55 protein-coding genes (1 of these 55 only partly in view) are annotated in these 56,606 nt (G+C 56.6%); 27 read left to right on the forward strand and 28 right to left on the reverse strand.

What is annotated here, in order from left to right; translation table 11 throughout:
* Positions 1 to 168: 168 nt before the first annotated feature.
* From qhpR to C4S72_RS00560, 6 genes are all read left to right on the forward strand, one after another.
* Entirely contained in the window at positions 169 to 1,203 is a 1,035-nt protein-coding gene (qhpR, locus tag C4S72_RS00535) for an AraC-like transcriptional regulator QhpR (protein WP_104001141.1), read from the forward strand.
* Positions 1,204 to 1,331: 128 nt separating this feature from the next.
* Positions 1,332 to 2,714, forward strand: coding sequence for a type III glutamate--ammonia ligase (gene glnT / locus C4S72_RS00540; protein WP_104001142.1), 1,383 nt, complete (start codon positions 1,332 to 1,334; stop codon positions 2,712 to 2,714).
* A 14-nt stretch (positions 2,715 to 2,728) separates the two neighbouring features.
* Positions 2,729 to 3,589: a phytanoyl-CoA dioxygenase family protein gene (locus tag C4S72_RS00545; protein WP_104001143.1), complete on the forward strand. Its 861-nt coding sequence runs from the start codon at positions 2,729 to 2,731 to the stop codon at positions 3,587 to 3,589.
* On the forward strand, positions 3,589 to 4,308 hold the full coding sequence (locus C4S72_RS00550) for a type 1 glutamine amidotransferase (RefSeq protein WP_104001144.1): 720 nt from the start codon (positions 3,589 to 3,591) through the stop codon (positions 4,306 to 4,308). The genes C4S72_RS00545 and C4S72_RS00550 overlap by 1 nt, the downstream gene beginning before the upstream one ends.
* Positions 4,309 to 4,870: 562 nt before the next feature.
* Positions 4,871 to 5,788 carry a dienelactone hydrolase family protein gene (locus C4S72_RS00555; protein ID WP_407657689.1) on the forward strand — a complete coding sequence of 306 codons (918 nt, stop codon included), beginning with the start codon at positions 4,871 to 4,873 and terminating at the stop codon, positions 5,786 to 5,788.
* Between the two features lie 217 nt (positions 5,789 to 6,005).
* Entirely contained in the window at positions 6,006 to 6,686 is a 681-nt protein-coding gene (locus C4S72_RS00560; protein WP_104001145.1) for an O-methyltransferase, read from the forward strand.
* A gap of 368 nt (positions 6,687 to 7,054) precedes the next feature.
* Here C4S72_RS00560 and C4S72_RS00565 read toward each other — a convergent pair whose 3' ends face one another.
* The 5 genes from C4S72_RS00565 to C4S72_RS00580 form a co-directional block, all read right to left on the reverse strand.
* Entirely contained in the window at positions 7,055 to 7,756 is a 702-nt protein-coding gene (locus C4S72_RS00565; protein WP_104001146.1) for a type 1 glutamine amidotransferase domain-containing protein, read from the reverse strand.
* Positions 7,757 to 7,845: 89 nt separating this feature from the next.
* Positions 7,846 to 8,358, reverse strand: coding sequence for an SRPBCC family protein (locus C4S72_RS00570; RefSeq protein ID WP_104001147.1), 513 nt, complete (start codon positions 8,356 to 8,358; stop codon positions 7,846 to 7,848).
* Positions 8,359 to 8,597: 239 nt separating this feature from the next.
* A complete protein-coding gene (locus C4S72_RS25970; protein WP_235009005.1) occupies positions 8,598 to 8,981 on the reverse strand; it encodes a LysR substrate-binding domain-containing protein in 384 nt (127 codons plus the stop codon).
* Complete coding sequence (locus C4S72_RS25975) at positions 8,974 to 9,486, reverse strand: LysR family transcriptional regulator (RefSeq protein ID WP_235009006.1); 513 nt, start codon at positions 9,484 to 9,486, stop codon at positions 8,974 to 8,976. Before C4S72_RS25975 ends, C4S72_RS25970 begins: the two co-directional genes overlap by 8 nt.
* Positions 9,487 to 9,699: 213 nt before the next feature.
* Positions 9,700 to 10,251, reverse strand: a complete 552-nt coding sequence (locus C4S72_RS00580) for a cysteine hydrolase family protein (protein WP_104002988.1) — start codon at positions 10,249 to 10,251, stop codon at positions 9,700 to 9,702.
* Positions 10,252 to 10,380: 129 nt separating this feature from the next.
* Between C4S72_RS00580 and C4S72_RS00585 the strand changes: the two genes are divergently transcribed.
* Positions 10,381 to 11,355 carry a GlxA family transcriptional regulator gene (locus C4S72_RS00585; protein ID WP_104001148.1) on the forward strand — a complete coding sequence of 325 codons (975 nt, stop codon included), beginning with the start codon at positions 10,381 to 10,383 and terminating at the stop codon, positions 11,353 to 11,355.
* A 24-nt stretch (positions 11,356 to 11,379) separates the two neighbouring features.
* Here C4S72_RS00585 and C4S72_RS00590 read toward each other — a convergent pair whose 3' ends face one another.
* On the reverse strand, positions 11,380 to 12,264 hold the full coding sequence (locus tag C4S72_RS00590) for a LysR family transcriptional regulator (RefSeq protein WP_104001149.1): 885 nt from the start codon (positions 12,262 to 12,264) through the stop codon (positions 11,380 to 11,382).
* A 95-nt stretch (positions 12,265 to 12,359) separates the two neighbouring features.
* Between C4S72_RS00590 and C4S72_RS00595 the strand changes: the two genes are divergently transcribed.
* The 4 genes from C4S72_RS00595 (at position 12,360) to C4S72_RS00615 (ending at position 15,987) form a co-directional block, all read left to right on the forward strand.
* The gene (locus C4S72_RS00595) at positions 12,360 to 12,857 is read left to right on the forward strand and encodes a lactoylglutathione lyase family protein (protein ID WP_104001150.1); all 498 of its coding nucleotides are present in this window, start codon (positions 12,360 to 12,362) and stop codon (positions 12,855 to 12,857) included.
* Positions 12,858 to 12,871: 14 nt separating this feature from the next.
* Entirely contained in the window at positions 12,872 to 13,852 is a 981-nt protein-coding gene (locus C4S72_RS00600) for an alcohol dehydrogenase catalytic domain-containing protein (RefSeq protein ID WP_200826632.1), read from the forward strand.
* 2 nt (positions 13,853 to 13,854) lie between these two features.
* Entirely contained in the window at positions 13,855 to 14,970 is a 1,116-nt protein-coding gene (locus C4S72_RS00605; RefSeq protein WP_104001152.1) for an NADH:flavin oxidoreductase/NADH oxidase, read from the forward strand.
* A gap of 699 nt (positions 14,971 to 15,669) precedes the next feature.
* Complete coding sequence (locus tag C4S72_RS00615; RefSeq protein WP_104001153.1) at positions 15,670 to 15,987, forward strand: antibiotic biosynthesis monooxygenase family protein; 318 nt, start codon at positions 15,670 to 15,672, stop codon at positions 15,985 to 15,987.
* A 244-nt stretch (positions 15,988 to 16,231) separates the two neighbouring features.
* Here the strand turns inward: C4S72_RS00615 and C4S72_RS00620 are convergent, their stop codons facing one another.
* From C4S72_RS00620 to C4S72_RS00660, 9 genes are all read right to left on the reverse strand, one after another.
* Positions 16,232 to 16,927: a dienelactone hydrolase family protein gene (locus C4S72_RS00620; protein WP_104001154.1), complete on the reverse strand. Its 696-nt coding sequence runs from the start codon at positions 16,925 to 16,927 to the stop codon at positions 16,232 to 16,234.
* Between the two features lie 91 nt (positions 16,928 to 17,018).
* The gene (locus tag C4S72_RS00625) at positions 17,019 to 17,849 is read right to left on the reverse strand and encodes an amidohydrolase family protein (RefSeq protein WP_104001155.1); all 831 of its coding nucleotides are present in this window, start codon (positions 17,847 to 17,849) and stop codon (positions 17,019 to 17,021) included.
* 90 nt (positions 17,850 to 17,939) lie between these two features.
* Complete coding sequence (locus C4S72_RS00630) at positions 17,940 to 18,461, reverse strand: GNAT family N-acetyltransferase (protein WP_104001156.1); 522 nt, start codon at positions 18,459 to 18,461, stop codon at positions 17,940 to 17,942.
* Positions 18,462 to 18,463: 2 nt separating this feature from the next.
* Positions 18,464 to 19,426, reverse strand: coding sequence for a D-2-hydroxyacid dehydrogenase family protein (locus tag C4S72_RS00635; RefSeq protein WP_104001157.1), 963 nt, complete (start codon positions 19,424 to 19,426; stop codon positions 18,464 to 18,466).
* On the reverse strand, positions 19,423 to 19,755 hold the full coding sequence (locus C4S72_RS00640) for a hypothetical protein (RefSeq protein WP_104001158.1): 333 nt from the start codon (positions 19,753 to 19,755) through the stop codon (positions 19,423 to 19,425). Before C4S72_RS00640 ends, C4S72_RS00635 begins: the two co-directional genes overlap by 4 nt.
* A gap of 85 nt (positions 19,756 to 19,840) precedes the next feature.
* Positions 19,841 to 20,320, reverse strand: a complete 480-nt coding sequence (locus tag C4S72_RS00645) for a hypothetical protein (protein ID WP_104001159.1) — start codon at positions 20,318 to 20,320, stop codon at positions 19,841 to 19,843.
* A gap of 9 nt (positions 20,321 to 20,329) precedes the next feature.
* Positions 20,330 to 20,716 (reverse strand): DUF6152 family protein, encoded by a 387-nt coding sequence (locus C4S72_RS00650; protein WP_200826633.1) that lies wholly within the window; start codon positions 20,714 to 20,716, stop codon positions 20,330 to 20,332.
* A 115-nt stretch (positions 20,717 to 20,831) separates the two neighbouring features.
* Entirely contained in the window at positions 20,832 to 21,575 is a 744-nt protein-coding gene (locus C4S72_RS00655; RefSeq protein WP_235009007.1) for an EAL domain-containing protein, read from the reverse strand.
* Between the two features lie 182 nt (positions 21,576 to 21,757).
* Positions 21,758 to 22,111: a RidA family protein gene (locus C4S72_RS00660; protein WP_104001161.1), complete on the reverse strand. Its 354-nt coding sequence runs from the start codon at positions 22,109 to 22,111 to the stop codon at positions 21,758 to 21,760.
* A gap of 279 nt (positions 22,112 to 22,390) precedes the next feature.
* Between C4S72_RS00660 and C4S72_RS00665 the strand changes: the two genes are divergently transcribed.
* The gene (locus tag C4S72_RS00665) at positions 22,391 to 23,647 is read left to right on the forward strand and encodes a D-amino acid dehydrogenase (RefSeq protein ID WP_104001162.1); all 1,257 of its coding nucleotides are present in this window, start codon (positions 22,391 to 22,393) and stop codon (positions 23,645 to 23,647) included.
* A 54-nt stretch (positions 23,648 to 23,701) separates the two neighbouring features.
* Here C4S72_RS00665 and C4S72_RS00670 read toward each other — a convergent pair whose 3' ends face one another.
* The 10 genes from C4S72_RS00670 to C4S72_RS00715 all read right to left on the reverse strand — a co-directional run bounded on the left by C4S72_RS00670 (position 23,702) and on the right by C4S72_RS00715 (position 32,841).
* Positions 23,702 to 24,382 (reverse strand): MaoC family dehydratase, encoded by a 681-nt coding sequence (locus C4S72_RS00670; protein ID WP_104001163.1) that lies wholly within the window; start codon positions 24,380 to 24,382, stop codon positions 23,702 to 23,704.
* Between the two features lie 287 nt (positions 24,383 to 24,669).
* Entirely contained in the window at positions 24,670 to 25,023 is a 354-nt protein-coding gene (locus C4S72_RS00675) for a RidA family protein (protein ID WP_104001164.1), read from the reverse strand.
* A 57-nt stretch (positions 25,024 to 25,080) separates the two neighbouring features.
* Positions 25,081 to 26,229, reverse strand: coding sequence for an NAD(P)/FAD-dependent oxidoreductase (locus tag C4S72_RS00680; protein ID WP_104001165.1), 1,149 nt, complete (start codon positions 26,227 to 26,229; stop codon positions 25,081 to 25,083).
* On the reverse strand, positions 26,219 to 27,604 hold the full coding sequence (locus tag C4S72_RS00685; protein WP_104001166.1) for an NAD(P)/FAD-dependent oxidoreductase: 1,386 nt from the start codon (positions 27,602 to 27,604) through the stop codon (positions 26,219 to 26,221). The genes C4S72_RS00680 and C4S72_RS00685 overlap by 11 nt, the downstream gene beginning before the upstream one ends.
* Positions 27,594 to 27,920 carry a (2Fe-2S)-binding protein gene (locus tag C4S72_RS00690; protein ID WP_104001167.1) on the reverse strand — a complete coding sequence of 109 codons (327 nt, stop codon included), beginning with the start codon at positions 27,918 to 27,920 and terminating at the stop codon, positions 27,594 to 27,596. The genes C4S72_RS00685 and C4S72_RS00690 overlap by 11 nt, the downstream gene beginning before the upstream one ends.
* A gap of 3 nt (positions 27,921 to 27,923) precedes the next feature.
* Positions 27,924 to 29,015 carry an NAD(P)/FAD-dependent oxidoreductase gene (locus tag C4S72_RS00695; protein WP_104001168.1) on the reverse strand — a complete coding sequence of 364 codons (1,092 nt, stop codon included), beginning with the start codon at positions 29,013 to 29,015 and terminating at the stop codon, positions 27,924 to 27,926.
* 2 nt (positions 29,016 to 29,017) lie between these two features.
* Positions 29,018 to 29,815, reverse strand: a complete 798-nt coding sequence (locus tag C4S72_RS00700; protein ID WP_104001169.1) for an ABC transporter permease — start codon at positions 29,813 to 29,815, stop codon at positions 29,018 to 29,020.
* Positions 29,812 to 30,678, reverse strand: coding sequence for an ABC transporter permease (locus C4S72_RS00705; RefSeq protein ID WP_104001170.1), 867 nt, complete (start codon positions 30,676 to 30,678; stop codon positions 29,812 to 29,814). The genes C4S72_RS00700 and C4S72_RS00705 overlap by 4 nt, the downstream gene beginning before the upstream one ends.
* Positions 30,671 to 31,726 carry an ABC transporter ATP-binding protein gene (locus C4S72_RS00710; protein WP_104001171.1) on the reverse strand — a complete coding sequence of 352 codons (1,056 nt, stop codon included), beginning with the start codon at positions 31,724 to 31,726 and terminating at the stop codon, positions 30,671 to 30,673. Before C4S72_RS00710 ends, C4S72_RS00705 begins: the two co-directional genes overlap by 8 nt.
* An 83-nt stretch (positions 31,727 to 31,809) precedes the next feature.
* Entirely contained in the window at positions 31,810 to 32,841 is a 1,032-nt protein-coding gene (locus tag C4S72_RS00715; RefSeq protein WP_104001172.1) for an ABC transporter substrate-binding protein, read from the reverse strand.
* Between the two features lie 205 nt (positions 32,842 to 33,046).
* Here C4S72_RS00715 and C4S72_RS00720 point away from each other — a divergent pair, with 205 nt between their 5' ends.
* Complete coding sequence (locus C4S72_RS00720) at positions 33,047 to 33,964, forward strand: LysR substrate-binding domain-containing protein (RefSeq protein WP_104001173.1); 918 nt, start codon at positions 33,047 to 33,049, stop codon at positions 33,962 to 33,964.
* A gap of 90 nt (positions 33,965 to 34,054) precedes the next feature.
* Here the strand turns inward: C4S72_RS00720 and fdhA are convergent, their stop codons facing one another.
* The gene (gene fdhA, locus C4S72_RS00725; RefSeq protein ID WP_104001174.1) at positions 34,055 to 35,251 is read right to left on the reverse strand and encodes a formaldehyde dehydrogenase, glutathione-independent; all 1,197 of its coding nucleotides are present in this window, start codon (positions 35,249 to 35,251) and stop codon (positions 34,055 to 34,057) included.
* Between the two features lie 281 nt (positions 35,252 to 35,532).
* Here fdhA and C4S72_RS00730 point away from each other — a divergent pair, with 281 nt between their 5' ends.
* The 14 genes from C4S72_RS00730 to C4S72_RS00795 all read left to right on the forward strand — a co-directional run bounded on the left by C4S72_RS00730 (position 35,533) and on the right by C4S72_RS00795 (position 54,408).
* Complete coding sequence (locus C4S72_RS00730) at positions 35,533 to 36,930, forward strand: L-serine ammonia-lyase (protein ID WP_104001175.1); 1,398 nt, start codon at positions 35,533 to 35,535, stop codon at positions 36,928 to 36,930.
* A 297-nt stretch (positions 36,931 to 37,227) separates the two neighbouring features.
* Positions 37,228 to 38,376 carry a choline metabolism transcriptional regulator GbdR gene (gene gbdR, locus C4S72_RS00735; RefSeq protein WP_104001176.1) on the forward strand — a complete coding sequence of 383 codons (1,149 nt, stop codon included), beginning with the start codon at positions 37,228 to 37,230 and terminating at the stop codon, positions 38,374 to 38,376.
* Positions 38,377 to 38,681: 305 nt separating this feature from the next.
* Positions 38,682 to 39,659, forward strand: coding sequence for a dipeptidase (locus C4S72_RS00740; protein WP_104001177.1), 978 nt, complete (start codon positions 38,682 to 38,684; stop codon positions 39,657 to 39,659).
* A 686-nt stretch (positions 39,660 to 40,345) separates the two neighbouring features.
* Positions 40,346 to 40,879: a 4-vinyl reductase gene (locus C4S72_RS00745; protein ID WP_104001178.1), complete on the forward strand. Its 534-nt coding sequence runs from the start codon at positions 40,346 to 40,348 to the stop codon at positions 40,877 to 40,879.
* A gap of 91 nt (positions 40,880 to 40,970) precedes the next feature.
* Positions 40,971 to 43,034 carry a dimethylglycine demethylation protein DgcA gene (gene dgcA / locus C4S72_RS00750; RefSeq protein WP_104001179.1) on the forward strand — a complete coding sequence of 688 codons (2,064 nt, stop codon included), beginning with the start codon at positions 40,971 to 40,973 and terminating at the stop codon, positions 43,032 to 43,034.
* A 183-nt stretch (positions 43,035 to 43,217) separates the two neighbouring features.
* Positions 43,218 to 45,197, forward strand: coding sequence for a (Fe-S)-binding protein (locus C4S72_RS00755; protein ID WP_104002990.1), 1,980 nt, complete (start codon positions 43,218 to 43,220; stop codon positions 45,195 to 45,197).
* A complete protein-coding gene (gene etfA, locus C4S72_RS00760; protein WP_104001180.1) occupies positions 45,197 to 46,438 on the forward strand; it encodes an electron transfer flavoprotein subunit alpha in 1,242 nt (413 codons plus the stop codon). Before C4S72_RS00755 ends, etfA begins: the two co-directional genes overlap by 1 nt.
* Entirely contained in the window at positions 46,428 to 47,222 is a 795-nt protein-coding gene (etfB, locus tag C4S72_RS00765; RefSeq protein ID WP_104001181.1) for an electron transfer flavoprotein subunit beta, read from the forward strand. Before etfA ends, etfB begins: the two co-directional genes overlap by 11 nt.
* Before the next feature lie 758 nt (positions 47,223 to 47,980).
* A complete protein-coding gene (locus tag C4S72_RS00770) occupies positions 47,981 to 49,585 on the forward strand; it encodes a BCCT family transporter (RefSeq protein ID WP_104001182.1) in 1,605 nt (534 codons plus the stop codon).
* Between the two features lie 16 nt (positions 49,586 to 49,601).
* Positions 49,602 to 49,847, forward strand: coding sequence for an amino acid kinase family protein (locus tag C4S72_RS00775; RefSeq protein WP_104001183.1), 246 nt, complete (start codon positions 49,602 to 49,604; stop codon positions 49,845 to 49,847).
* Positions 49,848 to 49,909: 62 nt separating this feature from the next.
* Complete coding sequence (gene dctP, locus C4S72_RS00780) at positions 49,910 to 50,917, forward strand: TRAP transporter substrate-binding protein DctP (protein ID WP_104001184.1); 1,008 nt, start codon at positions 49,910 to 49,912, stop codon at positions 50,915 to 50,917.
* A gap of 122 nt (positions 50,918 to 51,039) precedes the next feature.
* A complete protein-coding gene (locus C4S72_RS00785) occupies positions 51,040 to 51,549 on the forward strand; it encodes a TRAP transporter small permease (RefSeq protein ID WP_104001185.1) in 510 nt (169 codons plus the stop codon).
* A 1-nt stretch (position 51,550) separates the two neighbouring features.
* Entirely contained in the window at positions 51,551 to 52,849 is a 1,299-nt protein-coding gene (locus C4S72_RS00790; protein ID WP_104001186.1) for a TRAP transporter large permease, read from the forward strand.
* Positions 52,850 to 53,046: 197 nt separating this feature from the next.
* Entirely contained in the window at positions 53,047 to 54,408 is a 1,362-nt protein-coding gene (locus C4S72_RS00795) for a GGDEF domain-containing protein (protein WP_104001187.1), read from the forward strand.
* A gap of 104 nt (positions 54,409 to 54,512) precedes the next feature.
* Here C4S72_RS00795 and C4S72_RS00800 read toward each other — a convergent pair whose 3' ends face one another.
* Both C4S72_RS00800 and C4S72_RS00805 read right to left on the reverse strand, forming a co-directional pair.
* The gene (locus tag C4S72_RS00800) at positions 54,513 to 55,814 is read right to left on the reverse strand and encodes an SLC13 family permease (protein WP_104001188.1); all 1,302 of its coding nucleotides are present in this window, start codon (positions 55,812 to 55,814) and stop codon (positions 54,513 to 54,515) included.
* Positions 55,815 to 55,843: 29 nt separating this feature from the next.
* A protein-coding gene (locus tag C4S72_RS00805; protein ID WP_104001189.1) for an amidohydrolase family protein crosses the window boundary here: on the reverse strand, positions 55,844 to 56,606 show its 3' portion. It continues 71 nt past the right edge of the window; 763 of the gene's 834 nt are visible here — the last part of the coding sequence; the start codon falls outside the window, past its right edge — the gene reads right to left on this strand; its stop codon occupies positions 55,844 to 55,846.

Genomic DNA, 56,606 nt, shown 5'->3' on the forward strand with positions numbered 1-56,606 from the left:
ACTGTGGGGCCTGCAGGGGTGTTCGTGTTGGTGCAACAGGGGGCTTCGGGCATTCCATTGGTGCGTTGTGCTGCATGAAAAGGCTATATAACCGATTGAAAACAGGAATACGCCGCTGCGGCTTGATTATTGCTTGGTCAAGCTGCATTCCTTTTGGTGGTGATCCTTATGAATTTGTCTTCCTCCATGAATCGTCAGACGCTGGCCTGTTCGGGTGTTTTGGCGTCAGTTACCCTGGGGCTTGAAGAGTTCATCGATCGGCAGGGTGGAAACAGTCGTCAGGTTCTGTCGCGCTCGGGTTTGAAGCCGGGCCTCTATAAGGAACCGAATCGGCATATCTCTCTGAAAAGCTACTGTCAGTCGATACACGAAGCTGCGCGTTCCACCGGTAATGAGCACTTCGGGCTCTGGTTCGGTGAGCAGTTCGGTCCCGAAGGGCTTGGCCTGTTTGGCTACTTTGCACTGACCGCGCCGGATCTGCGCTCAGCCATCGACGGTATGCAGACCTACTTCCAGGTGTTTCAGCGCAACAGCCTGCTGAACTTCGAGGTGGATCAGGGCATCTGCAGACTGGAATACCGTCTGCTGGATGGTGATATTGTCGACCGCAGGCAGGATGCCGAGCTGACCGTGGGCATGTTCAATAATGTATTGAGTCGGGCCTTGGGTGAGAGTTGGGCTCCGCTGGAGATTCACTTCCAGCATCCCGCCCTGGTGGATGCGTTACCGCATTGTGAGGCGTTCGGCTGCGAGGTTAAATTCCAGCAGTCCCGTAACGAGATACTGTTCCGAGAAAGCTGTCTGGATCAACTGATGCCGGACGCCAACCCCATGCTGAATAATGTGGTACGCGGTACCATCGCCGATCTCGTCGGTACAGCACCGCAGATACTTTCAACGGCCCAGCGGGCGCGTAGCGAAATTATCGAGCTGCTGCCGCAGGGCGAAGCCTGTATCGATCAGGTGGCCCGCCGCATGAGTCTGTCCCGCCGTACCCTGCAGCGCCAACTCTCCGCTGAACAGTACTCTTTTAAAGCCCTGGTCGATGAGCTTCGCGAGGAGCTGGCGATCTATTACCTTGAGTATGACCGCCTGAGCATATCCGAGGTGGCCTATCGGTTGGGTTATTCGGAAATCTCCGCATTTACCCGCGCATTCATGCGCTGGAAAAATCTCTCTCCCAGCGATTGGCGGGCACGCTGATCTGCTGACTCGATCTGCTGGCGGGCAGATTGGCACCGAATGTCAAAAGACCGTATTCAGCGGTCAAACCTGTTAAGCCTAATTACTGAGACACTGCTTCCATCCCACAAACAAAAGGAGGGAAGCAAATGTCTACTCAACCTCACCCCCTGGCCTCTGTCTGGAACTGTCCGGCAGAAAACGCACTGGAAGAGGCGCATATCTTCCTGGAGCGTCACGGCGTTAAATATATCCTCGCGCAATTCGTCGACATGCACGGTGGCATCAAAAGTAAAGCGGTTCCGGTGCATTGCCTGAAAGATCTGGTCGAGTCCGGAGCAGGTTTCGCAGGTGCGGCTGTCCTGGGCTTCGATATGACTCCCCAGGATCCCGAATACATGATGCGGGCGGACCTTTCCACCCTCACGCTGATGCCCTGGCTGCCCGGTTATGCCTGCATCCGTGGCCATGGCTGGGTCGGTGATGAACTGTTCCCACTGGATTCGCGCAATGTGCTGGCGGTTCAAACCGGGCGCCTGGCCGAGCGCGGCCTGCGCTTTATGACCGGGATGGAGCCTGAGTTTTACCTGCTGAAGCGGGATGAAAACGGCTCGGTTGTTCCGTTCGACAATACCGACACCCTGGACAAGCCTGCCTATGATTATCAGGGCCTGACCCGTAATGCGCCCTTCATTGAGGGGCTGCATCAGGCGCTGGCCGGCATCGGTCTGGATGTTTATCAGATCGATCATGAAGACGCCAACGGTCAGTTCGAACTGAACTTCAAGTACGACGAGGCGATCAAGTCGGCGGATAACATGCAGTTCTTCAAGATGGCCGCTAAAGAGGTGGCCAACGGCCTGGGTGGTATCTGCAGCTTCCTGCCGAAACTCAGCGCGACCACTACCGGCAATGGTATGCATGTGCACTGCTCTCTGGAAAACGCTGAGGGCGACAACATCTTCCAGGATGACAGCGACCCCAGCGGTATGGGGCTGTCGAAAACCGCTTATCAGTTTATTGCCGGCGTTATCGAGCATGCCCCGGCTCTGGCAGCACTGCTGTGTCCGTCGGTGAACTCCTACAAGCGACTTGTCCGAGGTGCACCCGGCAACCCCAGCTGGGCGCCGGTGTTTATCACCTACGGCAACAACAACCGCTCGGCGATGCTGCGTATCCCCTACGGTCGCATCGAGGTACGCATTGGCGATGGCAGTATGAACCCCTATCTGGCGGTGGCTGCAATCATTGCGGCGGGTCTGGATGGTGTGGATCGTGAGCTGTCGGCGCCTGAGGCCCATGCCATCAACTTCTATGAGCTTTCTCCGGCACAGGTGGATGAGCTCGGGGTAGGGCGTCTGCCGGAAACCCTTAACGATGCTCTGAATGCGCTGGAGGATGACAAGTTCCTCTGTGAAGCGCTTGGCGAGCGCCTGGTCGGCAGTTTCCTGAAGATGAAACGTAAGGAGTGGCACGAGTACCACAGCACCGTTTCCGAGTGGGAACTCAACCGTTACCTGACCTTTTATTGATAAGGAGTTTTGTCATGCTCGAACTTAGCGAAAAGCAGATTCAGCAGTTTCGTCAGGATGGTTTCCTGATCGTCGATAAGATTATTGAGCCGGAAGCGGCACTTGAAATTCGTGATCGCTTTGAAGGCCTCTTCAGTGGCCAGTATGAAACCGGGATCCGACCGGATGAGGTTAACCTGCCGGAGGGTGATCCTCCCTATACCAAGCAGATCTGTAACGCCTGGAAATCTGATCTGGCGGTAGCTCGTCAGGTGATGTCCGAGTCCATGGGCCGCGCCTGTGCCCAGCTTGGTGGCTGGACCGGCAGCCGCCTGATGGTCGACAACCTGCTCTGGAAGCCGGTCAACGGTCGCTCCATCGGCTTCCATCAGGACAGCATGTACTCGCTCTGGATCGATAAGCCGGAACTTGTCAGCTGCTGGCTGGCGCTGGATCACACAACGGCTCAGGGCGGCACACTGGTTTATGTGCGCGGCTCGCACAAGTGGGGTGAGGCCAAGCCGATCATGAAGTTCCACGGGCCTGAGGATGATCTCAAAGAGGTGCGTGAATGGGCGGATACCAACGGCTTTGAGCTGGAACTGGTGCCGATCGAAGTTCCGCCGGGCGGTGGTGCTTTCCATGATGGCTGGCTCTGGCACGGTTCAAGGGTCAACCAGGCAGATGTGCCGCGTCGCTCGGTGGCAATGCACTACTTCCAGGACGATATCGAGTACAACCCGGAAAAGATGACCGTCGGCAACGGTCCGATCTACGGCCGCTATAAAAAGTTCGGTAGTAACGAGGTGGATGAGAGCTACTTCCCCATCGTCTATCGCGAAGATGGTTATCGTTCTCCGGGGCTCGATGAATACCTTGAGAAGGGAGTGGTGTGATGAACATCCTCGCTATCATGGCGGGTTCCATGGAGGGCGACCGGGAATCGGGGCAAATCGGCGAGGCGGTCCGCGCTAGAGGTGGCGCACTGCTCTGGTTCTATCGTCTGAAAGGGGATGAGCTGCCATTATCGACCGAAGGCTATGACGCGCTGATTGTGTTCGGCGGTGAGGTTAGCGTTCATGACCCGGAGCTCAAACCCTATTTCGATAAGCTGGCTGGACTGATTCATCGCTTTCATGAAGCAGACAAGCCCATACTGGGTTCATGCCTGGGGTGTCAGTCGATCGCCTACGCTTTCGGAGCAAAGGTTCGTCCGCAGGGGGTCCTGGAGTACGGCTTCACGCCGCTCTCCCTGACCGACGCCGGGCGAGAGGATCCGCTGCTGAAGGATATGCCCGCGCAGCCGGTACTGTTCGAGATGCACTCGGACACCTTCGAGCTCCCGGAAGAAGCCACACTGCTGATGAGTGGCGATCAGGTGACCCATCAGGCGTTCAGGATTGGCGAGAAGATCTACGGTTTTCAGTGTCACTTCGAGGTGACGCCGGAGATTGTGGATACCTGGACCCGGCGCGAACTGATCGATAACCCGGCTAAGGATCAGCACGAGATCGCACGTCTTGTCGAAAAGGTTACCGTGGATTTCGAGCAGCATCAGCAGGCGCAGACCGAGTTCGCCCTGTCGGTGATGAACGCTTGGCTGGACCGGGTGTAGGAGTTTACTGCCGCTCTCTTTTAACTAACTGCAGCCCCTAATCGGAGGCATCCCTAGAGGGGATGCCTCCCCAACAGTTAGTTACCGCCCTTGTTGTCATTCGAGCGATTACTTCCCCCGAATGTGAACGATATGTATGCCACAGAGCAATGCTTGATGGGGTTCTGCCAATGCGGAGGCCGCGCTGGTTTGGGCAAGGAGAAGCATTACTTTGCCATTCGCTGAAAATCTGAACGATAAGCTTGCCGGTTTCTGGACCAGTCATGTGCGGTCTAAGGCTCGCGAGGCTATTGGGCTAAGCAGGATTTAAATGCGACTGTTCTGGTTAGTGCGCTAATCAGAATCTTTCTGTGCGGAGGGCGGGGGCGCGCTGTGCTGAAAGGGGATTGGGACTGCGAGACTGCTCTGAACCTTCATTAAGCTCATCAAAGAAACCAATCGGCCGCTCTTTGATTCCCATTTCATCCTAAATGAGATTCAACATTTGCGTTTCGCAACTGCGGAGGGTGAAGACCTCTAACAGTGTCTACACTCAGTGGACTGCAATTTTTCAGGAGAGAAAATGATGACAGGCAAGCGTGAAGTTGGTGAGCAAGGACTACCGAAAATTCCACAGGAAGCGTTCGACTGGTATGACGAATATGCCCATGGCGATATAGACCGTCGCACCTTTCTACAGCGCCTCGGTACTCTCGGGATTGCAGGCCTGGGCATTGCGGCAGTCAGCCGTGGCCTGATGCCGAACTACGCGCTTGCGGAGCAGGTCTCCTTCAACGATCCGGATATCAAGGCTAGCTATATTGAGTTCGATGCGCCCCAGGGGCATGGTCGGGCCAGGGGGTACCTGGTGGTTCCCGCAGGCGTCACTGCTGAGAGCCGGGCACCAGCGGTGCTGGTGGCCCATGAGAACCGCGGGCTTAATCCCTATATCAAGGATGTGGCGCGTCGTCTGGCCAAGGCTGGCTATGTGGCACTGGCACCCGATGCGCTCTTCTCGCTTGGCGGCTACCCGGGCAATGACGATGAGGGGCGAGCCATGCAGCGGGAGCTGGACCGCGGCAAGATCGAGGGTGACTTCGCTGCCGCTGCCCGTCTGTTGAAACAGCATGAATTTTCCACGGGCAAAGTCGGGATGGTAGGGTTCTGCTTTGGCGGCTATCTGACCAACCAATTGAGCGCGCTACTTCCCGACGTGATCGATGCCGGAGCGCCATACTACGGTACGCCTCCCCAGGCGGATATCGCCAATATCAAGGCACCGTTGCAGCTGCATTTTGCCGAACTGGATAAACGGGTGAATGGCTACTGGCCCGATTATGAGGCGGCGCTGAAACAGGCGAAGGTCGATTACACTGCCTATATCTACCCAGGCGTTAATCACGGTTTCCATAATGACTCCACTGCGCGTTACGAGGAAAAGAGCGCTGAACTGGCGTGGAGCCGAACCCTGGAATTTTTCGCGCAGCAGCTGCAATCCTGAGCAGCCTGTCCAGCTGTTTGGCTGTTTCCAAGGGCCTGACCGTCGCGGCACCTGGTCGCGCGGTTAGGCTCGTTTAGTAGATTCCGTTTTATGCAACGGGATGTTTCAGTCCCAAAGCGCCAGGACGACCCACCCGGATGTAATAATCCAAGCCCTCTTGTTGTTTCTCCGGCGCGTAATGCACGCTGTCGACCTTACCCTGGACAGGATGGCTTAAATGACGACCTCTTACTCCCTTAACAACGATTCCCAGGCCGCCAAGGTGTTGAACGAACTCTACGCCGAGGCGGAGAAACAGCGTTCTGGTGCAGGTAACCGACTCACAGCGGAGGCTGGAGCCGTATTGACGCCGCTGGAGCGCTTCACTGCGCTGAAGCATCGTTACATGCCGATCGACCGGCCGTTCGGTAACCTGATGTACTCACTACTCCGGGCATCGCAAGCGAAGACCATCGTGGAGTTTGGTACCTCCTTTGGTATCTCGACTATTTTCCTTGCCGCCGCCGCCCGCGATAACGGATTTGGCAAGGTGATTACCACCGAGTTCATCGCCGAAAAGGCGGAGCGTGCAAGGGAAAACCTGACCCGCGCTGGCCTAGTCGACTGGGTGGAGTTTCGCGTTGGCGATGCGCTGCAAACCCTCTCCGATCCGTTGCCGGGCCCGGTCGACTTCCTGTTTCTTGATGGCGAAAAATCGCTCTATCTCGATATGGTGCGAAGGGTGGAGCCGCAGATGGCTACTGGTTGCCTGATTGCTTCGGATAACACTGACCATCAGGGTGCCGAACCGTACCTGCAATATATGCGTGATCCCCAGCAGGGATATGTGTCCACGCCGATACTGACCCAAGGCGGTCCCAAGGCGCACAGTGGCCATGAAATATCTTTTCGGCTGTGAGAGACCATGATAGGTGTAGAACGCTGGCACTTGAACATCGCGGCTGCTAAGTGGGAGTAATTCGCCGATATATCGGGCAGTAAACGGCCGCATCAAGTCATTATCTGATCAAGGCTGCTAGTCATTAAGGCGAGGAAGGCTAGGGTGGATAATGGATGCTGGTACATTAGCAAGGGGCCGTTTCAGCTAGATTGGAATATGCAGTCATGCTCATCCAATAATCCGCGGGGTGCTGCCCTTCAATTTGAGCAGGGCTAACATGACATACTTCGACATCTATCCGTGGGAAACAGAAAACCAGCCAACAAGTCGTCGGCTGGGCAAGCGCACCAGCTAGTTACTGCTCTTTTGGCCGGTTAAAACAGGGTTCACTGCGCTTCTCGGACGGCTTCGAGCACCAGGCGAGCCACTTCCTCGGAAGAAGCTGGGTTCTGCCCAGTGACCAGTTTGCCGTCACGCACGGCGAAGGTCTGGAAATCCGGACCGCTCTCATAGTTGGCACCCAGCTCGCGGATGCGTGTTTCCAGCAGGAAGGGTACCTGTTCGGTCAGACCGGCCGCTTCTTCCTCGCTGTTGGTGAAGGCGGCTACACGACGGTCAGCGACCAGCGGTTGTCCGTTGACGTCCTTGGCGTTTACCAACCCGGCAGGACCGTGGCAGACCGCGGAAATGACCTTGCCAGCGGCCCAGGCCGTGGAAAGCAGGCTGGCCAATTCGGTGCTCTTGGGGAGATCCCACATGGTGCCGTGCCCACCGGGCAAGAACACCGCTGAGTAATCCGCAATCGAAAGGTCGCTGATTTTTATCGAGGACTCGATCTTTTGCATGGCCGAAGCGTCCTTGAGAAAACGCTCCACGCTGGGTGGGTTCTTACCTTCGCTCTCCAGCGAATGCGGGTCGATTGGAATCTTACCACCTGCGATAGAGGCGATCTCCACCTGCGCACCGGCATCGATGAAAGCATAGTAAGGCGTTGACAGTTCCTCGAACCATACGCCGGTCGGGCGCGGGTCATCACCCATAGTCGCCTGGGAAGTGAGGATCATTAGAATCTTGTTCGTAGTACTCATGTTTACGTTCTCCTGAGGCTTTTCAGGGGAGTCAAATAGAATCCCCTTACCTGATTGGATGAGCGGACAATCTCTGCGTTCAGTGCGGCTTATTTAGTGGCGCGGGCGGCTGCGATCAGTCCGTCCAGCCAGTCCTGGTGGCCGTTGATCATAGGGTTGGGCTTGGTATTGTGGAGTTCTTCCGCCGGCTTACCTTTCTGTGTCTCCTGAGTGAGAATGCGCACGCGATCGCCGTCCAGATCTTCAATCAGCCAGGCGTGATGTACATCCAGGCGTGCATCGGTGCCTTCCTCGCCTGCCCAACCGTGCCAGGCGACGCGGCCAGGCGTGCCAGCGGCCGGCGGCACGAATTCATTGCATTGTGCTTCCACAGGGAATCCGAAGGTTTCAAAGTAGAAGCGCACGCCGTCTTCAAGCACCGGTCCCTTGTCGTCATAGAAGCGAGGATTTGCCGAGTTGGAGTAATAGGTTGGCCACTGAGAGGGAGTGACCAGTAACGGCCAGATATCAGCGGCGCTCAGTCCCGCCACAATAACCTCGTTTGAAGCGAAGTTTTCGGTAAAGCCAGGTACGTAGCCTTCGGGCCAGTTAATTGCATTCATAGAATATCCTTTACGTTGATGACAGGTTAAACCTGACAGTGCTGCCACTGAAAAAGGTGAAAGTTGTTAGTGGTGTCGCTGAGTTGTCATCAATGATGGTGCCTCTTTAGAAATAACACCAATCTCAAATTATTATTCTTGATATCACGCAAGCTTATTTCTCGAGACAAAAAATAAGCACGAACCATATCTACACCTGAGGTGCCTCCTGGCGTGGGGCTGACTTTTGTTCGTTCAGATTACTTGCGATCGGCGCAGGCCATGAATAGTAATTCCCGAATCCAGCGATGCGCTGAGTCGTGATGCGTGCGCTCGTGCCAGGCTGCTATTTTGGTAAAACCAGGCACGGCAATTGGAGGTTCAGAAATTGCGAGACCTTCCATGCCTGAGACCAGTCGACTGGGTAGCACTGCGACCATGTCGCTGGAGCGCAAAATTTCAGGGAGGATGAGGAAGCTTTTGACCGACAACGTGACTTCACGTATAGCGCCCAGCTGTTCGAGCACATCATCAGTAATGCCGTAAAAGCCGCCGCCCTCGTAGGAAACCAGCGCATGATCAAGCGCACAGAACTCCTTTAGGGTCAGCTTCCGTCCATTCGCAGCCGGATGGTCTTCACGCATAACACAGACATAGTGCTCCTTGAATAGTTCTCGCGCATGCAAGTCCAGGGGGGGTGCTGTCTGGTGTCAGCAAAGCGAGGTCGATCTGACCACGCTCGAGTTGGCTGTGTACCCGTTCATTCTCGACAGGGAGCAAGGACACTTTAATTCTGGGCGCCTTTACCTTGAGCGCCGATAGAAACGGAACAGCGATTGCGCGCAGCGCATAGTCAGTCGCGGCAATGGTGAAAGTGAGACTGGCAGTTGAGGGGACGAAGACAGGAGGCTGAAGCAGCGTATCGATCTGTCTGAGGACCTGTTTCACTGGCTTACTCAGATCCAGGGCACGTTGGGTAGGAATTATGCCTCGTTGGGTTCGCGAGAATAGGGGGTCGTCGAAGCTGTCACGCAGACGAGTGAGTATCCCACTCATAGCGGGCTGAGTTATTCCCAGACGTTCAGCGGCTCGCGTCACATTGCGCTCATCCAGCAGGGCATCCAATGCCTTGAGCAGATTGAGATCCATACTCTGGAGATCTTTCACGGTTATATTTTCGACGGCTTAGGATTCGGGATTACTGAAATTCAGGAATGGATAATACCAAGCCCCGGCCGTTTTGCGGACCGATTCTCAAAACTTGAAATAGGGGGCTGTCGGCCCTGGGCATTCATGAATGCAGGGGGGCACCTGGCCTGAATTTACACTTGGGCCAGGTGCTGGAGATCTTGGCTAAACCTGTCAGCTTGCCAGGAACTCCTCTGTCGTAGAAACCGTTCCATACAGGAACGCCAGGGCACTCATAAACGCAGCATGAACCTGGGCTGCAGGAACGACTACGCCATTAAACTCAAGGTCCAGGGTTGCGCAGGCATCATGAACGACTGTGGTGTTGTAACCGTAATCGACAGCGGCACGGCTGGTGGCGTCGATACACATGTGACTCATGGAGCCGATGACCACTACATCGGTAACGCCAAGCTTCTCCAGGCTCTCTTTCAGTACTGTCTCACGAAACGAGTTCGGATAGTTCTTGGTAATAACCTGTTCGCCTTCCAGTGGTTTGACCGCCGGGTGTATCTCAACGGCATCAGTGCCCGTGGCAAAGAAAGGAGCTTCAGGGTCTGGGAATTCATGGCGAACATGAATAACCGTCTCACCCAGATCGCGAGCATGGGCAATCACTTTAGCTGCGTTAGCCGCGGCCTCTTGGACTCCCTGCAACGGCAGTTTGCCCGTCGGCGGGAAGTATTCATTTTGGATGTCGACGACGATAACGGCGCGTTTAGTCATAATCATTTGCCCTTATATGGATGTTTTTTTCGTCTGGCGAGGGGCCTCGCAAGTTGTTTTGACATCATCTGATTTAGAGATAATTCTGACGACTGTCGATAAAGACATAATGAGGGGTGATTACGACAAATGTCTGATATGTATGTGGCCGAAGTGGGTCTTCTGCTGTACCCCGGTGCTCAGATGTCTGCCGTCCTGGGTCTAACCGATCTTTTTGCAATAGCGAACCGCTTTGCAGAGCCAGGCTCCGAAGGTCTGTCTACCTCTATCCGCCTGAGTCATTGGCAGCAAAAGTCTCCTGGTATGCCGATTGAGCGCTGCTTCGATTCCATGCAGGGCGAGCCGGGATCACCCGATGTAATGGTTCTTCCACCCACTCTGGGTGATCCGGCGACGGCTGAGGTTGTCGCGCCCTATATTGAATGGATGCGGCAGCACCATAAGACAGGAGGGACACTCGCCTCGATCTGCGCCGGTGCATTCGTCCTCGCAGAGACAGGCCTGTTGGAGGGGCGTAAGGTAACTACCCACTGGCTTTACGAGGAAAAATTCCAGCAACGCTTTCCGACCGTAAATCTCGATATCGACCGTCTTATCATTGACGATGGAGATATTCTCACAGCGGGTGGTGTGATGGCATGGACCGATCTTGGCCTTAAACTGGTGGACCGCTTTATGGGGCCGTCGGCCATGATCCAGACTGCACGTATCCTGTTGGTCGATCCGCCGGGCCGGGAACAGCGATATTACAGCGTGTTTTCACCCAAACTCATGCATGGTGATAGCGCAGTGTTAAAACTGCAGCACTGGCTGCAAGAAACTGAAGGCAAAGAGGTAAGGCTCGATAGATTAGCTGCAGTCGCGGGACTGCAGGAACGAACGCTGCAGCGCAGATTTCAGAAGGCTACTGGGATGACGACCTCGGAGTACTGTCAGAGGTTAAGGGTAGGTCGATCACAGGAGCTGCTGAGGTTTAGTCGGCAATCAGTAGAAAGTATCTCCTGGGAAGTTGGATACCAGGACCCAGGCTTTTTTCGCAAGATATTCGTACGGATAGTTGGCTTGTCACCGAGTGAATATCGCCAGCGTTTTGGAGTTGGTTAAGGGTCTTGGTTGCATCACTTCCATTCAAAGCTGTTCTAGCGCTGCAACTGCTTCTCTTAGCTGCTCAGCCACCCATGCAGCGTGCGCTGACAGTGGCCATTCGGCACGATGTATTAGCCAGAGGATCTCTTTAATCTCAGGCGCCCCCTCAATGACTTCGATATCGCTTTGCCGTGAAAACGCCTGGCGGGCATAACGAGGCAATACGGTAAAGCCCAGTCCGCGGGCAACGGGTTCCAGAATCAGGCTGATTTGATTGATGAAGCCTCGCCGGGGGATGGCGTGAATACCCGGCTTTTCAGGGTATCGGCGGCTAAGCAGTCGATCAGCCATTACCTGGCCATCGGGATGGTCGATAAAGCCTAATTGTTCAAGGTCTTCCCAACCAGAGACGCTGTGGTTCGCCGGCACGATCAGCTCCAGGGGCTCTTCGGAGAAGCGACTGGCAGTCAGGCGGGAATCGTCTGGTTTGAGCGTCACGATACCCAGTTCATAGTGGTTTTGTTTTACTGCCTCCAGTACCTCACTATCGGGCGCGAAGCGGTGACGGATTGTCAGCCCTCGGTTGCGCTGTTGTAAATCCAGGAGAATAGGGTAAAGGGTCAGTCCCACGCTGCCGGGAGAGATCAGGCTGACCTCACCTGTACGGTTGTTCTCGCCTTTCAGACGATGCTGTAATCGCTTATCGGCCTGGGCGATCTCGTTAATGTATTCAAGTAGCGCCAAGCCCGCCGGCGTCAACTCGATCTGCCTTGGATGGCGGATAACTAGTTGGCCGAGATCTTGTTCAAGACGCCGAATATGCTGACTTACTGCTGCCTGAGTTATATCCAGCTGTTCTGCGGTGCGGGTGAAAGTTCCCGCTTCAGCCAGGACCGCGAAAGAGGCAAGCCATTGTGGGTTATGCATAATGAATTCTAATAGGAACCATAATTGTATGTCGGTTCTTATTATAGCTTTTTGTTTTTAGAATGGGTGCACATTCAACAGGAGATCTGTTCTATATGAAAACTTACCCACGCAGTTTTTCCCACATTGGTTTGTCCGTTACCGATCTGGATGCAGCCGTAAAATTCTACACCGAGGTGATGGGCTGGTATCTCATTATGCCGCCAACCACAATTAGCGAAGATGACAGCGCCATCGGTGTCATGTGTACCGATGTATTCGGTGCAGGCTGGGACTCTTTCCGTATTGCCCATTTATCGACTGGCGATCGGGTTGGTGTAGAAATTTTCGAGTTCAAAAACGCTGAGAAACCCGAAAATAATTTTGAGTACTGGAAAACCAGCGTCTTTCACTTCTGTGTACAGGACCCGGATGTTGAAGGCTTGGCGGCCAAGATCGTCGCGGCCGGTGGCAAGCAGCGTATGCCTGTGCGTGAGTACTTCCCGGGCGAAAAACCCTATCGCATGGTCTACATGGAAGACCCGTTCGGTAACATCCTGGAGATCTACAGCCACAGCTATGAACTGACTTATTCGGCTGGTGCTTACCAGTAAGGAGAACGGCATTGGTGCAGTTACCGCAAAACTACCGGGCCTGGAGTTGGCAGCAGAGTGACGACCCCAGCCGGTTAGTACTTGAAACCTTGACGCCAAGGGCATTAACCGAGGGTGAAGTCTGGGTCCGAAACCAGGTAATAGGGTTGAACCCTGTGGACTGGAAGGTGCTCGGTAGCAGCGGGTGGCAGCCGGGTAAAATACCTGGCTGCGATGCCAGTGGTATTGTGGTGGCCCTGGGCCCCGGGGTGTCAGCCGACTGGCTGGGTAAACCGGTGGCTTATCACCAGAATCTTAAAGAGCACGGCAGTTTTTCTGAATTGACACCCGTTCGTGCCAGAGCTCTGATGGCCCTGCCAGATGATCTGGATCTGGCCGTTGCCGCCAGTTTTCCGTGCCCGGGGCTTACTGCCTGGCAGGCGAACAATAAGGTGCCGGCGAAAGCGGGTGAGCCGCTTTTGATAGCGGGTGCCGGAGGTGCAGTAGGTCAGTACTTAGTGCAATTGGCTGCGCGCCGCGGGTTTGCAGTGACAGCCCTTTGCAATTCGCGCCATTGGCAGCGCCTTGCTGACCTGGATGCGGCCAACTGTATAGAGACTCCGTATGAAGCACTCAAAGATGGACGCCATTTCTATGCGGTCATCGATGCTGTCAACGAAGACAGTGCAGACAGTCTGGTGCCCGCATTAAAAGCCAATGGTCACTTGGTCTGTATTCAGGGGCGCTTGTCCCAGTGGCCCAATGCACCCTTCGGCCAGGCTTTGTCCATGCATGAGGTAGCACTGGGTGCCCTGCATATTTTTGGTGACGACAACGCCTGGCACGGGCTTACCGAAGCAGGCCAGCGGCTCCTTGGTGAGATTCAGGCCGGAAATATTCAGCCTGAATCGCTGCATTATAGTGACTTTACGGACCTTCCCTCGGCCCTTGAGGCTCTTAAAAACAGGACATTTTCCGGCAAAGCCCTGGTTCGGGTGAGCGGAGATCAGGAGTAAACATGACTGCATTGTTTAGTGAATTCAAACTGAAAGAGATAACCCTTCGCAACCGTGTCGCCATCCCGCCAATGTGCCAATACAGCGCCATTGATGGCTTTACCAGCGACTGGCACCTTGCCCATTATGCCGGCATGGCTCGTGGCGGTGCTGGCTTGGTGATTGTAGAGGCTACCGCGGTGTCTCCTGAAGGGCGTATCACCCCGGGGTGCACGGGGTTGTGGAGAGATGAACAGATTGAAGGTATGGCTGAGATCGCTGCTGCCATCAGATCAGCGGGCTCTGTGCCGGGCATCCAGATCGGACACGCCGGTCCAAAAGCCAGCGCGAACAAACCCTGGGAAGGTGATGATCACATTGCCAACGACGCCCCAGGCGGCTGGCAGACGATAGCGCCTTCGGCTGTAGCCTTTGGCGGCGGCCTTCCGAAAGTACCGCAAGCGATGACCAGCGACGATATCCTGCGAGTCAAAACCGATTTTGTCGCCACGGCCAAGCGCGCTCTCGAGGCAGGCTTTGAGTGGCTTGAACTGCACTTTGCGCATGGTTACCTGGCCCAGAGTTTCTTTTCTCGCCATGCTAACCAGCGCACCGATGAATACGGTGGCAGTGCAGAAAATCGTGGCCGCTTCCTGCTGGAAACCTTGCAGGCTGTACGCGAGGTCTGGCCGGAGAACCTGCCGTTGACAGCCCGCTTCGGTGTTATCGAGTTTGACGGTCAGGATGAAGAAACACTGGCCGAGTCCATTGAACTGGTTAACAAGTTCAAGGATGCAGGTTTGGATATGCTGAATGTGTCCATGGGATTTTCCACTATCAATGCGAAGGTACCCTGGGGACCTGCGTTTATGGTGCCGATTGCTGAGCGAGTTGGTAAGGAAACAGGCCTGCCGGTAGCCACTGCCTGGGGACTCGATGATCCGCAAACTATCGCCAAGGTTGTCGATGACGGACAGATGGACCTTGTCATGGTGGGGCGCGCTCATTTGGCTAACCCGCATTATCTGGTGCAAGCCGCTATCGAACTGGGCCTTGAAAAGCCGGCTTCATTGCTTCCGGAGCAATACAGTTACTGGCTTTCGCGTTATGCCGGTCCCGGTAAAGGCTCCGCACAGTAAAACGTTTCCGTGCATCGAAAGATTGCCCTAAAACCAATAAAAATTGTGCGGCATTGCAAGTAACTCAGCATAGGAGAGGGACTCAAGCGAATTCCAAAAGGGCTTAACTACTATATTACGATCGATACCGATGGTTTTGTCCCCTCTATCGTACCGGGTGCCAGCACGCCCGGTGATTGAGGCTTTCAGTACTACAAGGTACTGGAAATTTTGCAGGGCGTGGCACTTGCTGATGAAGTGGTAGGTGTCGACCTGTGCTCCTGTTTCATGACTTCACTTCCAAATTCTTATGGACGTAAAAACTGTACATATAGTTAGGGTCAATGACGGCTTTGTGCCGATAGCGGCTGCTGAGCGAGGTTGTGACGAAAGTCTGCTTTAGGGATTTCGTTTCAATCGTGTTCTGTCTGCAAAGCGCGCTCAACGGTCCCTATCCGGTATGTGGTTTTGTGACTTCTATCTGCCGACAAGCGGTGGTGGTTGCAAAACTATACTGCACCTTCATCAAGGTCATCATAGAAACGAATCGACCGCTTTTTGATATCCATTTCATCCGAAGTAAGACGACGTTTCACGCTAGGTGAGATTCGATAAAGCTGGCAGGTTGGGAAGTCTCGCCCTGTCGTCCGCCTGATTTTTGCGCATAATTTTGTAATAGCGAATGGCCTACTCAATACACCCCTTGTCCAAGGAGTCGAAATGTCCCTCATTGCCAATACACCGAAACCGCCATACTACGCGGTGATCTTCACCTCGCTGCGTACAGGTCATGACCAGGGTTACGGCGAAATGGCGCAGCGCATGGTTGAACTGGCGGCACAGCAGCCCGGTTTTCTGGGTGTGGAGTCAGCGCGGGAGGAGGTGGGCATTACTGTTTCCTACTGGTCGGATCTTGAGTCGATCAAGCGCTGGAAGGCCAATGCGGAGCACCAGGAAGCGCAAAGGCAGGGTCATGAGAAATGGTATTCCTCATTCAAAACGCGAATCTCGAAGGTAGAGCGCGACTACGGTATTTAACAGGATCGGCTGCCCGCAGGAATGTTGTGTTACCCGGGCTTTCTGGGCTCTGTTTTTTCCGCTGGTGGTTCCGCTGGTTGTGCCGATAGTTGCTATCAGGTAGGAGCCGCGACCTCGCCGCGATCAACCGAGGTGATTCAGAGCGACCTGGGTGCCGGCTTCAATAGGCGCAAGGCGTTGCAGCGATTTTACGCTCGCGAGAGCTAGCCCCGGGAAGCAGTGCTTTCCCGAGGCTTAAAGCGGCTTACAGCTGCTCTGCCAAAAACTCCAGGGTACGGCCGTGGGCCAGTACTGCGGATTTCTGGTCGTACATCGGGCGGCCCCAGCAGTTGAAGCCGTGATCCACACCCGGGTAGTCGAAGAAGCGGGCGTTATCAGCGCCGTTAAAGGCTGCCTTGATATCAGCCACCGCTTCGGCAGTGATATGTTTGTCCAGTTCTGCGTGGTGGAACAGGATCGGCTGCTTGATCTTCTCTGCTAGATCCAGAGCGCCGTGGATACCGCCGCCGTAGTAGGCGATGGCTGCGTCTACGCTGCCTGCGGCTGCAGCGCGATAGGCCAGTTGGCCGCCCAGGCAGTAGCCGATCGCGGCAACGCCGCCTTTGACTTCCGGCAGGGATTTAAGGAATTCAGCGGCGGCGGCTACATCGGTCCCGGCGCGAACATCGTCGATGCTCTGACGCAGCGCGAAGGCTTTGGTGGTGCCGGCTTCGTCGTAATCAAGGTCGACGCGGGGTTCCTGGCGCCAAAAAACATCGGGTGCGAGCACTACAAAGCCATCTTTAGCGTACTGGTCAGCCACGGCGCGGATATGTTTGTTGACGCCCCAGATCTCCTGAACCAGAACGATGCCGGGGCCAGTGCCGGTTGGCGGAAGTGCCAGATAGCCGGAAAAACCCTGTTTGTCGACGTTAGAGATATCGATCCATTTTGCGGTCATAGTGATTGCCTTACTGGTTACTGCCTTGGTTTGCTTGCGGTCTCGGTCAATCTGGCCAGCGGATATTTGTTGCAGCCCGCCAGCTCTGGCGTCAGTCGAAACCGATCAATTCTGCCGCGTTGCGCCAGAAAAATTTCTCTCGTTTTCCTGCCTCGGGAAACTGGCTTTCAGCCAGTGTCAGCAGGCTGCCTAGGTCCATGCGCTGACGTGCGCGCAGGAAGGGCCAGTCCGAACCCCAGATCAATCGGTCTTCGCCGTAGCTCTGCTCAATCGCCGTTACATGGGCGCGGGTATCGTCCCAGGGTAGGGAGGTGCTGGAGAACTTATCGAATCCGGAAACCTTTATCCAGGCGCGTCCGGTGTCGGCCAGTGAAAGCACTGACTGGAATCCTGAGCTATCGATCCCGGCAGACAGATTGGGACGACCGCAGTGGTCCACCAGCAGGCGGGCACCGCTATCGATAAACATGGAGGCCAGTGGCAGCAGCTGATCATCTTCAACCTGCAACTGGGCGATCATGCCAAGCTGTGCGATACGGTCGAGCAGCGGCGCCGAGCGGGCGAAATGCTCCACACCGTAAAACGCGATATTGAAGGTGATGCCGGCTATGCCCTGTTCGTTAAGCGCCTGCAGCTGTTCCAGCGAAGTGTCCTGACTCACCACGGCCATCCCCTTACAGCGTCCGTTGGAGCGGTTTGTCGCATCCAGCAGGGCGCGGTTGTCATCTTCGCCATAGCCGGAGTTGGGGCCGACGATCAGTGCGTTGGAGATGCCGTAAGCGTCCATCATCTGGCTGAACAGGTCGAAGCTGGCCTTTTCTTGGCCGTCGGGCCGGTAGCTGGCGTCGGACTGATAGGGGAAAGCCTCGGGATCGAAGATATGGTTGTGGCAGTCGATTTTGCGTTCGCTGAATACAGACATTTTTATTTCCTGCAGGCCTATTTACTGCTGAAGGGAAGAGCGCAGTCTAACGCCGTGCGCAGCTTGCAACCCATTCAAACTCCTGCGTGGCTATTCGGTTTGGTTGACGGATTGGTTGACGGTCTGGTGGGAGGCTAACTCCAGCGTCATCTCATGCCAGCTCAAACCGCCGTGGTCCGATGCGGAAGCACCGCGATAGCAGAAGCCGTGATTTGCATAGAAGTCGATCAGCTCGGTCTGGCAGATCAGGTGGATCGCCTGCTTGTTCATGCGGGTCATTTTGTCGATAAAGGCGTCGAGTAACCGGCTGGCGTAGCCGCGGCGATGGTGTGCGGGATGCACAACCACAGACATGATGACGATTTGGCTGCCGGCGGGATCGTGACCGACCAGCTCCTTGAACGCTTCATCGGACATCTGCACCCGGTCGGTGGCGCCGCCGTTGACGAAGCCGACCACTGCTCCATCTATCTCGAGCACGATGAAGCCTTCCGGGTAGGTCAGAATGCGTTTCTCGATCTTTTCGCGGCTGGCGGCTTCATCCCCTGCGTAGGCGGAGGTTTCAATCTCGTAACAGCGGTCCAGGTCGCTGAGGGTGACTTCTCGGATCATTATCAGGCGTTTCCGTCGCTGTGGCGCTGCTCTATCCAGCCAAGCAGGTTTTCAAAGGCGATGCGGAAGTAAAGCTCGTAGCTGTTTTTCTCCACGTAGCCTATATGCGGCGTGCAGAGAGCGTTTGGCAGGGCGAGCAGAGGGTCGGTTGACGGCGTCGCGGGCTCGCTGTCGAACACATCCAGTGCGGCCCGTTTGGACGGATGTTGCTGCAGTTCTGCCAGCAGGGCACCGGGTTCTACAAGCTCGGCCCGACTGATGTTCACAAACAGGGAATCCGCTTTCATCTGCGCTAGGTCTGTCCGGGTGACGATGCCGCGGGTGGCGTCGTTCAGGCGAAGGTGCAGGCTGAGCACATCGCTGCTGCGGAAAAATTCCGCTTTGCTGTCGGCCGCCGTATAGCCATCCTCTTCAGCTTTCTGGCGGGAGGTTTCGCTACCCCAGACGCAGATGTTCATGCCGAAGGCATCGGCGTAGCGGGCGATGCGCTGGCCGATCTTGCCGTAGCCCCAGATGCCGAGCTGAAGGCCTTCGAGGGTGCGTCCCAGCCCCAGTGGGCCACTCTGCTGCCAGTTGTCTGCATCGAGGTTGGCGACGTAAGCGGGCAAATGGCGCGATGCGGCAAGGATCAGAGACCAGCAGAGTTCGGAAGGCGCTACCGGTGAACCGCGGCCCTCGAGTATCTCGATACCGTATTTTTCGCAGAGGGCCGGGTCGATATGGTTACTGATCTTGCCGGTCTGGCTGATCACTTTTAGGTCCGGCAGAAGTTTGAGCAGCGCTTCGCTGATCTGGGTGCGTTCGCGGATCAGTACCAGCGCCTCGACGCCCTGGAGATGAGTCGCCAGATCGGCTGGGTCGCTGTAGGTCTGATTCAGTACCAGAACCTCCTGCTCTGCTAGCAGCGGGTAGCAGTCCAGGCTGCGCACTGCATCCTGATAATCATCCAGTACGGCGATCTTCATCCTGATTCTCCTTTGTTGCTGTTGCCTGCGGCTGTTGAACCCTGGGGCAGTAATACGTTGCGTTCTATAACCCTATAGATTTTGCGCAGTGTACGGCCGAGCTTTTCCAGATCACCCAGCCTAGGCACTTCGCCTGTGTCGATACGGGCCTGCCAGTCATCCAGTTCAGCGTCGGCGTAATCCAGCAGCTTTTTCGAGCAGCCGTTGCAGATGCCGTCGCAAAGCTGAGCCTCAGGCAGGGTAAACGGCAGCTTCTCCCTGGCCTGGCTGATCAGTGCCTGCATGGCGGCGCGGGTATCGGGTTTACGCGCGTGGGCCGGTTGGGTCATGGGCAGATACTCTAACCTATATCGGCTTCAGAGTCGGGGTTCGGGAGGGCAACAGTCAATCCCGGCGATCCCGTCAAAACATCGATCAAAAATAGCCGATCAAGCGTCCCGCCAACAGGGTGCCGAGCCAGAAAACGATCGATAGGGTGGCGCAGATGCGGGCGCCGGTGGGAGGTGTTTCATGGGATAGCCAGAAGCTGGAGCCGGGGCGCGGCAGGATCGCGCGGACAATGACAATATTGAACAGGGCGCTGAGCAGTAGAATCATCTTGCCCCAGAACAGCGGCGAGGCGGCATAGTCGCTGGCACGGGCGATAAATAGCGGAAAGCCGCATAGAACTGCAAGGCCAAGACCGGACGCCGCGACAGGAATAAGAACCCGCCATAGCTGCAGCAGAGGGATGGAACGCCAGCAGCCCATCAGGCGAAGATCCATGGGCAGGATGGAGCCGATCAGCAGGCACACGCCGAGAAGGTGGCCTGCATTGAACAGCGGGTAACTCCAGGTAGACAGGCGCATGTGGGTGGCCAGTCCGGACGATTCAAGCAGGTTCAGTAGCTCCATGGATAGCGATCAGCTCGGTCGGTTGGGGTAGAGGTTGTAGTCCTTACCGGAAATCACGATCCGTTCCGCTTTGACCAGTCGTTGGCTTTGCTGGCTGGAGCGGTGGCCATGAACGGTAATTTCGGTGCCGGGTGCCAGCATGTCGGCATCCAGTCCGGCGCGTTCGTTACGCCAGGGCTGTCCCACTTCGATGATCCAGCTTTCACCGTCGACCTCCAGGGTCAGTTCGCCGTGCGGGTTGCCCAGGCTCAGTTCGGTGACTGTGCCGGTGATCTCAAACTCCTCGCTGCTGGACCAGCCCCAGCCGTGGTGACTGAAGCCCAGTTGCGCGTAGAGCAGGCCGGTGGCCAGGGTGAGTAGTGCAATCCAGTGTCTGAAGCTGTGCAGTGCCGTCATGTTGAGTCTCCCGGTATCGGGTTCTTCGATGGCGCCCAGGTGGATCACCCTTGGGCGTCGGGTCTGATATAGACTGCGACGAGCGGTATTCGTTTCTTTAAAGCGGGTGCGCGTCTCAGGGCATGACCTGGACAAAGCGTTCGCGGAACAGAAAACCCTGCACATAATCCACGTCGAGAATCTGGGCAAAGGCCAGATCCTCCTGGGTCTCGACACCTTCGAGAATCACCTTCTTATCGGTCTGGTGGGCAAACTCGATCAGCTTGCGCACAAACAGCATCATGCGCTCGTCGTGGCGCACCTTGAGCACGTGCTTGTCCAGCTTGATCCACTCGACCAGTTGCATGACCGGGATCGACATCAGTGACTGCGGGTTGCAGAGGTCGTCCAGCGCCGTGGGTACATCCATGGCGGCGAAAGCGGCGATCATCGACAGGCTTTTTAGCGCGTCATTGATCTCGGAATTCTCGATCAACTCCACGACGACACGGTGGTGGCCGTACTGGCGGATCGCATTGATGAAGGGGTTGTTCAGTGTATCGCGCTGGCAGGCGTAGAAGGCGTCCTGGTCCAGGTTGACGAACAGCAGGGCGTCACGGTCGGCATGTTCAAGCTGCAGCTGCTTTTGCGCGAACTCGACCTGGAACAGCGTCATTGGGCTTTCGTGAAGGGCGGCGTAAACATAATCCGGGCGAACGCTGGCGCCTTTTGCATCGTAGAAGCGCGACAGCGCTTCGAAACCGAAAGTCTCGCCGCTATCCAGCGATATGATCGGTTGGTACTCCACGCCGAAGCGTCCCGCTTCAACGACCTCGAACAGCGTCTTTGTAGACAGTCCCTGCTGTACTTGTGCGTTCACTCCATGCTCCGTAGGTGCGTTAAAGCGCAACATTCTAGAGGGAATGGCGTTTATACAAAAGCTCCCGACTCAACTGGGCCGCTATATGCAGTGCTTCCTGCTGTTTGAACAGGGCGGTGGGTCAGGGTGAAACCCGCCGCCCTTTGTTTTCTGACTGCCGGGCTTCGCCGGGATAAACCGGTTCAGTCTGCGATGGCGGCGGTCACGGTCATTTCAACCAGGATTTCAGGGCGCGCCATGCGCGCTTCAACACAGGCGCGGGCGGGTTTGGGCAGATCCGCAACCCAGGCATCCCAGACTTCATTCATCGCCGCGAAGTCTTTCATATCGCGGATATAGATGGTGACCGACAGGATAGAGGCGGTATTGCTGCCCGCTTCTTCCAGCAGTGCTTCGACTTTGCCCAGGCACTGGCGGGTCTGCTCGGCGATATCCCACTCCGCCTGGCCAGCCGTCTGGCCGCAGAGATAGACGGTGCCGTTGTGTTTGACGATGCGGCTCATACGGTCGGTGGAGTGGATACGTTCTATAGCCATAGGTTTGTCCTTTTCAGATCTATCGGGCCTGTTGGGTGCTGATGAGCGCTTGCCATCAGCGCGCGTTTATACGCGATAGCGCAGCAATCTTTTGCATTTTTTATCGCGAAGAAAACAGATACTACGTCAATTTTTGAATTTTTTATCACTGTTAAAATATATTTATGTAACGAATAATCTTGTTATTATTTTAAAATACAGAATAAAAAACCTGTAAAAATAAATTAATGCAGGTGATTATGTTTTTACAAAATAACTAATCTGTTTTTGAGGTGGGTCATGGCGGTTCTGGTAATGGGAGCGGGCGTTGTTGGCGTAACCAGCGCATGGTATCTGGCTAAGGCGGGTCACGAGGTTACCGTGATTGACCGTCAGGTTGATGTGGCGTTGGAGACCAGCTACGCCAATGCCGGACAGATATCGCCGGGGTATTCCACTCCCTGGGCGGCGCCGGGTGTGCCGTTGAAAGCCGTTAAATGGATGATGCAGGATCTGGCTCCGCTGATGATCAGCGGCAAGGAGTTGGACCTGCAAACTCTCGGCTGGATGGGCAAAATGCTCTCCAACTGTAACGAGGCTGCCTACCGCGTCAACAAGGCGCGGATGCTGCGCGTCGCCGAGTACAGCCGCGACTGCCTCAAAGCCCTGCGTAGCGAGATCGGTATCGAGTATGACAACCGCGCCCGTGGACTCACTCAGCTGTTCCGCAGCGAAAAGCAGATTGAAGCGGTACAGCAGGATATGGCGGTGCTGGAAGAGTGTGGCGTGCCGTTTGAAGCGCTGAATGTCGACCAGATCGTCGAGTACGAACCGGCACTGGGCTATGTGAAAGACAAGCTGGTGGGCGGCCTGCGTCTGCCCGGCGATGAAACCGGCGACTGCTTCCTGTTCACCAACCGTCTGGCCAATGAATGCAAAAAGCTTGGCGTTAAGTTTGTGATGAAGACCGATATCCTCGGGCTCAATACCGAGGCGGGGCGTATCACCAGTGTATCCACCTCGCGTGGCAAGATGACAGCGGATCACTACCTGCTGGCGCTGGGCAGCTATTCACGGCAGATGCTGGCCGGTATCGGCATCCAGGCGCCGGTCTACCCGATCAAGGGCTATTCGCTGACACTGCCGATCACTGATGCCGAGCACGCGCCGGTGTCCACGGTGATGGATGAAACCTACAAGGTGGCGGTGACCCGTCTTGGCGATCGTATCCGCGTCGGCGGCACTGCCGAGATCGCCTCTTACAACAAGGAGCTGACCGAGAAACGTCGCCGCAATATCGAGTTTGTGGTCAGTGATCTGTTTCCGGGGGCGGGGGATCTGGAGCATGCCGAGTTCTGGGCCGGTCTGCGCCCCATGACGCCCGATGGCACGCCGATCCTGGGTGAAACGGCGCTCTCCAACCTGTTTCTGAATACGGGGCACGGTACGCTGGGGTGGACCATGTCGCTGGGCTCGGCCAAGTTTGTGGCCGATGTGATCAGCCAGCGGCAGACCGATATCGACCCCGAAGGGTTATCGATCCGCCGTTACGCGTAAAGGAGTTTGCAGCGAGTTAGCAGTAGAGGGGCAGCTTTGTAATAGAAGCGCGGCTCAGAAGTAGAGCCGCAGCACGGCGTCCGCAACACAGACGATTCGTTTGGAACCCTCTACCTCTACCTGAATGCGGTTGGCCATATCCAGGCTGCGCTTGCCCGGTTTCATCGACTTGAGCGTCGTGCGGGCGCGGATACGGCTGCCGCATTTCACCGGGTGCGGAAAGCGAACCTGGTCCAGTCCCAGGTTAACCACCATGCGTGCTTCCGGATAAGGCGGCTTGTCCGGATTTACCGTGTCGGTCAGGTAGGGCAGCAGCGATAGCACCAGAAAGCCGTGAGCGATGGTATCGCCAAACGGCGATTCATCGCGGGCGCGCTGAGGATCGGTATGGATCCACTGCTGGTCGCCGGTAACGCTGGCGAAGCTGTCGATGCGTGCCTGGTCTACGGTCATCCAGTCACCGACAAATACTTCCTGTTCCAGCTTGTCCTGCCAGGTGCGATAAAAACTGATTACCTTGGGGTTCATCAGCCCCTGGAACGCCTGCTCATCCTCAGGTTCTGAAAACAGCTTAACCCGCGATACCCAGGAGTTGTTCAGCGTATTGTTGAGCGAGTGGCTGATAAAGTAAGTCAGCTGGCGCAGGTGTCCAGTGGAAGAGCTTTTCAGGTCCAACGCGGTGATGCGTGTCTTCAGTGACCTTTCTTTTTCTTTGAGAAACTCAATGACATCCATCGTCAGGGCCTGCTTCTGGTAGTGCCGAGTGGGCGATCATAACACTGGGTCATCCGGTTTTGAGCCTGAAGGTGGGCGACATCGGCCATGCAACCGGAAAATCGGCCTGCAACCGAGAGTTGCAGCCGGTAAAACCTTGTGATTCAAGCGGAAGGAGGAAAAGCAGGGTAACGCTATTTGCGCGAAAAGCGAACAGCACCGCCTTATGACGGTGCTGTTTGGGTGTTGTATCACTGCTATTTGGTGTTAAGCCGCGACACTACTGGCATTTGGAGGGGGAGCGTGCGTTAGTCAGCCAGGGCTGCAGTAACCGACATTTCCACCAGAACGATAGGGCGTGCCATGCGCGCTTCTACACAGGCGCGTGCGGGCTTGGCCCGATCAGCGAACCAGGCGTCCCAGACTTCATTCATAGCGGCAAAATCTTTCATATCACGGATATAGATGGTGACAGAAAGAATGGAGTCGCTATTACTACCAGCTTCGTTCAGCAGCGTGTCAATTTTAGTCAGGCACTGGCGCGTCTGTTCTGCAATATCCCACTCCTCCTGGCCGGCGGTCTGGCCGCAGAGATAAACGGTACCATTGTGTTTAACGATACGGCTCAGACGGTCGGTGGTGTGAATGCGTTCTATAGTCATTTTCTCTGATTTCTCGGAGGTTTAGGTTTGCCGCCGGAATCGGTCCGGCAGCGCGATTTAAAGCAGGGGGTGGGAGCTGAATTCGCTGCTTACGCCTGTATCGAAACGGTCGTAACGAAACGGCTCGATCGAATAGCTCAGTGGCTTGCCCTGAATAAGACGAGCCAGGGTTTCCCCGGTAACCGGTCCCATCTGGAAGCCGTGGGCGGAAAAGCCGAAAGCGTGAAAGGTATTGGGCTTGGACCCGGCTCCCAGTACCGGGATCTGATCCGGTGTGACGCCTTCAATACCGGCCCAGCTGCGGTTTATCCGCGCTTGGTTCATCAGTGGGAAGATGGTGCGCGCATTGTTGGCGCACTTGGCCAGTTCTGTTGTATTGACGCTGGCATAGTTGCGGTCAGGGTAGGCTTGACCTCGATAGCCGCCACCTACGAGCACAGTTCCGTTTTCGAACTGCTTGAACGAGAGTGGCCGGCTGGTTGCCCCAACAACGCCTTCCATAAAGATAGGCATGCGCTGTGTGATCAATAGCATGGGAGCCTGGGGCTGCAGGGGAATGTTGTCTCCCAGCAGTTCGGCGATTTTATGTCCCCAGGCGCCGGCGCAGTTGACGATCACGCGTCCCGCAAAGCTCTGCTGCGCGGTGCTCACCTTCCAGCTGTCACCGTCTCTGGTTATGCCGGTCACGGTGCAATCCTCGACGATTCTGGCTCCCTGGGCAGTGGCTGCCCGAGCGAAGGCCGAGGTTGCCTTGTAGGGGATGGCGCTGCCATCTCCCTCGACGACAATACCACCGAGACAGTGCGGTGAGATGGCGGGCAGGAGGGAGCGTAACTGCTGTTGGTCGATCAGCTCTTCATGCTCAAAGCCAAGTGCCTGCACGCTGGCGACCCGCTTTTTAAGAGTGGCGATATCCGCTTCGCTTTCGGCGACTTTGATCTGTCGTGATGCATGAAAGCCGGTATCGGCCTCAAGCCATTCGTCGAGCTGCGGCCAGATTTCGCTGGCGCGGCGGGATAGCGGGACCTCGGCAAGGTGTCGGCCCAGCCTGCGTACTCCCCCGGCGTTGACGCCGGAGGCGTGACGGGCAACGTGATCTTTCTCCAGTACGATGCAGGAAACTCCATCCTTGGCGAGGTTCCAGGCCGTGGCACAGCCTTGAATACCGCCCCCAATGATAATGACGTCAGCGGTTTCAGTTTTCATCTTTCAGGCTTGCCAGTTCGCTTAGATTAAGGGGTTTCACAGGTGCACGCAGGCGGTAGTAGCCGGTCTCTTCCACTGGGCGCTTGGTCAGTCGCGATAAGGTTTCCGATACGGTTATGCCGCATTGGCGACCCTGGCAGGGGCCCATCCCACAGCGGGTGAAGCTTTTGAGCTGGTTAGGGCCAAGGCATCCCTTCTCAGTCGCCGCTTTGAGTTCAGACAAGCGCACTTCTTCACAGCGGCAGATAACGGTTTCGCTCTCAGGTGGAGAGCGGAACTGCTCGGCAGGACGGTAGAGAACATCCAGAAATGGCCTGAATGCCAGTTCTTTATCGAGTGCCTTGCGGATGGGTTGGGCCCGGCTATCGCGCGCACTTGCGTCGAGGTTGCCGGAGAGGGATGCGATCTGCAGCGCTGCCAGTCGGCCCCTGAGCGCGGCAGCAACCGCGCCGCCGATGCCGAGTCCGTCGCCGGCGATGAAGAGCCGCTCTTCGTTGCTCTGGCCCCAGGCGTCTGTTTCCGGTGTCCAGCAGAGTTGCTGATCGTTCCAGTGATGCTTGCAGCCGCTGGCCATGGCCAGGTTGACCTGAGGAATGACACCCTGATGCAGGAACAGGTGGTCGGTATCAAGCTTATGCCGACCGCTTTTACCGCTGAAGCTGACTGCCGTTAGCTTTTGTTGGTCGTCGGCGATTGCTGCGATCTGATCCACATGTTTGTGGATGGTGACGCCGGCTGCCTTGATATCGCTGATCAGCTTCAAGCCTTTTTTCAGGTAGCTGCGTCCCGACCAGGCCGCACCGATCTCTTTGGCTGCCGCAACATAGTTCCCGGATTCGGTGGTATCGAGGACCGCCTTGACGTTGACTCCGGCTTTAACGTACTGCCATACGATGAGGTATAGCAGGGGGCCGCAACCGGCAAAGACTGCGTCTTCAGCTGCCAGCCCCGAGTTCTTAAGTAGCGTTTGGGCGCCGCCCGCAGTCATTACACCGGGCAGTGTCCAGCCGGGTATCGGCATGGGGCGCTCCTGAGCGCCTGAGGCGATCAATACCCGGTCGGCGGAAACCGCCTGGGATTTTCCGGCGACCGAGTAGAATACCTCACCTTTGGGTTCGATCTGCCACGCGGTAGCACCGGTGATATGTTCGCACTGACTTGCTTTAAATGCTTCTAGCAGGGGGACGCCGGCCTGGTATTCGGGCCCGAGAATCTGCTTGTCGCTGAGTCGCTGGTGTCCAGCGTTGCGGTAAATCTGTCCGCCGCCGCGGGGTTGCTCGTCCAGAAGAAGGCAACTCAGGCCGAGGCCGCTTGCCTCTATCGCAGCCGACATGCCCGCGGGGCCAGCGCCGATGATCACCAGGTCATACTTCATGGAAAAGCTCCTCCTGAGCTGTGGTTAATTCACCGGGGCCTAATTGAGTTCTCACGTGCATCCCCTGGCGTACCTCCAGCATGCAGGCTTGCTGGTTGTTGATACCGTCGATTTCGACCAGGCATTCGAAACAGGCACCCATCAGGCAGAAAGGACCGCGAGGCACGCCTGATACCGGACTGGTGCGGCTTTGACGACGTTGTTGCAGCAACATAGCGGCTGCGACCGTGAAGCCCTCCGGAACCTCAATGGATTCACCGTCCAGCAGCAGGGTCACGAGCTTTGACTGGGGAGCATTACTGATATCTCGAAACATAATTCACTCTTGAAACCGGTTAGCTGTGAATGCCTTCAGGTCAGGCTCCAGCTGTTGATTTTTTAACTGGACGCTGAGGCTCAGGGCGTGAGCAGCGGCAAGGGTAACGCCGCTGTGGCAGCTGAAAGCCCAGGCGTTATCCTTGTGCTCGTAAAGTGGGTAGCCATCTTTCGTCAGAACCCTTAAGGCGCCCCAGCCACGTACGATGCGGCTTTGACTCAGGCGGGGAATGATCCGGCAGGCACGCTCGGCCACAGCTGCCATTGCGCGTACATCCTGGCCGTCATCCAGGCCGACTGCCTCCTTGGTGTCGCCAAGTTGCAGGGAGCCTTCTGCGGTCTGACGGAGATAGTTCGATGGATGATTCAGTAGCCTTGGCAGTCGCTCGGTCACAAGAATCTGTCCCCGTTGCGGGAAAACACTTTGCTGGAGGCCAACCATGGGACCCAAGCGAGCGTTGTCCAGCCCGCAGGCCAGGATCAGGTTGCGGCAATGGAAGCGATCCTTTGCTGTTGTCAGCAGATATCCGTCTGCGTCGCGCTCTATCTGCTCGACACGGTGATCGCCAAGGTAGGTCCCGCTCTGGTTGATAAAGCCGGCGTGCAGCGCTCGCAGCAGCTGCAGAGGATTGGTATGGCCGTCATGGGGTGACCAGCTGCCACCAGGGATTGTCGGTCCCACCTCAGGTTCCAGCTCTCGCAGCTCGTTGTGGTCCAGCATCCGGTAAGAAAAGTCGCCGTCACTGCCGGCCTGCAGCTGTTGAAGCAGGGTCTGGCGCTGTTGCAAAGCATGATCATCCAGGCAGTAGTGCACGCCGCCACGTTTCTCATACTGCACATCGATGCCGGTAACCTCTTTCAGTTCTTTGGCCAGCTGTGGCCATAGTTTGGCTGAGAGTCGTGTCCAGCGCGCGTATTCCGGAAAATCGATGCCTTTACTCTGTACCCATACCAGGCCGAAATTGCCGCGTGCTGCGCGAAAATCGCGGTCATGAGCATCCAGCAGCGTACATTTAAGCCCCTGCCGCGCCAGCCCGTAGCCGATGGCGGCGCCGACCACGCCTCCGCCGACGATCAGATATTCACTAGAGTTCATGTTCAGTGTCCTTTGCCGACCATGAGTCGCTCGAGGCCGAAGAACTTATCCAGTAGGGCCATCAAGATCAGCGTCATTAGAATCAACATGGCCGATACCGACGCGACGAGTGGATCGATAGTCTCTTCAATGTGCAGATACATGCGTACCGGCAGGGTGGTGGTGCTTGGCGAGGCAAGGAAAACACTCATGGTCAGCTCATCGAAGCTGGTGATGAATGCCAGTACCCAGCCGCTGGCGATACCGGGCAATAGCAAGGGGAGTGTGATTCGCTTAAATGTGGTCCAGTTACTGGCGCCGAGCGACTGAGCCGCATGTTCCAGAGTGGGATCTATACCGCTGGTGCTGGCCAGAACCAGGCGCAGGGCGTAGGGCATGATCATCAGCCCATGCGCCAGTACCAGGCCCAGATAGGTGCCGTTGATGTTGAGTTCCGAGAAAAAACGCAGGAAAGCTACACCAAGTACCAGGTGAGGGATCATCAACGGTGACAGCAGAAAGGCGTTGATAGCGCCACGGCCGGGAAAGCTCCAGCGCCCGATTGCGAGGGCCGCCGGTATGGCCAGCGCCAGTGCCAGAGTGGCAGACACAACGCCCAGCTCGAGGCTGAACCAGAAGGCTTCGATAAATTCCGGGCGTTCCAGTATCTCCTTAAACCAGCGGAACGAGGCGCCATCGAAAGGCATGGACAGGTAGCCTTTATCGGTAAAGGCTACCAGGCACACGACGACAAGCGGGGCGACCATGAAGATGCTGAACAGCGCGTGGAAAATGAGTGCTAGTGGGCTGTTACGCATCATGATTCAAATACCTGTGAATATTTGCGTTCGAAAAAGCGGTTGTAGCCGGTGATGATCACGATATTGAGGATCAGCAACACCACGGCGAGAGAGGCACCCAGAGGCCAGTTTAGGCTGTGCAGGAACTCGTCATAGGCGGTGGTGGCGACGACCTTCAGACGACGACCGCCGATCATGGCAGGTGTGGCAAAGGCGGTAGCGGCGAGCGCGAATACGATGACGCTGCCTGACAGAATGCCGGGGGTGATCTGAGGCAATACGATCCGGCGCATAACGGTGAACTGGCTGGCGCCGAGGGAGATGGCGGCGCGCTCGGTTTCGGGATCAAGCCGCTGCAAAGACGCCCAGACTGACAGCACCATGAATGGCACCAGCACGTGGACCAGGGCGATCAGCACGCCGGTCTGCGTATACATCAATGACACTGGGCCATCGCTCAAGCCCAGGAACTGAATGGTTTCGCTGATAACCCCTTCGCGTCCGAAAATTACAGCCCAACCGAGGGTCCGTACCACGACGGAGATCAGTAGAGGTCCCAGCGTCATCAGTAGAAAGATCCCTTTCCAGGGAGCGCGCATGCGGTTGAGGATGTAAGCCTCCGGTACGCCGATCAGCACGCAGAAAAAGGCGGTCAGCGCCGACATGACGAAGGTGCGCAGAAAAATCTCGTGAAAGTAGGGGTCGGTAAAAACCTCGATGTAGTTACTGACAACGAATTCATCCTGTACACCCAGCATCGGCTCAAAGCTGCGAAAGCTGAGTACCAGCGTCATTAGCATCGGCACGACGAGTAGAAGCGCGTAGGAGAGCAGAGCAGGGCCTGACAGGAGCCAGGGCGTGCGTTTGCTTTGCAGATCAGACATGAGACGCGGGCTCCTCGGCAATGAGGCGCATATCCTGGCTGTCCCAGCTGAGGCCTACTGTTTCTCCTTCCTGAATTTCGTCATGCTTCTGGTTGTTGGATTCGTAGATCAGGAAGTCACCCAAAGGTGTCTGAACCTCGTAAATCCACTGGCTGCCGAGAAATACCCGGTTGGAGACCTTGCCGCTGATTTTCGGCGCGTCCGAGCAGAAGCGGATTTTTTCCGGGCGCAGTGCAAAGCGGGTATTGCTGCTGTCCGCCAGTTTGAGGTCGTCCACCGCAATGTGCTGGCCGCCAACCTGCAGGCGGCCATGCGAGACTCTGCCTTCGAAGGTGTTGGTCTTGCCAAGGAATGAGGATACAAAGTCGCTCTTGGGGTGTTCATACACATTGAACGGTTTGTCGATCTGTTCAATGCGGCCGCTTTGCATAACCGCAATCCGGTCACTGACGGCCAATGCTTCGGACTGGTCGTGAGTGACCATGATGGTGGTGGTGCCGACACGGCGCTGGATGTCGTGTAGCTCAAGCTGCATATCTTCGCGCAGTTTCGCATCCAGGTTGGAGAGTGGCTCGTCCAGAAGAAGCAGATGCGGGTTGATAACCAGGGCGCGTGCCAGGGCAACGCGCTGTTGCTGCCCGCCCGACAGCTGGCGAGGGTAGCGCTCGATAAACAGCCCCAGATGAACCAGTTCCAGCGCCTCTCTGGCTCTCTGTAGCCGTTCATTTTTCCCCACTTTGCGCATTTCCAGCCCGAAGGCCACGTTTTCAAGCACCGTCATGTGAGGAAACAGGGCATATTTTTGGAATACGATCCCGAGTCCACGCTCGCTCGGCTTCATCGCAGTGATGTTCTTGCCATCGAGAACGATGCTGCCCGCAGTGGGATTGAGAAAGCCGGCGACCATCTGCAAAGTGGTCGTTTTACCGCATCCGGATGGGCCAAGCAGACTGATGAACTCACCCTTTTCGACAGAGAGGCTGATGTTGTCGACGGCTACATACTCATCGAAATGCTTCGAGATATTGCTGAGCTGCAAATAAGACATAAGGCGATCGTTACCTGATAAACAGTGGCCAGTTCCTGCCGAATCAGGCGCAGGAACTGGGGTCAGTGGCGTGAGTTGGCGGGTTATTCCACTTCGCGGGTCCAGCGTTTAGTCCAGTCTGCGCGATTTTCGTTGACGGTATCCCAGTCGATCGGTGTCAGTGATTTGAGCGACTCACCATAGGGAAGGGTGGAGGCGAGCTGTGGATCAAGCTCGATATTTTTGTTGGTCGGTCCCCAGGCTTTTTCTGCTGCCAGAATTGCCTGTACTTCATCGGAAACCAGGTAAGCGATCAGCTTCTGGCTCATCTCTGGCATATCACTACCGGTCACCGGACAGACGGTGGTCATTAGCGAAGCTGCCCCCTCTTTTGGATAAGCGAACTTGACCGGGAACCCTGTATCGGCGAGAGATTTGACGCGACCACTGCCCCAGGTAGACATGACGATTTCGCCACTCTGGAACAGCTCGGACATCTTGCCGGAGGAGGGCTCGTAAGTGAGTACGTTGGGACCGATACGCTCTTTGAAGGCGTCAAAGCCAGGATCGATATCTTTCTCGCTACCGCCGTTAATCCGCGCTTCCATCACCAGCGTGATGATGCCGTATCCGTTGGAAATGGGCGGAACTGACAGGCGCTGGTTGTAGCGCGGATCGGCCAGGTCATCCCAGGAGTTTGGTTCATCCCAGCCCTGTTCCGCGAAGTACTCGGTGTTGTAGGCGATACCGGTGGCGATGATCCCAAGGCCGATCGCCTTGTCCTGGTTCAGGCGTGCCAGAGGTACTACCTGGTCAAAGGTTTCCTCGGCGACGGGCTGGCACAGTCCCATCGAAATAGCCTGGAATACAGGACCTTCATCGATCATCGCTACATCGATTTCCGGCTTGTTACGCTGCGCCTGTAGTTTGGCAACGGTGGCGGCCGAGTTACCGGCTACGTACTGCACCTTGATGCCGTTGGCTTCTTCAAAGGCGGGGAGAATCCGATCCCTGAAAAGGTCTTCACTGGAGCCGCCGTAGCCGGCGAAATAAAGCGTGTCTTCAGCCTGCGCCACGCCGGTGGCGAGCAGCGTTCCCATGGCGATAGCTGTGATAAGCGACTTCTTGTCCTGCATCTTTTCAATCCTGTGCTTAGTGCGTAAAGAGACGTTGGATAGCGGTGAGTCGCCTTTGATACTATCAAACACTTTGTGATTGACAATAAGTTCTTCATAACCCAATGTTATGTTTGATTCTGGTGCTTTTATTTGTCTTATTGGCTCATATTGGTGCGTATTGCGCACAAAAGCCGTGATCTTGACCTCTTTTGGAGAGCTTTAAATGACCCCACGTCAAATAGAGGCATTTCGGGAAGTGGTGTTGCAGGGAAGTTTGACTGCAGCGGCGCTTACGCTGAATATCTCGCAACCAGCGGTCAGTCGAATGATCAGGGATATGACCGAAGAGGTCGGCTTTGCACTGTTTGAAAGACATAAGGGGCGGATGCGGCCTACAGGGCCCGCATTGATGCTGTTCCAGGAGGTTGAGCGCTCATTTGTGGGTCTGGATCAGATTCGCCAGGCGGCAGTCCAGATTCAGCAGTTGGAGTCGGGGCGGCTGAGAGTGGCGGCGATGCCGGTGCTTGGTAGCTTTCTGTTACCTGAGGCATCTGACCGGTTTCTCGGCGCTAATCCAACGGTTGCGTTCCATATTGAGGTGCATTCATCGCCGATGATCGTACAGCTGCTTCGGGAGCAGCAGGTCGATATCGGCTTTGTGCAATCCGACATGGTTCCGCTTTATGTGGCTCCAGAACGCCGTATTCATTTTGATGGACCCTGTGTGTGTGCTTTTCATCGCGATCATCCCTTTGCAGAGAAAGAGGTGATCAGTCTTGGCGACCTGGACGGAGAATCGGTGATTGAGCTCAACAAGCAAAGCGTTATCAACCGTAAATTGAATACGCTGTGCAACAACCACGGCGTAAACATCGGTCGCCGCCTGCAGGTTTCCTGGTTTCAGCTGGCTTGCAACTTTGTGGCTCGCGGGCACGGGGTCGCGATCGTTGACCTGTTGAGCGCCACGTACTATCGGGATCCGAACTTTGTTTACCGGCCTATCCAGTTTCCGATCAACTATGAATTTGATCTGATGTACCCGCCGATCTCCTCAGTTAACCCCCTGGCCAAGTCGTTCGTGGAGGAGGTGATTTCGCTGATGCCGAGAGAAGTTTCTGTGCAGCGAGTGGAGGGATATTGATCCAGTGTTATGGGCGGGGAGTGAATTCTGGCCGGCGGGGCCGGCCAGAACGGAACAGCACCACTGAAGAGCAGTGCTGTTGAGTCGCTATCAGGCCGCGACAGTTCCGTGCGGATCGATAACGAATTTCTTCGCTGCGCCACCGTCGAAGTCGGCGTAGCCGTTCGGTGCCTGATCCAGGTTGATCATCTTCACGTTCACCGCGTCAGCGATCTTGATCTTATCGAACAGGATCGCCTGCATCAGCGGGCGGTGGTACTTCATGACCGGGCACTGGCCGGTGTGGAAGGAGTGGGACTTGGCCCAGCCCAGGCCGAAGCGCATGCTCAGTGCGCCGTGCTTGGCGGCTTCGTCAACGGCGCCCGGATCTTCGGTAACGTACAGGCCGGGGATACCGATCTGGCCACCGGCGCGGGTGTACTGCATGGCGGAGTTCAGTACGGTAGCCGGAGCTTCCTTACCGTGGTTGCAGCCACAGGCGTGTGCTTCGAAGCCTACGCAGTCAACGAAGGCGTCAACTTCACGCTCGCCCAGGATCGCTTCCAGCTTGTCAGCCATGTCGCCGTCTTCGGTCAGGTCGATGGTTTCACAACCGAAGCTGCGAGCCTGCTTCAGGCGCTCTTCGTTCATGTCACCTACAATGACACAGGCAGCGCCCAGCAGGTGAGCAGAAGCCGCTGCGGCCAGGCCTACAGGGCCGGCGCCGGCGATGTAAACGGTGGAACCCGGGCCTACGCCCGCGGTGACACAGCCGTGGAAGCCGGTCGGCAGGATGTCGGACAGCAGGGTCAGATCCTTGATCTTCTCCAGTGCCTGGTCCTTGTCCGGGAATTTCAGCAGGTTGAAGTCAGCGTAAGGCACCATGACGTATTCCGCCTGGCCACCGACCCAGCCGCCCATGTCGACGTAGCCGTATGCGGCACCCGGGCGCGCCGGGTTTACGTTCAGGCAGATACCGGTGTTGCCTTCTTTACAGTTGCGGCAGCGGCCGCAGGCGATGTTGAACGGTACAGACACGATATCGCCGACGCTGAGGAATTCTACGTCGCGACCGCATTCGATGATCTGACCGGTGATTTCGTGGCCCAGAACCAGGCCTGAGGGGGCTGTAGTACGGCCGCGAACCATGTGCTGGTCGGAACCGCAGATGTTAGTGGTGATGACTTTCAGGATGACACCGTGGTCACACTTGCGCTGGCCGATGGCCAGTTCCGGGAAAGCGATGGACTCAACGGCGACCTTGCCTGGTTCCTTGTATACGACGCCCCGGTTGCTTGCATTACTCATGTAGAGGTCTCCACTTGCGTTATTGTTTTTGTGTAGTTGTAGGGTAATTCCGTTCCATAGGATTGGAATAGATGCACCCTACGCCCCGGGGTATAGCACAACATGTTTAATTGAGACACCCATATGTCTCTGCGAGACATGGCGGTCGATACGACACCTGAAGGCGTCGTTATGTGACATGCCGAGGTTTCAGGTCGCCCAGATAATGGCGCTTCGAATAACGATTCAGCCATAACAATTCAGTAATACCCAGCAGCAGGCCAGGCGCCTCGGAGTGAGTCATGAGTATCAGTGTGTTTGATCTGTTCAAGATCGGGGTCGGCCCCTCCAGTTCCCACACCGTAGGTCCGATGCGGGCGGCGCTTACTTTTGTCGAGCAGCTTGAAGCCGCCGGCGTGCGTGACCAGGTGAAGCGCGTGCAGGTGGAGCTGTTCGGCTCGCTGAGTGCTACCGGTGTTGGCCACGGCACCGACAAGGCGACGCTGGTGGGGCTGATGGGTAACTCACCGGATACGATCGATCCGCGTGTGATCGAACCGGCGGTCAAGGCGGTCTGGGAGACAGGCTTTATGACCCTGGCCGGCGGGGCTGGCATTGAGTTCGACTGGAACCGCGACATGCTGTTCATCGATGAGGTACTGCCGTACCACCCCAACGCCATGCGCCTGACTGCTTACGGCAGTGAGGGTGTGCTGTTCGAGAACACCTACTACTCCATCGGCGGCGGCTTCGTGCTGGATGAAAACGAAGCCACCGCTTCGGCGCACCTGGTACCTCAGGTTGCCGTACCTTACGACTTTAATAGCGCGGAAGAGCTGCTCAAGCTGTGTCGTGAAAACAACCTGCGTATCAGCGAACTGATGCTGGAAAACGAAAAGGTCTGGCGTGACGAACCGGCGATTCGTGCCGGTATCGACAGCATCTGGAAGGTGATGCAGGAGTGTATCTCCAACGGTCTGGAAAACGAGGGCATCCTGCCGGGCGGTCTGAAAGTACGCCGTCGTGCGCCGGCGCTGTATCGTTCACTGAAAGAAGCTACCGCCGGCAACGTGATCAGCTCCACGCTGAGCGCCATGGACTGGGTGAACCTCTACGCGCTGGCCGTGAACGAAGAGAACGCGGCCGGCGGTCGCATGGTTACCGCGCCCACTAATGGTGCAGCGGGTATCGTGCCGGCAGTGCTGATGTACTACATGCACTTCAAGGATCAGGCCACCGATGAAGACGTGGTGAACTTCTGCCTGGCGGCTGCTGCGATCGGTGCACTGTGCAAGAAGAATGCTTCCATCTCTGGTGCCGAAGTGGGTTGCCAGGGTGAAGTAGGTTCCGCCTGCGCCATGGCGGCGGCTGGTTTGACCGAAGTGCTCGGCGGTAGCCCGGCCCAGGTCGAAAACGCCGCAGAGATCGCGCTGGAGCATAATCTCGGTCTGACCTGCGACCCGGTTGCTGGTCTGGTTCAGGTACCCTGCATCGAGCGCAACGCGATTGCGGCGATGAAAGCGATCAACGCCGCCCAGATGGCGCTGCGCGGAGACGGCGAACACTTTGTCTCCCTGGATAAGGTCATCAAGACCATGCGCGATACGGGGCGCGATATGCAGGACAAATACAAGGAAACCTCCCGTGGCGGTCTCGCTATCAACGCTATCGAGGTAGGGGTCAACGCAGTCGAGTGTTGATTTGAAAAATGTTTTCGGGATTAGCTGATTTAACGGTCAAAATCGGCTGTCCCGAAACAGCGCATCCCTGTAACAAAAAGGTGCAAAAAACGTCATATTTCCGGTCGCGTTTTGTATAAATTCAGCTATAGTGCGCAAGTCTCTAGGGCTGATGCCGTATGGGTTTGCGGGGAATTAGGGTAATTCCGCCGCATCTATTAATACATGCGACATCTGTTCTCAGAGCGACCCAACGATAAGTATAAAAAGGCACATCTCTTGCTGTATGTGCCGCATAGTAAAAATGGGGTAGCGCAAATGACCGAGATCTCTTCCTCCTGTCAGGCTTCGGCAGTCAAAAACAAGTCCCGCAACATCGGCTTCCTGTTGCTGGATAACTTCACCATGATTGCGCTGGCGTCTGCGGTAGAGCCGCTGCGTATGGCCAATCAGCTTAGTGGACGCGAGCTTTACAACTGGCACACCCTGACCGAGGACGGCAGTCAGGTGATGGCGAGCGACGGCATTCGTATTACGCCGGACAGTTCCATGACCGATGCGCCCGCGCTGGATACGCTTATCGTCGTTGGTGGCGTTAACATCACTCGCAGCTTTACGCGCCGTCAGGTCAGCTGGCTGCAGTCCATGGCGCGCAAACATATCCTGATTGGCGGTGTATGCACCGGTCCTTACCTGCTGGCCGAAGCCGGTCTGCTGGACGGTTACGATTGCAGCGCACACTGGGAATGTATCGCCTCTCTGCAGGAGGCCTTCCCGAAGGTGCGTGCTACCAACCACCTGTTTGTGATCGATCGTGACCGCATGACCTGCTCCGGTGGCACCGTGCCGCTGGATATGATGCTGAACATGATCAAGCGCGACTTCGGTTACCAGCTGACTGCCGGTATCTCCGAGATGTTTATCTGCGACCGTGTGCGCAACGAGTCCGATTACCAGCGTATTCCGCTGCGTCACGTACTTGGCACCACTCAGCCGAAGCTGGTTGAGGCGGTATCGCTGATGGAATCCAATATCGAAGAAGCGATCGAGCTGGATGAGCTGGCTGGCTACGTGGGTCTGTCCCGCCGTCAGTTGGAGCGCCTGTTCCAGAAGTATCTGCAGTGCTCGCCGTCGAAGTACTACCTGAAGCTGCGCCTGTTCCGTGCGCGTCAGCTGCTGAAGCAGACCTCCATGTCGATCATCGAGATCGCAGCGGCCTGCGGCTTCGTCTCCACACCTCACTTCAGCAAGTGCTACCGCGAGCATATCGGCATTCCGCCGCGTGAAGAGCGTAGCGGTATGCGCAGCCAGGAACGTTCGCAGACCGTCACTCCGCTGGTGACCACGGCGCTGCCGGGTCTTAACCAGAAGGGTGAGCAGATGCAGCGCACCAACAGTGAGCTGGCGATGCGTGCGCTGAGTGAAGCGCAGTTTGAACCGACCTACGGCTCCGTAGCACTCCAGTAATCGGGTGCTGCGGTTCCGGCAGAAAGCCGTGTCCTTCGGGGCGCGGCTTTTTTGTTAGGCTTAGAGATCTATTGGTGGCGCCAAATCCGCTGCAGGAAAGATTTTCAGCAGCGGTGGCCAACGCGTGAAAAAGAGTAGGGCAGTGGTGATATGTGCTGCGCTATACGTCAGTCGAATGCCGCTTTTAGAACAATCGTCAGCGTGCTTTAGTCCTATTCTGAGTGCTATTAACGGCACCAGTAGCCCGCTCTTGTAGCCCGCACTAGTAACACACTAGTAGCACACTAGTAACAACAGGTGGAAAGATGAACGCAGCAGAGTTGCACAAAGACGCCATCGTTATCGATGGTCTGGTTTGCGGAAAAATGAACCTTGAGCTGTTCCAGGATATGCACAAGGGTGGTGTTACCACCGCAAGCTGCACCATGGCGTTTTGGGAAAACTTTCAGGGCACGGTGAACAACATCGCCGGCGTGAACAAAATTATCGATGAGAACCCTGAGATGTTGCTCAAGGTTCGCACGACTGCTGATATTCGTCGGGCCAAGGCCGAAGGCAAAACCGGCGTTCTGATGAGCTTCCAGAACACCTACGCCTACGAAGACCAGATCAGCTACGTGCAGATCTTCAAAGAGCTGGGCGTGGGCATTGCGCAGATGTGCTACAACACCCAGAACCTGGTCGGCACTGGCTGCTACGAGCGTGATGGTGGTCTGTCTGATTTCGGTCGCGAAATCATGTGGGAGATGAACCGCGTTGGCGTAATGTGCGACCTTTCTCACGTGGGTTCAAAAACTTCTGAAGAGGTGATCCTCGAGTCCAAGAAGCCGGTGTGCTACTCGCACTGCCTGCCGAGCGGCCTGAAAGAACACCCGCGTAACAAGTCTGATGAAGAGCTGAAGTTCATCGCTGACCGCGGCGGTTTCGTCGGTGTGACCATGTTTGCGCCGTTCCTCAAGAACGGTATCAACTCCACCATCGAAGACTACGTTGAAGCGATCCGTTACGTATTCAACATCGTCGGTGAAGACCAGATCGGCATCGGTACCGACTTCACTCAGGGCCAGGGCCAGGACTTCTTTGAATACCTGACTCACGATAAGGGCTACGCCCGTCGTCTGACCAACTTCGGCAAGATCATCAACCCGAAAGGTATCCGTACCCTGGGTGAGTTCCCGAACCTGACCGAAGCACTGCTGAAAGATGGTTTCAGCGAAACCCAGGTTCGCAAGATCATGGGTGAGAACTGGGTGCGCATCCTGGGCGAAGTCTGGGGCGAGTAATCCCGATGAGGCCCGCTTGCGGGCTTCACTGATTCATCCGAAGGCGTTTTTCGCCTGATACCAAGATCGAGAGAGCAGTCTCTCGGTCTTTTTGTCGTTTCTGCGTCTACTCCTGCCTGTTTCAGCGTGCGATGCGTCGCTCGCGGCTGCCCGTCTGCCTAGTTCGTTAGCTCTTTTCTCGACACCGCTTATCGGTTGGCATCTTGCTGATTTACTGCCGATGCGGGCCTGTTTTGTGTTTGGTCGGCTTGCTTCCAGCTCCTGTTAAATTGGCTTTCAGTCCCCCGGATGCCGGTTTTTCGACTATTAATTGATAAGAAATTTTCGCCATGTCGTTTTCTGTCGCGCTATTTCGTTTGCATGACGCAAATAGAAAAGGCCGGTCTGTCGCTTGTTCGTAATGTGGGTGGCATGTGAACGCCTGTTGCCAAATCCGGAACGGGAGTGTCGGGTGATTCAGGCCTTGTGGCTGAAGCTCAGACATCACGGGAGGTTTGCGGAGCTGGTGTTGCTGTCTGGACGGATCTTTAGAGCTGAACCGGGCAGAAAGGAAAGGCATATCCTGTAACGATTCCAGGGTTATTTAACCCCTTCGTTTCCAGTGTTATGTGTGTCGTTTCCAGCAACATTGGCCCCTGAGCGCCTACCTATAATGCGGACAAATGCCCTTGTTGGAGGTTGAGAATATGAGTAGCCACGCACCTGAAATGCCGATCAATGTAGACGACGAAACCGGCGTCTGGACCACCGATGCACTGCCGATGCTGTATGTGCCGCGCCATTTCTTCGTCAACAACCACATGGGTATCGAAGAAGAGATCGGTGCTGAGCGTTATGCCGAGATCCTCTACAAGGCTGGTTACAAGTCCGCCTACTACTGGTGTGAAAAGGAAGCTGAAGCGCACGGTATCTCTGGTGCTGACGTATGGCATCACTACCTGAAGCGTCTGTCTCAGCGCGGTTGGGGCTTCTTCATCACTGAAGAGCTGGATATCGAAAAGGGCACTGCTCGCGTGCGTCTGGAAAACTCCGCGTTCGTTTACCAGTACGGCAAGGTTAACCGCAAGGTGGATTACATGTTCACTGGCTGGTTCGCCGGTGCTCTGGATCAGATCGCTGAAAGCCTGGGTTACTCCGTACGCACTAAAGCCGTACAGACCCAGAGCGCCGCAGAAGAAGGCTGTGATTACGGCATCTTCGAAGTGACGCCCGTCGCTTAAATAAAAGTGCTGAGCTAATTCAGCGAAAACAAAAGAACCAACCCGGAGCCGCCATAGGCGGTTTCGGCCCTTAGTAAAGTTGGGGTGAACCATGTCGCAGTTCGATGCACTGTTCCAGCCGTTGAACATCAACAAGCTGACCATCCGTAACCGTATTGTCAGTACCGCTCACGCCGAGGTCTATGCGACCGATGGCGGTATGACTACCGATCGTTACGTTAAATATTACGAAGAGAAGGCCAAGGGCGGTTGTGGTCTCTGCATCTGCGGCGGTTCCAGTGTTGTCTCCATCGACAGCCCGCAGAGCTGGTGGAGCTCGGTCAACCTGTCTACTGACCGTATCATCCCGCACTTCCAGAATCTGGCCGACGCAGTGCATAAGCACGGCGGCAAGATCATGATTCAGATCTCCCACATGGGCCGTCGTTCCCGCTGGGACGGTGAAAACTGGCCGAACCTGATGTCTCCGTCAGGCATCCGTGAGCCGGTACACCGCGCGACCTGCAAAACCATCGAAGAGGAAGAGATCTGGCGCGTCATCGGCGACTTCGCGAAAGCCGCCGTACGTGCGAAAGAGGGTGGCCTGGACGGCGTTGAACTGTCCGCAGTGCACCAGCACATGATCGACCAGTTCTGGTCTCCGCGTGTGAACAAGCGTACCGACGAATGGGGCGGCACCTTCGAGAACCGTATGCGCTTCGGTCTGGAAGTGGCTAAAGCCGTGCGTGAAGCCGTGGGTCCTGACTTTGTTGTCGGCATGCGTATCACCGGTGACGAGTTCCACCCGGACGGTCTGAACCACGATGACATGAAGCAGATCGCGGCGTACTACGACGCGACTGGCCTGATCGACTACTTCGGTGTGGTTGGTTCCGGTTGTGACACTCACAACACCCTGGCTAACGTTATCCCGAACATGAGCTACCCGCCGGAGCCGTTCCTGCACCTGGCGGCTGGCATCAAGGAAGTAGTTTCCGTTCCGGTTATCCATGCCCAGAACATCAAGGACCCGAACCAGGCCAAGCGTATCCTGGAAGCCGGTTACGTTGATTTCGTTGGTATGACCCGTGCGCACATCGCTGACCCGCACTTCATCGCCAAGATCAAGATGGATCAGGTTGACCAGATCCGTCAGTGCGTAGGCGCCAACTACTGCATCGACCGTCAGTACATGGGTCTGGACGTACTCTGCATCCAGAACGCCGCGACCTCCCGTGAATACATGGGTCTGCCGCACATCATCGAAAAAACCACTGGCCCGATCCGTAACGTCGTCGTTATCGGTGGTGGCCCCGGTGGTATGGAAGCAGCCCGTGTTGCTGCCGAGCGCGGTCACAAGGTGACCCTGGTCGAGAAAGCAGACGAGCTGGGCGGTCAGGTAACGATCGCTGCTAAAGCGCCGCAGCGTGACCAGATGGCGGGTATCACTCGCTGGCTGGCGATGGAGCTGGACCGTCTGGGCGTTGATGTTCGCCTGGGTACTTCTGCTAATGCCGACATGATCCGTGACCTGAAGCCGGATGTCTGCATCCTGGCAACCGGCGGTACTCCGTTCCTGGAGCAGAACCCGGAGTGGGGCGCTGCCGAAGGTCTGGTCGTATCCAGCTGGGATGTGATCAACGGCGTGGTAGAACCTGGCAAAAATGTCCTGATCTACGACACTATCTGTGAGTTCTCCGGTATGTCCGCAGCGGACTACCTGGCAGCGAAAGGCTCCATGGTTGAGCTGGTCACCGACGATATCAAGCCGGGTGTCGGCATTGGCGGTACCACCTTCCCGACCTACTACCGCAGCCTGTACGAGCGTGAGGTGATCATGACCTCCGATCTGATGCTGGAGAAGGTATACCGCGAAGGCGACAAGCTGGTAGCTGTACTGGAGAACGAGTACACCGGTCAGAAGGAAGAGCGCGTTGTTGACCAGGTTGTGGTCGAGAACGGTATTCGTCCGAACGAAGCGCTTTACTACGAGCTGAAGGCTGAGTCTCGCAACAAGGGACAGATCGACGTCGAAGCGCTGTTCGACATCAAGCCGCAGCCGGTTCTGAGCGAGAAAGGCGACGGCATGATCCTGTGGCGTCTGGGCGATTGCGTATCCCAGCGCAACACCCATGCTGCGATCTACGACGCGCTGCGTCTCTGCAAGGATCTGTAAGCGCCGGTTGGCAGGGCGCCCGGAACAGTGAGTCCGCTGAATACTATCCGACACGCACCGGCAGGGATGCCGGTGTGAGCCCTTCAGGGAATGAGTGAGGGCAAGTCGGAGCCGTTCGGCCCTTACCGTCCGCAAGCGTTCTGCCTTCTCTATGCCTAGGTTATTTCAAGAGGGCTCATCATGATCCTCGATTGGTTACTTCCCGTTCTGATCTCAGTGGCGCTGCTGCTGGCCGTGGCCGGCATGCTCAAGCGGATCAGTCTCTGGCGCGCCGGTCAGCCGGAAAAAGTCAGCTTTTTCTCTGGCCTGATGGCGATGCCGCGCCGCTACCTGGTGGATCTGCACCACGTAGTTGAGCGTGATAAATACATGTCCAAAACCCACGTGGCGACCGCGGGCGGCTTTGTGCTGTCGATGGTGCTGATCCTGGCGGTACACCTGTTCGGTGTTGAAAACCGCTGGGTCAACTATGCGCTGCTGGGTGCCCTGGTGCTGATGTTCGTGGGTGCGCTGTTTGTCTTCAAACGTCGTCTGAACCCGCCGTCGCGCCTGTCTAAAGGCCCCTGGATGCGACTGCCGAAGAGCCTGCTGATGTTTGCTGTCAGCTTCTTCATCGCAACCCTGCCTGCCGCCGGCATCCTGCCGGAAAACTTCGGCGGCTGGGTGCTGGCTGCTGTGCTGGCTGCCGGTATCGTCTGGGGTATGGGGGAGCTGCTGTTTGGTATGGGCTGGGGCGGTCCGATGAAGCACGCCTTCGCCGGTTCCCTGCACCTGGCGTTTCACCGTCGGCCGGAGCGTTTTGGCGGTGGTCGTTCCACCGGCCTTAAGCCGGTTGACCTGACTGCGGCAAAACTGGGTGTTGAAAAGCCCACCGACTTCAAATGGAACCAGCTGCTTGGTTTCGACGCCTGCGTTCAGTGCGGTAAGTGTGAAGCGATGTGCCCGGCGTTTGCCGCTGGCCAGCCGCTGAACCCGAAAAAACTGATCCAGGATATGGTGGTAGGCCTCGCCGGTGGTTCCGATGCCAAGTTCGCAGGTAGCCCTTACCCGGGTATCGAGGTAGGCAAGGCTGAGGGCGGTCCGAACAAGACCATCACCGAAGGTCTGGTGAGCCCGGATACGCTCTGGTCCTGCACCACCTGTCGTGCCTGCGTGGAAGAGTGCCCGATGATGATCGAGCACGTGGACGCTATCGTCGATATGCGCCGCTTCCTGACCCTGGAAAAGGGCAGCACCCCGAACAAGGGCGCCGAGGTGCTGGATAACCTGATCGCCACCGACAACCCGAACGGTTTCAATCCGGGTAGCCGCATGAACTGGGCCGCGGATCAGAACCTGCGCGTCATGAAAGACGTGAAGGAAGCGGAAGTGCTGTTCTGGGTATCCGATGGTGCCTTCGATATGCGCAGCCAGCGTATCCTGCGTGCCTTCGTTAAAGTACTGAAGGCTGCGAATGTGGACTTCGCGGTACTGGGTGACGAAGAGCGTGACTCCGGTGACGTGGCCCGTCGTCTGGGTGATGACGCCACCTTCCAGAGCCTGGCGAAACGCAATATCGCCGCCATGAGCCAGTACAAGTTCCAGCGCATCGTCACCACCGATCCGCACGCTTTCCACTGCCTCAAGAACGAGTACGCTGATTTCTACCCTGAAGGTCAGAAGCCGGACTACGAAGTGCTGCACCACACCACGTTCATCAACGAACTGGTGAAGGCTGGCGCGCTGAGTCTGGAAGAGTTCAAGGGCGGTACCGTGACCTATCACGATCCCTGCTACCTGGGCCGCTACAATGGTGAGTACGACTCCCCGCGTGAGCTGCTTAACGAGCTGGGTATCGAAGTTGCCGAAATGGAACGTTCCGGCTTCCGCTCCCGCTGCTGTGGCGGTGGTGGTGGCGCTCCGATCACCGATATTCCGGGTGAACGCCGTATCGCCGATATGCGTATGGCCGAGATCAAGGAAACCGGCGCCGAGCTGGTAGCGGTGGGCTGTCAGCAGTGTACAGCGATGCTTGAAGGTGTGGTCGAACCCCGCGCCGAAGTGAAAGATATCGCCGAGCTAGTGGCTGATGCGCTGATCGAAGGGGATGCTCCGGTCTCTAAGAAGAACGGCAAGCAGGCTAAACCCAACGCTGACAAGCGGGTAGCTGAGGAGATCCTGTAATGAGCGATGAGATCATCCGTCGCGATCCGCGAGCCGAGTGGATCGCACGCAACCGACTGCACCCGCTGCATGATGCCATGCAGCAGGCCGGCGCGGCGGAAACGCGCGGCCCTTCAGGTCTGATTCGCCGTAACCCGCATGCGGTAGGCTTTATCGGCCCGAACGGTATCAAGCGTATCGACCGCATGAACGGTAACGGCCCGGCCGTGGGGGGACGCCGCAGTGCCGGCGCCGCCAAAGAGGTCGAGCTGCCGCTGCACAAGGTTGAAAACCCGGATTACTACGTGGTTGTGGTGCCGGATATGGTCGGCGGCCGCCTCAGCGGCCACGACCGTGACGTGATCGGCCAGGCGCACAAGCTGATTCGTGAAGGCGAGGGTGCGGGCGCAGTGCTGGCCGTGGTCTTCGGCGAGCATCGCGAAGAAGCGTTCGACAAGGCCGGTGTAGACCGTCTGCTCAACATTACCGGCGAAGCCTATGAAGGCTACACCCCGGAGCTGCGTGTCGCGGCCCTGGAGCAGGTCGAGAAAGAGTACGCGCCGAAATACTGGCTGCTGCCTGACAGCGTTGCCGCCGGCTTCGAGATAGGCTGCCGACTGGCTGCCCGTATCGGCGAGCGCCCGGCGACCCAAGCCTGGCAGGTCAGTAGCGACGAGGCGATCTGCCGTGGCGCTGGTGGTACCACCGACATCACCCGCAAGACACCGCGTCTGATGCTGCTCGCAGAAGAGTGTGCCGAGCCGATCGACGAAACCCGTCATGAAGTGCTGCCGCTTGAGCTGGAAACCAGTGTCAGCGTTCAGGCCGTTATTCAGGATTGCGGTCAGGTTGCGGTTGACCCGAATGCGATCCCGCTGGGTGAAGCTGAGTTCATTCTGTCCGCCGGTAACGGTGTCACCGACTGGAACCAGTTCCACCAGGCCGCCGAAGCCCTGGGCGCCACCGAAGGCGCGAGCCGTGTGGCGGTGGACGATGGCAACATGCCGCGCTTCCGTCAGGTCGGCGCCACCGGTACCTGGGTTACCGCCCGGGTTTACGTGGCGGTGGGTATCTCCGGTGCGGTTCAGCACCTGCAGGGTATCGGCCAGTGCGACAAGGTTATCGCGATCAATACCGATGTGGGCTGTGACATGGTTAAACGTGCCGCGCTCAGCTGTATTGCAGACAGTGGTGAAGTGATGGCCGAGCTGATCCGCCTGGCCAACGCTTACCGTCAGGAGGTGGTTGAAAATGCAGCCTGATAAACAGAACGCTAACCTGCGCATCGCAGCGCTGGTCTCCGTCGGTAAGCACCCCGGTTCCGGTCGTGCCCGCCGCGCCGAGCAAGATGCCCGTGCCGTCGAAATGGGCCTCGCTATGGCGCCTCAGGGGCTGGAAGTACTGCACGCCGGTGATCCGCACGCTGAAGCCCTGCGCGCCTATGCGGGTATGGGGCTGAAGAAGCTGCGCATTCTGCAGCAGGGTGAAAATGCCGATGCGGTGCCTGCGCTGAGTCAGTACCTGAGTGAAACCAAGCCCGATATCGTGCTGACCGGTGTACGCGCCGAAAGCGGCGAATCATCCGGCATGATGGCTTACCTGTTGGGCGAAAAGCTCGGCATGCCGGTGGTGACACGTATCGCCGAGATCGTCAGCATCGATAACGGCCAGGCGAACCTGTTGCAGGCGCTGCCGCGTGGTCAGCGTCGCGCCCTGCGCGTACCGTTGCCGTTCGTAGCCAGCGTCGATATGGCCGCTGCTACGCCGCGTCAGAGTGCCTTTGGCCCTGCCAGCCGTGCTGAGATGGAGGCTAAGGCTGCCGACGTTGAGGTGCTGGACGAGGTTCAGGCCAGCTGGAGCGAAGCGCCGGCGCGTAAGCGACCCAAGCGCCTGAAGGTGGTCAAGGCGAAAACCGCCGCCGACCGCTTTAAGGCGGCTACGGCCAAATCCTCTGGTGATGGCGGTAAGGTGCTGCGTGACAAGCCGGCCAGTGAAATGGCTCAGGCGGTCTTCGATCTGTTGCTGGAAGAGGGCGTTATCCGCTGATTCCAGCTGTATGGATGCTGTTAACTATAAAAACCGGCGCTTGCGTCGGTTTTTTTGTGTCTATGGTTACTAACGGTTTTATTTGCCTAAATCCGCTGAACGTGCGGCGATTGAACCGCGTAGTTCAGTGAAAATGCTATTTTCCTGCAGTGTCGCTCAGGGGAATGTGTAAGGCGATCATAAACACTTGTTCATTCCGTAACCGGGGCAGAATCTACCCATATTCCGAGCCAAGACAGACAGCCTCACCTCTGTATGCCTCTGCGGAGTATATCCCCTGTTGAAGGCTGGTATAGGTTACCCACTGATTACCAGTTGCACGGCAAGTTTCCGGTGCACCCCGGAGCAATTCACGGTTCTAATCTTTAGCCCCTCCACCCGGAGGGGCTTTTTTTCGTCTTTACATCGTTATTACGGGATAAAACTCGATTGATCGGACAGTTTCCAGGTTCGAATAGAAAAATTCACCAATATTAGAAGTGTCGCAAATGGATAAGTGCTTTGCGCCATGTCGCAATTTTCAGGTTTTTCCCCCTGTTCCTGTCGCTAACGGAACAACAGCGGAAACCCTTATTCGTAGTATGGAGAACGACTTGTAGCCTTGGCCGGGACGATCCGAATTTTCGGATTGGGAGTTCCTCTCGCTCTTATGCAGTTCATCCCCGTTCTGCACCGGTCTGGCAAGCAAACAATAAGAAAAACAGGGCCGCAAATAAGGCAATCAGCCGTGCGGTATAGAGCGTTCGAAGGAGAGCTTAATGAAAGGTGTGAATAAAGGTCAGGCTGTCGCTGAGGCGGCGGTCATCACCGCAGAATATGATACGGACTACCAGGTAGGTCAGGACAACGTCAAACTTCTCGGGCTGGATGTACACAACCCCGTGTTCGGTATCAGTGCCGGACTCATTCTGCTGTTTATTATAGGAACACTGCTGTTCCCGGCCGGTGCCAAAGAGGCTCTCTCTGGTGCGAAAGGCTGGTCCATCGAAAACTTCGACTGGCTGTTCATGGTCGGAGGAAACCTGTTCGTCGTATTCTGTCTGGCGCTGATTGTGCTGCCGGTCGGTAAAATCCGCCTTGGCGGTGTAAACGCTAAAACTGAGTTCTCTACCATCTCCTGGTTCTCCATGCTGTTCGCCGCCGGCATGGGTATCGGTCTGATGTTCTGGAGTGTTGCTGAGCCGGTGGCTTACTACACCGACTGGTACGGCACTCCGCTCAATGCTCCTGCAGGCACTCCGGAAGGGGCTGCCATGGCACTGGGCGCGACCATGTTCCACTGGGGGCTGCATCCCTGGGCTATCTACGCGGTTGTAGGTCTGTCTCTGGCGTTCTTTGCCTATAACAAGGGCCTGCCGCTGACCGTACGCTCCGCTTTCTACCCGCTGCTGGGTCGCGGTACCTGGGGGCCGATCGGTCACCTGATCGATATCCTGGCGGTGCTGGCAACCATCTTCGGTCTGGCTACCTCCTTGGGCTTCGGTGCACAGCAGGCGGCCGGTGGTCTGAACTACCTCTTCGGTATCGCCAACGATCTCTCCACCCAGGTGGCGGTGATCATCGTCGTAACCGGTATCGCGCTGTTCTCCGTAGCACGTGGCATGGACGGTGGCGTCAAGCTGCTCTCCAACATCAACATGATCATCGCGGCTGGTCTGATCGGCCTGATTATCGTGATCGGCCCGACCCTGAAAATCTTCGGCAACATGGGCACCATCTTAGTCAGCTATGCTGAAAACATCATCCCGCTCTCCAACTGGGTCGGTCGTGAAGATGGCACCTGGTACCACGGCTGGACCGTGTTCTACTGGGCATGGTGGGTCTCCTGGTCACCGTTCGTTGGCATGTTCATCGCGCGTGTTTCCCGTGGCCGTACCGTCCGTGAGTTCGTGATTGCCGTACTGCTGGTACCGACCGCTGTGACTCTGATCTGGATGGCTGTGATGGGCGGAACCGCCATAGAGCAGGCCACCAATGGCGTCGGTCAGCTGGCCAACGGTATCAGCGATGTGTCCCTGGCGATGTTCCACATGTTTGAAAACCTGCCGCTGACTTCGCTGCTCTCTGCTGTCGGTATCGTGCTGGTGCTGGTGTTCTTCATCACCTCATCCGATTCCGGCTCTCTGGTCATCGACAGCATCACCGCCGGCGGAAAAACCGACGCGCCGATGCCGCAGCGTATGTTCTGGGCCTCTCTGGTAGGTATCATTGCCGGCACCCTGTTGGTGGGCGGTGGTTCCGAGGCGCTGGGTGCGCTTCAGTCCGGCGCTGTTGCTACAGGCTTGCCGTTTACCATGGTTCTTATTCTGATGTGCCTGAGCTTGTACATGGGGCTCAAATCCGAGGTGCATCTGCACAAGTAATTTAGGAGTTTTCCCGATGATGTTCGCCGACCTGATTGACCTTGAGGATTTTGCAAGCCGACTGCGTGAGCTTGGAGTCCCTGTGCCGGCTGGAGCCAGCGAGGCCGAGGTGGAAGGCGAACTTGAAACGTGGATCAGGGATGGCTCAGACGAGCAGCGATCCGCCCTCGGAGGGATGCTATCCGCGCTGGAGAAAGAGTTCGACGGACTGATGTTGCCCAGCGTTGAAGGGATAGTGAAAAACGCGCAGTCGAAAATGTAGTGAAGGCGCGGGCGGCGATGCCCGCGCCAACCACCAACGATTGAAGTGAGGGGACAAGATCTATGAATTCCAAAGGCTTTAGCCTGAAAGCCCTGGTAGCTGCTGTTGCCACAGCGGCCGCTCTGGCCAGCACCGGTGCCAACGCACTGAGCCTGAAACTGGCTACCGACTCTGGTACCAAGGGCTCCCCGGCCGGTAACGCGCTGGAGAAATGGGGCAAGCTGATCGAAGAGAAGTCCGGTGGTGAAATCGAAACCAAGGTCTTCTTCCAGAACGAACTGGGTGGCCAGCAGGAAGTGTTCGACCTGCATGTCGCCGGTGATGTGGATGTGATGCTGAACTGGCCGATGACGTCTTACGACAAGCGTATCGGCGTTATCTACACCCCTTACATGACCCTGTCCTGGGACGAAGCGCTGAAGGCCTACAGCCCGGGCGGTTGGGTTAACAACATGCTGGGCGGTATCTGGAGCGATATCGGCCTGAAATTCTTCGGCCCCTGGCCGGAAGGCTTTAACGGTGTCGGTTCGCGCGGCAAGTACGCCCTCAACATCGCCGATGCTGAAGGCCTGAAAGTCCGCACCATGACCGTGTTCCCGGCTCCGCAGACCATGCAGGCACTGGGGTACCAGACCGCTGCCATCGACTGGGGCGAAGTTTACACCGCGCTGCAGACCGGTGTTGTCGACGGCGAAGCCGGCAACGTCATCTACTGGGATTACGAATACTTCCGTGACTCCCTGGATTACTACGTACAGACCAAGCACTTTTTCATGACCGGCGTTCTGTCCATGAACCTGGATACCTGGGACAGCATGAGCGAAGAAGAGCAGAAAGTCGTGTCTGAAGCGGCTGAAGAGATCATGAACGATCAGTTCAAGGCTGCTAAAGAGCAGGACGAGTATTACATCGCCAAGGCTCAGGAAGAGGGCATGGAGTACTTCGAGCCGAACGACGAGCAGATCCGCGAGTTCGCCAAGGCCGCCCGTGAAAAGGTATGGCCGCAAATGGAAGAAGAGATCGGCTCCGAGATCATGGAAACGATCCGCGCGAACGCTTCTCCGCTGTAAGCGGGGATACCTGTTATAGCGAGTAATATTAGTAGCGTCTAATTATAAGTTACTGTTTTTACTTGCTGTTTTAACTCACCGGCCCGCTTTGCGGGCTGGTTCGTTCATAGGCTGGAGAAAAAATGATCGGCAGACTTTTTTCCGGACTTGATAACCGCGTGGGCTGGCTGCTGGAAGCGGCAGCGTTTCTGGCCAGTATGCTCGTGGTGGGTCTGATGTTGTTTCTGGTGCTGGCGCGCTATGTATTTGGCTGGTCAGTCGTCGGGTTACTCGAGCTGATCATGCTGTTCGGGATGTGGTTGTACATGCTCGGAGGTTTGATTGCGAGCAGACGCAATGAGCATCTCGTCGTCGACTTTGTTGAGCTTCAGATCACCGATCAACGCTTCAAGCTGATGCACAAGGCGCTGATCTCCTTGATCACCTTCGTTATCTGTCTGTTCTTCGTGGTACTGGCGTACCGCATGCTGGCCTGGGGGATGCGGCGTCCGCAGTCCACACCGGGTATGGGCATTCCGCTCTGGTTGCCCCAGGCATCGATCATGCTCGCGGCGGTAGGCTGCAGCTGTTACGCCCTGCGCGATTTCATCTGTGCGCTGAGCGGTATCAAACGACTAAAAGGGGAACACTGAGATGGAAGGGTTGATTGCGATTGGCATCCTTCTGGTGCTGATGGTCGCCGGCGTTCCGGTGGCCTGGTCGTTTGCCGGGGTACTGGCTTATCTGGTTTACGCTTTCGATGCCAACCTGAACACCCTGATGCTGCAGGGCTACCGTTCGGTTGACTCGGTTATTCTTATCGCGCTGCCGTTGTTCGTGCTGACCGGTTACCTGATGCAGAGCGGCGGTATCGCCAAGCGACTGGTCGATTTTATCGAGGTGATGATCGGCAAGCGTCGTGGCGGTATGGGCGCTTCCATGGTTATGGCTTCAGGTATCTTTGGCGCCATTGCCGGGACCGCGACAGCAGCGGTCGCCTCTATCGGCACCATCATGATCGGCCCGCTGGAACAGCGTGGTTACCCGCGTTCCTATTCGGCAGCGCTGCTGGGTATCTCCTCATTGCTGGGTATCCTCATTCCGCCGTCGATCACCATGATCCTGTTCGCGGTGGTGACCCGTCAGTCGGTGGCGGCCTGCTTTGCGGCCTCCGTGGGCCCCGCGATTCTGCTGATCATCGGGCTGATTATCGCCAACCGTTTCAGTGTCGGCCGCTTCTTCCATGAGGTCAGCAGCGCTGCGAATGACGGTATGGAGCAGTTGCCCGGTAAAGGACGCGCGACTATCCGTGCCTTTCCGGCGCTGTCGCTGCCGATCATTATCCTCGGCGGTATCTATGGCGGTGTCTTCACGCCGACCGAAGCTGCGGCCGTGGCTGCCTTTGCAGCGATGATGATCGGTTTCTTCATCTACAAGGATCTTAACCTTAAGATCTTCGCCCGCAGTGTAGTGTCGGCAGCGGAAACCACCGGTACGGTGATTCTGATCCTGCTGTTCAGCTTCATGATCGGTCGCATCCTTGCGTTTGAACGCATCCCCCAGGATCTCACCGAGCTGGTGCGTACGATGATCGAGAATCCGCTGCTGATCCTTATCGCCGTGAACATCTTTCTGATCGTTGCCGGCATGATTATGGATGACGTCTCGGTCACCGTGGTGGTGGCGCCGCTGTTCCTGCCGCTGATGGTCGAAAGCGGTGTGCACCCGGTGCATTTCGCCTCCATCGTGGCCTGCTCGGTGGTGATCGGAGCCAACAGCCCGCCGGTGGCGCCGATACTCTATATGGCCTGCCGTATCGGTAAGGTGTCGATCCACAAAACCGTGATGCCGGCGCTGGGTTTGATGGCCTTTGTCGGTCTGCCGGTGATGATGATCACAACCTTTGTGCCGGAACTGTCCCTGTTCCTGCCGCGACTGCTTGGGTTTGTCTGAGCCGGGCTGTTAAACGATCAGTGCAAAAACGCCGCCTCTGCGGCGTTTTTTGTTTTTGCTGTCGTGAATCGACTCAATTGATACTTAAAACATCCATTTTTGGCCAGTTTGCCTGGTTTGCGGGCAGGTCTTGCTTGAAAACTACGGAATAGATATGGCTCTATAGTGAGACATACGGACGAGAAAAGACCGACATAATGAAAAAAAACTTCGTTCTTGTCTTCGCGGTATTTGTTGTTGCGCTGATCGGTATCTTCAGTCGCCCCTCCGGTTACCTCGCTGACCTCTGGCCAGCCAACTCCCTCATTCTTGGTTTTATTCTGCGTGACCTAAGATTGGTCAAAAACGGCTTCTGGCTCTGGTCCGGTGTGGCGATGGTGGCTGCGGATCTCGTGACCGGCAGCGGTTTGAGCAAGGCTGTCGTTCTGAATGCGGGAAATATCTTTGCGGTTATGGCCGGTGTCGCGGTCGCGTGCAGCGCGCGGCTGGCGGTGTACCCGGTCAGAGATACGGTAGATGTGCTGAACATTGCACTGGTGGCCTTTGCTGCTGCGGTGGCGGCGGGCCTTTTTGGTATGTTCGCCAATCCTCTGCTGTTCGCAGGCAGTGTCACCGAGGGATTAACCTACTGGTTTGTCACCGAGTTTGTGAACTACGTGGTTTTCCTGCCGCTGATTATGGTGGCACCCACCTTTAATACTTTAACCCCTGAGATCATCAAGCAGCGCCTGGCGCGGGTAAATCCGCTGGCCTTGATACCGGGCGTCTCCGTTATTGCCTTGTGCCTGCTGGCGATGACGATCAGCGGACCGGGGGTGATTGCTGTTCCACTGATCGGTTTGCTCTGGTGTGCCTTCACTTACAGCGTGTTCAATACGGCACTGGTCACGCTGGTCTACTGTGTCTGGACGCTGATCTCGCTGTCCAACGGCTATATCGATCCCGATCAGCAGATCTCTTACTGGCTCAACGTAATCTCGCTGCGGGTCAGTGTGGCGATGATTGCTCTCGTGCCGATCCTGCTCTCCTGCTATATCCACCGGAATCGCGCCCGTCTAAAGGACCTGGAATATGCCTCCAATCATGATGAGCTCACGGGTACCTTGACCCGGCGTGCACTCTACAGCCTGGTTCAGGAGAAGGAGACTCCCGCTTCGATGACGCTGTTGATGATCGATTTAGACCATTTCAAGTCGATCAACGACAACCACGGGCACCCGGTGGGCGACAGGGTGCTGCGCCATTTCGTTGAGATCGCACGCCGTTGTCTGCGTCCGGACGACGCCTTCTGTCGTATGGGAGGGGAGGAGTTCATGGTGGTGCTGAGCGACCTGCCCAGCGAAGACGCGAACCGGGTGGCGGCAAGAATCCGTGCCACCTTTGAGGAGAACCCGCTGGTTCTCGATTCTGGCGAGACGATCGATGCCACGGTCAGCATCGGTGTTGCCGTGAAATACAGCGACGACGATGACTTCGATGCCCTGGCATCGAAAGCGGACAGGGCACTTTACGAGGCCAAGCATGGCGGGCGAAACCGGATTATCCATTTCGCTGACTGACAGTCACGCGTTGAAAGCGATCATCAGTCCCGGCCATTTTTAGGCATAAAAAAGGCCGCTCATAGAGCGGCCAAAGGATGTACAACGACGGTTTACCCAAAATCTTACAGCACGAAGGTGATCGCCAGGTTGTACAACAGTGCCACAGCAAAACCGAGAGGAGCGGCGCGGAACAGCAGTTGCGGGAACAGATCCCTGCGGTTCTCGTCGCTCGGGCAGGCGCCAAGAATAAGGCTGCCGCCGGAAGAGAAGGGCGAAATAGAGGTCGCCTGAGCGCCCACCACGATACAGATAAAGATGATCATCGGATCGATACCCAGGTTCGCGGCGATAGACGGCACGATCGGGAACAGGGCCGGCGTCACCACACCCAGGGTGCTTGCGAACAGTGACATCAGGGCACCGACCACGCCGAAGGCGACAGGAACCAGCGCAGACGGGATGTTGGTGCCGATCCAGCTGGACAGCTGATCGATGGCGCCCGCCTTGATGGCGATAGAGATCAGCATGCCGACACCACAGATCATGATCAGCGTGCTCCAGGGCAGGGACGCGATCGCCTTGCGCTCATCACCCAGTTTCAGCATCAGCGCGATCACCGAGAAGATGCTCGCCACCAGGCCGATGTTGATCTTGGAGTTGATGAAGGTGATGGTCTCGTTATCCGGCATCAGGATCGCGGAGATCGGCGCCGCCAGTACCAGCAGCATCATCACCAGGGTCAGTGTCAGCGTGGTTTTCTGCTTCGAATCAAACGCACGTGGCTTGTCGATGCTGAAGCCCGATTCTTTCATCGTCTTCGCATGACCGGTCAGGAAGACAAGGCCTGTGATGACCAGCAGAGGAATGACGGCTGTAGAGATAAAGATGCCCAGGGCGTTGATAAAGGCGTCTTCTTCGGAGAAGCCGGCACCCATCATCAGCGTACGGAAGATGATCCCGCTCTGGCTGGAGACGAAGTTCGCACCCGCCAGGGCACCGTAGTTCACCGACATGGCGCCAACGATCATGCTCATACCGGTGCGCTGGCAGACCAGTAGCGTCAGGGGCGCCATAAAGGCGAGTACGGTGTAGTAACCGGCGCCGAGTGCCGAGATCAGCGTAGAGCTGAAGAAGATCGCGAACGGCAGGAAATGGGGGAATTTCCGGCAGCTATAGAGCAGGTGTTCGGAGAGTTTTTCCAGCGTACCGTTGATAATCGCGAAACTGTAGAACAGCGATACCGAGAAGATGATAAAGAAGATCTTCAGCGGCCAGAGTTTGATCACCTCGTTCGGCGACATGCCCATGGCGAAGCAGCCGATCAGGTAAGCGAAAGCGATTGCGAACAGACCAATATTGATCCGCGTTTTGTAGCCCAGTGCGATGGCGAGGACGATAGCCCCCACCACAATCAAGCTCATCATACTTGTAACCCTAAGTTATTGTTTTCGGATCAAACAGTCTGATTGAATCGGAAAAGGTTGATTGCGTTATCGACCAGTATCCGGCGCCGTTCCTCGGCATCGGTTACCAGTGAAGTGAAAAAAGCGAACTGCTCTTTGTAGTTGGTGCTGTTCTCGAACTGGGTGTTGGGCCAGTCGCTGCCCCAGAGGCAGCGGTCGACGCCACCCATGGTTTGCTTCAGGGTTTCCAGCATCTGGCTGGCCTGCTCGAGATCCGCCTCCGCACGATAAGCGGCGGAGAGTTTAATCCACATCTGCTCGCTGGCAAAAAGCTCCAGCGATTTGGTGTGGTCTTCGCGTGCCGGATCGATAGCACCGCCGGGGCGGCCGAAGTGATCGATCACCACATTCACGCCGCTGGCGAGAATGTCGGGCACGAAGGTGTAGAGGTCATCAAAGCCGCGCTGAATCTCCACCTGCCAGTTGAGCTGGGCAAGGCGTTTAAACAGGTGCTGCCAGAGTGGGGCGCTGAAATCGGCCAGTTCCTTACCGATCAGATTCAGGCGGATACCGACAAAGCCGAGGGTATCGAGACGATCCAGTTCAGCGTCAGATATCTCCGGGTCAACGACTGCCACTGCACGCAGGCGTTCCGGGTACTTACGCAGAGCTTCCTCGATATAGCTGTTATCCGTGCCCAGAAAGCTCGGCTGGATAAGGACGCCATGAGAAAGGCCGCAACTGTCGATATTGCTGATCCAGGTGTCTACAAGCGCGTCGTACTCGGGGGCGTAACGACGGTTTGCGGCCAGC

Source organism: Marinobacterium lutimaris (assembly GCF_900108065.1).
Lineage (GTDB): Bacteria > Pseudomonadota > Gammaproteobacteria > Pseudomonadales > Balneatricaceae > Marinobacterium_D > Marinobacterium_D lutimaris.

Coding starts and splice junctions, on each gene's coding strand:
- qhpR (WP_104001141.1), top strand. CDS start 169: ATGAATTTGTCTTCCTCCATGAATCGTCAGACGCTGGCCTGTTCGGGT.
- glnT (WP_104001142.1), top strand. CDS start 1,332: ATGTCTACTCAACCTCACCCCCTGGCCTCTGTCTGGAACTGTCCGGCA.
- C4S72_RS00545 (WP_104001143.1), top strand. CDS start 2,729: ATGCTCGAACTTAGCGAAAAGCAGATTCAGCAGTTTCGTCAGGATGGT.
- C4S72_RS00550 (WP_104001144.1), top strand. CDS start 3,589: ATGAACATCCTCGCTATCATGGCGGGTTCCATGGAGGGCGACCGGGAA.
- C4S72_RS00555 (WP_407657689.1), top strand. CDS start 4,871: ATGATGACAGGCAAGCGTGAAGTTGGTGAGCAAGGACTACCGAAAATT.
- C4S72_RS00560 (WP_104001145.1), top strand. CDS start 6,006: ATGACGACCTCTTACTCCCTTAACAACGATTCCCAGGCCGCCAAGGTG.
- C4S72_RS00565 (WP_104001146.1), bottom strand. CDS start 7,756: ATGAGTACTACGAACAAGATTCTAATGATCCTCACTTCCCAGGCGACT.
- C4S72_RS00570 (WP_104001147.1), bottom strand. CDS start 8,358: ATGAATGCAATTAACTGGCCCGAAGGCTACGTACCTGGCTTTACCGAA.
- C4S72_RS25970 (WP_235009005.1), bottom strand. CDS start 8,981: ATGCGTGAAGACCATCCGGCTGCGAATGGACGGAAGCTGACCCTAAAG.
- C4S72_RS25975 (WP_235009006.1), bottom strand. CDS start 9,486: ATGGATCTCAATCTGCTCAAGGCATTGGATGCCCTGCTGGATGAGCGC.
- C4S72_RS00580 (WP_104002988.1), bottom strand. CDS start 10,251: ATGACTAAACGCGCCGTTATCGTCGTCGACATCCAAAATGAATACTTC.
- C4S72_RS00585 (WP_104001148.1), top strand. CDS start 10,381: ATGTCTGATATGTATGTGGCCGAAGTGGGTCTTCTGCTGTACCCCGGT.
- C4S72_RS00590 (WP_104001149.1), bottom strand. CDS start 12,264: ATGCATAACCCACAATGGCTTGCCTCTTTCGCGGTCCTGGCTGAAGCG.
- C4S72_RS00595 (WP_104001150.1), top strand. CDS start 12,360: ATGAAAACTTACCCACGCAGTTTTTCCCACATTGGTTTGTCCGTTACC.
- C4S72_RS00605 (WP_104001152.1), top strand. CDS start 13,855: ATGACTGCATTGTTTAGTGAATTCAAACTGAAAGAGATAACCCTTCGC.
- C4S72_RS00615 (WP_104001153.1), top strand. CDS start 15,670: ATGTCCCTCATTGCCAATACACCGAAACCGCCATACTACGCGGTGATC.
- C4S72_RS00620 (WP_104001154.1), bottom strand. CDS start 16,927: ATGACCGCAAAATGGATCGATATCTCTAACGTCGACAAACAGGGTTTT.
- C4S72_RS00625 (WP_104001155.1), bottom strand. CDS start 17,849: ATGTCTGTATTCAGCGAACGCAAAATCGACTGCCACAACCATATCTTC.
- C4S72_RS00630 (WP_104001156.1), bottom strand. CDS start 18,461: ATGATCCGAGAAGTCACCCTCAGCGACCTGGACCGCTGTTACGAGATT.
- C4S72_RS00635 (WP_104001157.1), bottom strand. CDS start 19,426: ATGAAGATCGCCGTACTGGATGATTATCAGGATGCAGTGCGCAGCCTG.
- C4S72_RS00640 (WP_104001158.1), bottom strand. CDS start 19,755: ATGACCCAACCGGCCCACGCGCGTAAACCCGATACCCGCGCCGCCATG.
- C4S72_RS00645 (WP_104001159.1), bottom strand. CDS start 20,320: ATGGAGCTACTGAACCTGCTTGAATCGTCCGGACTGGCCACCCACATG.
- C4S72_RS00650 (WP_200826633.1), bottom strand. CDS start 20,716: ATGACGGCACTGCACAGCTTCAGACACTGGATTGCACTACTCACCCTG.
- C4S72_RS00660 (WP_104001161.1), bottom strand. CDS start 22,111: ATGGCTATAGAACGTATCCACTCCACCGACCGTATGAGCCGCATCGTC.
- C4S72_RS00665 (WP_104001162.1), top strand. CDS start 22,391: ATGGCGGTTCTGGTAATGGGAGCGGGCGTTGTTGGCGTAACCAGCGCA.
- C4S72_RS00670 (WP_104001163.1), bottom strand. CDS start 24,382: ATGGATGTCATTGAGTTTCTCAAAGAAAAAGAAAGGTCACTGAAGACA.
- C4S72_RS00675 (WP_104001164.1), bottom strand. CDS start 25,023: ATGACTATAGAACGCATTCACACCACCGACCGTCTGAGCCGTATCGTT.
- C4S72_RS00680 (WP_104001165.1), bottom strand. CDS start 26,229: ATGAAAACTGAAACCGCTGACGTCATTATCATTGGGGGCGGTATTCAA.
- C4S72_RS00685 (WP_104001166.1), bottom strand. CDS start 27,604: ATGAAGTATGACCTGGTGATCATCGGCGCTGGCCCCGCGGGCATGTCG.
- C4S72_RS00690 (WP_104001167.1), bottom strand. CDS start 27,920: ATGTTTCGAGATATCAGTAATGCTCCCCAGTCAAAGCTCGTGACCCTG.
- C4S72_RS00695 (WP_104001168.1), bottom strand. CDS start 29,015: ATGAACTCTAGTGAATATCTGATCGTCGGCGGAGGCGTGGTCGGCGCC.
- C4S72_RS00700 (WP_104001169.1), bottom strand. CDS start 29,815: ATGATGCGTAACAGCCCACTAGCACTCATTTTCCACGCGCTGTTCAGC.
- C4S72_RS00705 (WP_104001170.1), bottom strand. CDS start 30,678: ATGTCTGATCTGCAAAGCAAACGCACGCCCTGGCTCCTGTCAGGCCCT.
- C4S72_RS00710 (WP_104001171.1), bottom strand. CDS start 31,726: ATGTCTTATTTGCAGCTCAGCAATATCTCGAAGCATTTCGATGAGTAT.
- C4S72_RS00715 (WP_104001172.1), bottom strand. CDS start 32,841: ATGCAGGACAAGAAGTCGCTTATCACAGCTATCGCCATGGGAACGCTG.
- C4S72_RS00720 (WP_104001173.1), top strand. CDS start 33,047: ATGACCCCACGTCAAATAGAGGCATTTCGGGAAGTGGTGTTGCAGGGA.
- fdhA (WP_104001174.1), bottom strand. CDS start 35,251: ATGAGTAATGCAAGCAACCGGGGCGTCGTATACAAGGAACCAGGCAAG.
- C4S72_RS00730 (WP_104001175.1), top strand. CDS start 35,533: ATGAGTATCAGTGTGTTTGATCTGTTCAAGATCGGGGTCGGCCCCTCC.
- gbdR (WP_104001176.1), top strand. CDS start 37,228: ATGACCGAGATCTCTTCCTCCTGTCAGGCTTCGGCAGTCAAAAACAAG.
- C4S72_RS00740 (WP_104001177.1), top strand. CDS start 38,682: ATGAACGCAGCAGAGTTGCACAAAGACGCCATCGTTATCGATGGTCTG.
- C4S72_RS00745 (WP_104001178.1), top strand. CDS start 40,346: ATGAGTAGCCACGCACCTGAAATGCCGATCAATGTAGACGACGAAACC.
- dgcA (WP_104001179.1), top strand. CDS start 40,971: ATGTCGCAGTTCGATGCACTGTTCCAGCCGTTGAACATCAACAAGCTG.
- etfA (WP_104001180.1), top strand. CDS start 45,197: ATGAGCGATGAGATCATCCGTCGCGATCCGCGAGCCGAGTGGATCGCA.
- etfB (WP_104001181.1), top strand. CDS start 46,428: ATGCAGCCTGATAAACAGAACGCTAACCTGCGCATCGCAGCGCTGGTC.
- C4S72_RS00770 (WP_104001182.1), top strand. CDS start 47,981: ATGAAAGGTGTGAATAAAGGTCAGGCTGTCGCTGAGGCGGCGGTCATC.
- C4S72_RS00775 (WP_104001183.1), top strand. CDS start 49,602: ATGATGTTCGCCGACCTGATTGACCTTGAGGATTTTGCAAGCCGACTG.
- dctP (WP_104001184.1), top strand. CDS start 49,910: ATGAATTCCAAAGGCTTTAGCCTGAAAGCCCTGGTAGCTGCTGTTGCC.
- C4S72_RS00785 (WP_104001185.1), top strand. CDS start 51,040: ATGATCGGCAGACTTTTTTCCGGACTTGATAACCGCGTGGGCTGGCTG.
- C4S72_RS00790 (WP_104001186.1), top strand. CDS start 51,551: ATGGAAGGGTTGATTGCGATTGGCATCCTTCTGGTGCTGATGGTCGCC.
- C4S72_RS00795 (WP_104001187.1), top strand. CDS start 53,047: ATGAAAAAAAACTTCGTTCTTGTCTTCGCGGTATTTGTTGTTGCGCTG.
- C4S72_RS00800 (WP_104001188.1), bottom strand. CDS start 55,814: ATGATGAGCTTGATTGTGGTGGGGGCTATCGTCCTCGCCATCGCACTG.